At 69.9% G+C, this 57,671-nt stretch carries 51 protein-coding genes (2 of these 51 only partly in view); 27 read left to right on the top strand and 24 right to left on the bottom strand.

The window, feature by feature from the left end; genetic code table 11:
- Window positions 1–1,053, bottom strand: partial view of a hypothetical protein gene (locus ACFVT2_RS12545; protein WP_390015831.1) — the 5' portion only. The gene continues 111 nt to the left of window position 1, outside the view; 1,053 of the gene's 1,164 nt are visible here — the first part of the coding sequence; the start codon lies at window positions 1,051–1,053; its stop codon lies beyond the left edge, outside the window.
- Between the two features lie 249 nt (window positions 1,054–1,302).
- On the opposite strand from ACFVT2_RS12545, the gene ACFVT2_RS12540 reads away from it, so the two are divergent.
- Window positions 1,303–2,121 (top strand): methyltransferase domain-containing protein, encoded by an 819-nt coding sequence (locus tag ACFVT2_RS12540; RefSeq protein WP_390015828.1) that lies wholly within the window; start codon window positions 1,303–1,305, stop codon window positions 2,119–2,121.
- 135 nt (window positions 2,122–2,256) lie between these two features.
- Here ACFVT2_RS12540 and ACFVT2_RS12535 read toward each other — a convergent pair whose 3' ends face one another.
- The gene (locus ACFVT2_RS12535; RefSeq protein ID WP_390015826.1) at window positions 2,257–2,544 is read right to left on the bottom strand and encodes a hypothetical protein; all 288 of its coding nucleotides are present in this window, start codon (window positions 2,542–2,544) and stop codon (window positions 2,257–2,259) included.
- A gap of 340 nt (window positions 2,545–2,884) precedes the next feature.
- On the opposite strand from ACFVT2_RS12535, the gene ACFVT2_RS12530 reads away from it, so the two are divergent.
- Window positions 2,885–4,012, top strand: coding sequence for an NADH:flavin oxidoreductase (locus ACFVT2_RS12530; protein ID WP_390015824.1), 1,128 nt, complete (start codon window positions 2,885–2,887; stop codon window positions 4,010–4,012).
- A 938-nt stretch (window positions 4,013–4,950) separates the two neighbouring features.
- Here the strand turns inward: ACFVT2_RS12530 and ACFVT2_RS12525 are convergent.
- A complete protein-coding gene (locus ACFVT2_RS12525) occupies window positions 4,951–5,274 on the bottom strand; it encodes a DMT family transporter (RefSeq protein ID WP_390015821.1) in 324 nt (107 codons plus the stop codon).
- A gap of 73 nt (window positions 5,275–5,347) precedes the next feature.
- Window positions 5,348–5,980 (bottom strand): TetR/AcrR family transcriptional regulator, encoded by a 633-nt coding sequence (locus ACFVT2_RS12520; RefSeq protein ID WP_390015818.1) that lies wholly within the window; start codon window positions 5,978–5,980, stop codon window positions 5,348–5,350.
- Window positions 5,981–6,052: 72 nt separating this feature from the next.
- On the opposite strand from ACFVT2_RS12520, the gene ACFVT2_RS12515 reads away from it, so the two are divergent.
- The 10 genes from ACFVT2_RS12515 to metK all read left to right on the top strand — a co-directional run bounded on the left by ACFVT2_RS12515 (window position 6,053) and on the right by metK (window position 15,354).
- A complete protein-coding gene (locus ACFVT2_RS12515; RefSeq protein WP_390015815.1) occupies window positions 6,053–7,039 on the top strand; it encodes a DMT family transporter in 987 nt (328 codons plus the stop codon).
- A 273-nt stretch (window positions 7,040–7,312) separates the two neighbouring features.
- Complete coding sequence (locus ACFVT2_RS12510) at window positions 7,313–8,278, top strand: hypothetical protein (protein WP_390015813.1); 966 nt, start codon at window positions 7,313–7,315, stop codon at window positions 8,276–8,278.
- A 148-nt stretch (window positions 8,279–8,426) separates the two neighbouring features.
- Window positions 8,427–9,443 (top strand): hypothetical protein, encoded by a 1,017-nt coding sequence (locus tag ACFVT2_RS12505; RefSeq protein ID WP_390015810.1) that lies wholly within the window; start codon window positions 8,427–8,429, stop codon window positions 9,441–9,443.
- 64 nt (window positions 9,444–9,507) lie between these two features.
- A complete protein-coding gene (gene mtnA / locus ACFVT2_RS12500; protein WP_390015808.1) occupies window positions 9,508–11,067 on the top strand; it encodes an S-methyl-5-thioribose-1-phosphate isomerase in 1,560 nt (519 codons plus the stop codon).
- Window positions 11,064–11,735: a methylthioribulose 1-phosphate dehydratase gene (gene mtnB / locus ACFVT2_RS12495; RefSeq protein WP_390015805.1), complete on the top strand. Its 672-nt coding sequence runs from the start codon at window positions 11,064–11,066 to the stop codon at window positions 11,733–11,735. The genes mtnA and mtnB overlap by 4 nt, the downstream gene beginning before the upstream one ends.
- The gene (locus tag ACFVT2_RS12490) at window positions 11,732–12,310 is read left to right on the top strand and encodes an acireductone dioxygenase (protein WP_390015802.1); all 579 of its coding nucleotides are present in this window, start codon (window positions 11,732–11,734) and stop codon (window positions 12,308–12,310) included. The genes mtnB and ACFVT2_RS12490 overlap by 4 nt, the downstream gene beginning before the upstream one ends.
- Window positions 12,307–13,014 carry an acireductone synthase gene (gene mtnC / locus ACFVT2_RS12485; protein ID WP_390015800.1) on the top strand — a complete coding sequence of 236 codons (708 nt, stop codon included), beginning with the start codon at window positions 12,307–12,309 and terminating at the stop codon, window positions 13,012–13,014. Before ACFVT2_RS12490 ends, mtnC begins: the two co-directional genes overlap by 4 nt.
- Window positions 13,011–13,181 carry a hypothetical protein gene (locus ACFVT2_RS12480; RefSeq protein WP_390015797.1) on the top strand — a complete coding sequence of 57 codons (171 nt, stop codon included), beginning with the start codon at window positions 13,011–13,013 and terminating at the stop codon, window positions 13,179–13,181. Before mtnC ends, ACFVT2_RS12480 begins: the two co-directional genes overlap by 4 nt.
- 84 nt (window positions 13,182–13,265) lie before the next feature.
- Complete coding sequence (locus tag ACFVT2_RS12475; protein ID WP_390015794.1) at window positions 13,266–14,057, top strand: S-methyl-5'-thioadenosine phosphorylase; 792 nt, start codon at window positions 13,266–13,268, stop codon at window positions 14,055–14,057.
- A gap of 49 nt (window positions 14,058–14,106) precedes the next feature.
- Window positions 14,107–15,354, top strand: a complete 1,248-nt coding sequence (gene metK / locus ACFVT2_RS12470) for a methionine adenosyltransferase (RefSeq protein WP_390015791.1) — start codon at window positions 14,107–14,109, stop codon at window positions 15,352–15,354.
- A gap of 66 nt (window positions 15,355–15,420) precedes the next feature.
- Here metK and ACFVT2_RS12465 read toward each other — a convergent pair whose 3' ends face one another.
- Complete coding sequence (locus ACFVT2_RS12465) at window positions 15,421–16,812, bottom strand: AMP-binding protein (protein ID WP_390015789.1); 1,392 nt, start codon at window positions 16,810–16,812, stop codon at window positions 15,421–15,423.
- Window positions 16,813–17,189: 377 nt separating this feature from the next.
- Here ACFVT2_RS12465 and ACFVT2_RS12460 point away from each other — a divergent pair, with 377 nt between their 5' ends.
- Both ACFVT2_RS12460 and ACFVT2_RS12455 read left to right on the top strand, forming a co-directional pair.
- Complete coding sequence (locus ACFVT2_RS12460) at window positions 17,190–17,930, top strand: class I SAM-dependent methyltransferase (RefSeq protein WP_390015786.1); 741 nt, start codon at window positions 17,190–17,192, stop codon at window positions 17,928–17,930.
- A 186-nt stretch (window positions 17,931–18,116) separates the two neighbouring features.
- The gene (locus ACFVT2_RS12455) at window positions 18,117–20,384 is read left to right on the top strand and encodes an ArnT family glycosyltransferase (RefSeq protein ID WP_390015783.1); all 2,268 of its coding nucleotides are present in this window, start codon (window positions 18,117–18,119) and stop codon (window positions 20,382–20,384) included.
- A gap of 80 nt (window positions 20,385–20,464) precedes the next feature.
- Here the strand turns inward: ACFVT2_RS12455 and ACFVT2_RS12450 are convergent, their stop codons facing one another.
- Entirely contained in the window at window positions 20,465–21,925 is a 1,461-nt protein-coding gene (locus tag ACFVT2_RS12450; protein WP_390015780.1) for an alpha/beta hydrolase, read from the bottom strand.
- Between the two features lie 293 nt (window positions 21,926–22,218).
- Here ACFVT2_RS12450 and ACFVT2_RS12445 point away from each other — a divergent pair, with 293 nt between their 5' ends.
- Window positions 22,219–22,995 carry a class I SAM-dependent methyltransferase gene (locus ACFVT2_RS12445; RefSeq protein ID WP_390015777.1) on the top strand — a complete coding sequence of 259 codons (777 nt, stop codon included), beginning with the start codon at window positions 22,219–22,221 and terminating at the stop codon, window positions 22,993–22,995.
- Between the two features lie 207 nt (window positions 22,996–23,202).
- Here ACFVT2_RS12445 and ACFVT2_RS12440 read toward each other — a convergent pair whose 3' ends face one another.
- Entirely contained in the window at window positions 23,203–23,946 is a 744-nt protein-coding gene (locus tag ACFVT2_RS12440; RefSeq protein WP_390015774.1) for an SAM-dependent methyltransferase, read from the bottom strand.
- Between the two features lie 394 nt (window positions 23,947–24,340).
- Between ACFVT2_RS12440 and ACFVT2_RS12435 the strand changes: the two genes are divergently transcribed.
- From ACFVT2_RS12435 to ACFVT2_RS12410, 6 genes are all read left to right on the top strand, one after another.
- A complete protein-coding gene (locus ACFVT2_RS12435) occupies window positions 24,341–26,371 on the top strand; it encodes a polymorphic toxin-type HINT domain-containing protein (protein ID WP_390015772.1) in 2,031 nt (676 codons plus the stop codon).
- 1 nt (window position 26,372) lies between these two features.
- Complete coding sequence (locus tag ACFVT2_RS12430) at window positions 26,373–26,834, top strand: hypothetical protein (RefSeq protein WP_390015770.1); 462 nt, start codon at window positions 26,373–26,375, stop codon at window positions 26,832–26,834.
- A 235-nt stretch (window positions 26,835–27,069) separates the two neighbouring features.
- Window positions 27,070–27,651, top strand: a complete 582-nt coding sequence (locus tag ACFVT2_RS12425; RefSeq protein WP_390015767.1) for an ArsR/SmtB family transcription factor — start codon at window positions 27,070–27,072, stop codon at window positions 27,649–27,651.
- Window positions 27,652–27,690: 39 nt separating this feature from the next.
- Window positions 27,691–29,109 carry an alpha/beta hydrolase family protein gene (locus ACFVT2_RS12420; RefSeq protein WP_390015765.1) on the top strand — a complete coding sequence of 473 codons (1,419 nt, stop codon included), beginning with the start codon at window positions 27,691–27,693 and terminating at the stop codon, window positions 29,107–29,109.
- Window positions 29,110–29,276: 167 nt separating this feature from the next.
- Entirely contained in the window at window positions 29,277–29,813 is a 537-nt protein-coding gene (locus ACFVT2_RS12415; protein WP_390015762.1) for a type 1 glutamine amidotransferase, read from the top strand.
- A complete protein-coding gene (locus ACFVT2_RS12410; protein ID WP_390015759.1) occupies window positions 29,783–30,244 on the top strand; it encodes an MFS transporter in 462 nt (153 codons plus the stop codon). Before ACFVT2_RS12415 ends, ACFVT2_RS12410 begins: the two co-directional genes overlap by 31 nt.
- Before the next feature lie 114 nt (window positions 30,245–30,358).
- Here the strand turns inward: ACFVT2_RS12410 and ACFVT2_RS12405 are convergent, their stop codons facing one another.
- From ACFVT2_RS12405 to ACFVT2_RS12390, 4 genes are all read right to left on the bottom strand, one after another.
- Window positions 30,359–30,844 (bottom strand): flavodoxin family protein, encoded by a 486-nt coding sequence (locus tag ACFVT2_RS12405; protein WP_390015756.1) that lies wholly within the window; start codon window positions 30,842–30,844, stop codon window positions 30,359–30,361.
- Window positions 30,845–30,937: 93 nt separating this feature from the next.
- The gene (locus ACFVT2_RS12400) at window positions 30,938–32,182 is read right to left on the bottom strand and encodes an NAD(P)/FAD-dependent oxidoreductase (RefSeq protein ID WP_390015753.1); all 1,245 of its coding nucleotides are present in this window, start codon (window positions 32,180–32,182) and stop codon (window positions 30,938–30,940) included.
- A gap of 199 nt (window positions 32,183–32,381) precedes the next feature.
- Complete coding sequence (locus ACFVT2_RS12395) at window positions 32,382–33,929, bottom strand: FAD-dependent monooxygenase (protein ID WP_390015750.1); 1,548 nt, start codon at window positions 33,927–33,929, stop codon at window positions 32,382–32,384.
- 74 nt (window positions 33,930–34,003) lie between these two features.
- Window positions 34,004–34,636, bottom strand: a complete 633-nt coding sequence (locus tag ACFVT2_RS12390) for a TetR family transcriptional regulator (protein WP_390015747.1) — start codon at window positions 34,634–34,636, stop codon at window positions 34,004–34,006.
- 346 nt (window positions 34,637–34,982) lie between these two features.
- Between ACFVT2_RS12390 and ACFVT2_RS12385 the strand changes: the two genes are divergently transcribed.
- The gene (locus tag ACFVT2_RS12385) at window positions 34,983–35,393 is read left to right on the top strand and encodes a RidA family protein (RefSeq protein WP_390015745.1); all 411 of its coding nucleotides are present in this window, start codon (window positions 34,983–34,985) and stop codon (window positions 35,391–35,393) included.
- A 140-nt stretch (window positions 35,394–35,533) separates the two neighbouring features.
- On the opposite strand, the gene ACFVT2_RS12380 is transcribed toward ACFVT2_RS12385, so the two are convergent.
- Window positions 35,534–36,175 (bottom strand): DUF1707 domain-containing protein, encoded by a 642-nt coding sequence (locus ACFVT2_RS12380; RefSeq protein ID WP_390015742.1) that lies wholly within the window; start codon window positions 36,173–36,175, stop codon window positions 35,534–35,536.
- A 545-nt stretch (window positions 36,176–36,720) separates the two neighbouring features.
- Between ACFVT2_RS12380 and ACFVT2_RS12375 the strand changes: the two genes are divergently transcribed.
- A complete protein-coding gene (locus ACFVT2_RS12375; RefSeq protein ID WP_390015741.1) occupies window positions 36,721–40,266 on the top strand; it encodes a hypothetical protein in 3,546 nt (1,181 codons plus the stop codon).
- Window positions 40,267–40,345: 79 nt separating this feature from the next.
- Here the strand turns inward: ACFVT2_RS12375 and ACFVT2_RS12370 are convergent, their stop codons facing one another.
- The 8 genes from ACFVT2_RS12370 to ACFVT2_RS12335 all read right to left on the bottom strand — a co-directional run bounded on the left by ACFVT2_RS12370 (window position 40,346) and on the right by ACFVT2_RS12335 (window position 49,497).
- Complete coding sequence (locus tag ACFVT2_RS12370; protein WP_390015739.1) at window positions 40,346–41,029, bottom strand: maleylpyruvate isomerase N-terminal domain-containing protein; 684 nt, start codon at window positions 41,027–41,029, stop codon at window positions 40,346–40,348.
- A gap of 155 nt (window positions 41,030–41,184) precedes the next feature.
- Window positions 41,185–42,156, bottom strand: a complete 972-nt coding sequence (locus tag ACFVT2_RS12365; protein ID WP_390016011.1) for a FecCD family ABC transporter permease — start codon at window positions 42,154–42,156, stop codon at window positions 41,185–41,187.
- 101 nt (window positions 42,157–42,257) lie between these two features.
- Window positions 42,258–43,292, bottom strand: coding sequence for a FecCD family ABC transporter permease (locus ACFVT2_RS12360; protein WP_390015736.1), 1,035 nt, complete (start codon window positions 43,290–43,292; stop codon window positions 42,258–42,260).
- Between the two features lie 22 nt (window positions 43,293–43,314).
- Window positions 43,315–44,355, bottom strand: a complete 1,041-nt coding sequence (locus ACFVT2_RS12355; protein ID WP_390015734.1) for an iron-siderophore ABC transporter substrate-binding protein — start codon at window positions 44,353–44,355, stop codon at window positions 43,315–43,317.
- Window positions 44,356–44,700: 345 nt separating this feature from the next.
- Entirely contained in the window at window positions 44,701–45,351 is a 651-nt protein-coding gene (locus ACFVT2_RS12350) for a GntR family transcriptional regulator (protein WP_390015732.1), read from the bottom strand.
- Entirely contained in the window at window positions 45,348–46,832 is a 1,485-nt protein-coding gene (locus tag ACFVT2_RS12345; RefSeq protein ID WP_390015730.1) for an MFS transporter, read from the bottom strand. The genes ACFVT2_RS12350 and ACFVT2_RS12345 overlap by 4 nt, the downstream gene beginning before the upstream one ends.
- A gap of 12 nt (window positions 46,833–46,844) precedes the next feature.
- Window positions 46,845–48,134 carry an amidohydrolase family protein gene (locus ACFVT2_RS12340; protein ID WP_390015728.1) on the bottom strand — a complete coding sequence of 430 codons (1,290 nt, stop codon included), beginning with the start codon at window positions 48,132–48,134 and terminating at the stop codon, window positions 46,845–46,847.
- Window positions 48,135–48,441: 307 nt separating this feature from the next.
- Window positions 48,442–49,497, bottom strand: a complete 1,056-nt coding sequence (locus ACFVT2_RS12335; RefSeq protein WP_390015726.1) for a YncE family protein — start codon at window positions 49,495–49,497, stop codon at window positions 48,442–48,444.
- A 143-nt stretch (window positions 49,498–49,640) separates the two neighbouring features.
- Between ACFVT2_RS12335 and ACFVT2_RS12330 the strand changes: the two genes are divergently transcribed.
- Window positions 49,641–50,570, top strand: coding sequence for a LysR family transcriptional regulator (locus tag ACFVT2_RS12330; protein ID WP_390015724.1), 930 nt, complete (start codon window positions 49,641–49,643; stop codon window positions 50,568–50,570).
- Window positions 50,571–50,888: 318 nt separating this feature from the next.
- Here the strand turns inward: ACFVT2_RS12330 and ACFVT2_RS12325 are convergent, their stop codons facing one another.
- On the bottom strand, window positions 50,889–52,376 hold the full coding sequence (locus ACFVT2_RS12325) for a PLP-dependent aminotransferase family protein (protein ID WP_390015722.1): 1,488 nt from the start codon (window positions 52,374–52,376) through the stop codon (window positions 50,889–50,891).
- Window positions 52,377–52,681: 305 nt separating this feature from the next.
- On the opposite strand from ACFVT2_RS12325, the gene ACFVT2_RS12320 reads away from it, so the two are divergent.
- Genes ACFVT2_RS12320 through ACFVT2_RS12310 form a run of 3 tightly spaced genes read left to right on the top strand, consistent with a single transcriptional unit; the run spans window position 52,682 to window position 54,996 of the window.
- On the top strand, window positions 52,682–53,485 hold the full coding sequence (locus ACFVT2_RS12320; RefSeq protein ID WP_390016008.1) for a glutamate racemase: 804 nt from the start codon (window positions 52,682–52,684) through the stop codon (window positions 53,483–53,485).
- The gene (locus tag ACFVT2_RS12315; RefSeq protein WP_390015719.1) at window positions 53,482–54,309 is read left to right on the top strand and encodes a YitT family protein; all 828 of its coding nucleotides are present in this window, start codon (window positions 53,482–53,484) and stop codon (window positions 54,307–54,309) included. The genes ACFVT2_RS12320 and ACFVT2_RS12315 overlap by 4 nt, the downstream gene beginning before the upstream one ends.
- A gap of 9 nt (window positions 54,310–54,318) precedes the next feature.
- Complete coding sequence (locus tag ACFVT2_RS12310) at window positions 54,319–54,996, top strand: DUF5701 family protein (protein WP_390015716.1); 678 nt, start codon at window positions 54,319–54,321, stop codon at window positions 54,994–54,996.
- A 98-nt stretch (window positions 54,997–55,094) separates the two neighbouring features.
- Here ACFVT2_RS12310 and ACFVT2_RS12305 read toward each other — a convergent pair whose 3' ends face one another.
- The 3 genes from ACFVT2_RS12305 to ACFVT2_RS12295 all read right to left on the bottom strand — a co-directional run.
- On the bottom strand, window positions 55,095–56,375 hold the full coding sequence (locus ACFVT2_RS12305; RefSeq protein WP_390015714.1) for a hypothetical protein: 1,281 nt from the start codon (window positions 56,373–56,375) through the stop codon (window positions 55,095–55,097).
- 106 nt (window positions 56,376–56,481) lie between these two features.
- On the bottom strand, window positions 56,482–57,399 hold the full coding sequence (locus ACFVT2_RS12300; protein WP_390015711.1) for a hypothetical protein: 918 nt from the start codon (window positions 57,397–57,399) through the stop codon (window positions 56,482–56,484).
- A gap of 11 nt (window positions 57,400–57,410) precedes the next feature.
- Window positions 57,411–57,671, bottom strand: partial view of a hypothetical protein gene (locus tag ACFVT2_RS12295; RefSeq protein ID WP_390015708.1) — the end only. It continues 276 nt past the right edge of the window; only the last 261 of its 537 coding nucleotides appear in the window; its start codon lies beyond the right edge, outside the window; the stop codon is at window positions 57,411–57,413.

The raw sequence follows: 57,671 nt of genomic DNA, 5'->3' as shown, positions 1-57,671 counted from the left end.
CAGGGCGGCCGGGATCCCCTCGCCGATGCCTGCGGCCAGGCGCAGCAGGTTCCATTCCAGGCTCGCTCCGTTCAGCGCCATCCGCAGCAACTGGCTCGCCAGCAGCCCGAGTACGGTCGCGCAGACCGCGCCCACGGCCATCGCCGGGACAGTGGCCCGGGTGCACAGTCCGGGCAGCCGCCGCAACGCCCACCACACCACGGCGAGCAGCAACCCGTCGGCGGCGCGGTACAGGAGCCAGTCACCGAGCGGCCCGCCCCCCGGTCCGTCCCAACCACCGAGCAGCAGCCACTGCCGCAGGAGGTCGCCCGGTTCGGAGAGCAGCCCGACGTTCGGGGAGACCATCTGGAGGGCGGCGGCGACCGACTGGTACGAAAGGACCACCAGGGACAGTGCGATCACCGCGGTCCCGGCGGTGGCGGCCAGGCGGGCGGCGCGCGCCGGGACGACCTCCTGCGGCAGCGGGCCGGCGCCCTTGGCGGTGACCCGCGCCAGGCACACGGTCACCAGCGCCGCAACCAGCGCCGTCAACACCAGAACCTGCCGCCCGGAGGCGATCACGCCCGCCAGCTGCGGCAGCAAGCGGAAACCGCCGTGCCCCCGCGACGCGATCAGCCACGGCGCGGAGACGGTGACCGCCAGGGTCCCGGCCACCAGGCCCCAGGCCCACACCGCGAGCAGCGCCGCAGGCATCCGACCGTGCACCGGCGGCAGCTTGCGGAGCAGGAACAGCGCCCCCAGCCCGAAGAAGACGAAGACCGCGCCGAACCGGATCTGCACCGCGGTGGCGTACAGCGCGAGGTAGGGGACGCTGTCGGCCGAGACCGCGTCCCCGATCCCGCCGGACAGCTCGTTGCCGAGCTGAACCGAGGCCGGCGGGTCGTGCGACCAGGGCGTGAACCAGCGTTGGAGCTCGGCGGCATCCACGCTGCCGATCACGTTGGTGGTGCCCGGCAGGTACAGCGCGTGCGCACTCGCCCCCGCCCACCACAGCAGCGCCGTGAGCAACAGCCCTCCGGCCAGTGCCGGTATCGCCGCGCGTCGGTATGTCATTTACTGTCCCCCATGTTTGCCACATATCCCATGTCCATTACTCAGATGGACATTACGGGCTGCCGATCACATACGGATCACGGTCGCGCGCCGGCTTGCCCGAACGACCGGGACGATGGCGTCACCGGTTACTGACCGGGCGCCACAACCCCCGGTGCCTGGCCCCTGGCCGCGACCATGAGCGACGTAGGGCCGTGCGCCAGTCGCCGTTCCCCGGACCGTGGATCACCCCCCTGTTATTTTCGGGCGGTGACGGACTATGAAGTGGCCGGGGAGCCTGGCAAGGGGTATCTGCTCGACAATCAACAGGCCGAGGCCGGGGAGCGGTTCACGGCGTTGGCCGAGTTGTTCGACCCGGTGACGTTCCGGCGGCTGCGGGCGCTGGGCGTCGCGGACGGCTGGAATTGCTGGGAGATCGGGGCCGGCGGCCCGAGCGTGCCCCAGTGGCTGGCCGAGCGGGTCGGGGAGAAGGGCCGGGTGCTGGCCACCGATCTCGATACGTCCTGGATGCCGCAGGCCGGGGCACCGTACGAGGTGGTACGGCACGATGTGGGCGCCGACGAGGCGCCGGAGGGGCCGTTCGACCTGGTGCACGCGCGGCTCGTCCTCGTGCATGTGCCGCAGCGCGAGGCCGCGCTGCGGTCCATGGTGCGGGCCCTGCGGCCCGGTGGATGGCTGCTGGTGGAGGATGCCGATCCGGCGCTACAGCCGCTGGCCTGTCCCGATGAGTACGGCCCTGAGCAGGAGCTCGCGAACCGCATCCGGCGCGGCTTTCGAGCGCTGCTCGCGGAGCGGGGCGCGCAACTCGCCTTCGGGCGGACGCTTCCCCGGCTACTGCGGACGGCCGGGCTGGCCGATGTCGAGGCCGATGCGTACTTCCCGATCACTTCTCCGGCCGGGAGCGTGTTGGAGGCCGCGACCGTACGGCAGATCCGCGATCGGTTGATCCAGGGCGGGTTGGCGACGGCCGAGGAGATCGAGGAGCATCTGGCGAACATCGGGGCCGGGCACCTAGACACCGCGACGGCGCCGTTGATCTCCGCGTGGGGGCGGAAGCCGCCGCAGTAGCCGCACCCGGTCGCCACAGCGGCGGGAAGGGCCGGCCGGCGGGTGCCGCCGGCCGGCCCTTCCGGTCCGGTACGACCCGAGCCGGTCACGCCCGAAGGGGCGCCGGCTCAGGGCTCCGGGAATGCGGCCCGCACGTCAGCCGAGGCCGCCCAGCCTGGAGCCGCGGCCGCCCAACCCGTTGGAGTCGCGCTCACCGAAGCCCATGGAACCGCGGTCGCCGAACCCCCCGAGGAGCCGGTCCCCGATGCCGGCGGGACCACCGATGTTTCCTGTGCCCCCGAACAGGCCGTCAGTGGGGCCGTCCGCGGGCTGCTGTGCGGGAACCGGTGCGGCGGCCTGGGCCGGGGCAGCCGTGGCGGCGAGCCCCACAACGGGAAGCGCGGCCAGCAGCGCAGCCGCAGCGATGCGAGACGGGTTCAACACGAGACAGTCCCTTCGTCGTCAACCATGACAGTGAAAGCCTGTCCACCTGCACCGGCGGGGGTCCGGTACGGGACGCCGAATCACCTGATCGGAGCCCGGGTGCCAACCGGCTTCGCCCTGGGCGCGACGGACGGGCCGGGGCAGGACACCGCTCGGGCGGCCGACCGCGGTGCCACCGGCCGACTGCCGGAGCACTGACCACCCCGGGCTCGGGGCGCGTGGCCAGGATCACAGCACAGCGCGCCGAACAGGCGGAATGCCCACACGACCGGTGCAGTTGCCAACTACACGCATGCTCTGCGTGCGGACAAACCATCCGGTACCTACGAGGAGCACCCCCGTGACCGCCACCGCGTCCTCCGCCTCCCGCGCAGCCGAGATCCTCTCCCGGCCCGTCGCGCTGAACGGCCTGACCGTCCCGAACCGCATCGCGATGGCGCCGATGACGCGCATGTTCTCCCCGGGCGGCGTCCCCGGTGAGGACGTGCAGTCGTACTACGCCCGCCGCGCCGCCGCTGGCGTGGGCCTGATCGTCACCGAGGGGACCTACGTCGGCCACGAGTCGGCCGGGCAGAGTGACCGTGTGCCCCGGTTCCACGGGGAGGAGCAGTTGGCGGGGTGGGCGAAGGTCGCGAAGGCCGTTCACGCGGCGGGCGGCACCATCGTGCCGCAGCTGTGGCACATCGGCATGGTGCGCAAGCAGGGCGAGCCGCCCTACGCCGACGCCCCCGCCGTCGGCCCCTCCGGCATCCGCGTCGACGGCACCGAGGGCACCGGCAAGGCGATGACCCGGCGCGACCTGGACGATGTCATCGGCGCCTTCGCCGAAGCCGCCGCGGCCGCCGAGCGCATCGGCTTCGACGGCGTCGAACTGCACGGCGCCCACGGCTACCTCCTCGACCAGTTCCTGTGGGCCGGCACGAACCGCCGCACCGACGCATACGGCGGCGACCCGGTGGCCCGTACGGCATTCGCGGCCGAGGTCGTGGCCGCGGTCCGCGAGACCGTCTCGCCCGACTTCCCGGTGATCTTCCGCTACTCGCAGTGGAAGCAGGATGTCTACGACGCGCGGCTGGCCGAGAGCCCGGCAGAGCTGGAGGCGATCCTGGCCCCGCTCGCCGCGGCCGGCGTCGACGCCTTCCACGCCTCCACCCGCCGCTACTGGCTCCCGGAGTTCGAGGGCTCGGACCTGAACCTGGCGGGCTGGACCAAGAAGCTCACCGGCAGGCCCACCATCACCGTCGGCTCGGTCGGCCTAGACGGCGACTTCCTCCGCGGCTTCCAGGGCGAGGGAGCCCCGGTCAAGGGCATCGACAACCTCCTCGACCGCCTGGAGCGCGACGAGTTCGACCTGGTCGCCGTCGGCCGCGCCCTGCTCCAGGACCCGCAGTGGGCGGCGAAGGTCCTGGCTGACCGGTTCGAGGATCTGAAGCCGTACGACGCGGCGGCGCTCAAGACGCTGAGCTGAGCGGCTGCGTCTGGACCAGCTGGTTGTGGTCCGGTGGGGGGCCGACGAGGCATCGGGATCGGGGCAGGCACCTGCCCGTGCCCCGTTGAGCCCCCCGGACCGACAACCAGTGCCGCGCGGAGAATCGCAGGGGGATCCGCGCCCCTTCGCGCCACCAACTCCCGGCGCACCAAAGGGAAATGACCAGCCATCGTCACCGTACGACCACACGGCATCGCGAGGGTGCCGTGGGCCGTCCGCAGCATGCACCGGCACGGGGCACTTCGGGCCCCGGGGACAGGCCACGGTGGGCGGGGTTTCCGGGCCCGCGGGGGCACCTCCGCACGAGAGGACGAGGCAGCAGCGCAACAACCGCCAGACGAGGGATATGGGGCATATAGGAATAGAACTACGGGCAAATTGGGCGCGACCTGAGAATCTTCTCCGAGAGGCGCATCAAATGCACCGCGTCGCAGCCATCATTTTCGGAACTCTCGCAGCACTGGGCGTTTTCACCACTCCGGCAATCGCTGCGCCCCACGACGGACCCTCGGCAACGGGACTGTACGACTACGCGTTCTTCAACCCCAGGCTCGACGAAGCCAACATGGTCATGTCCGGCTAGCGATGCCTTGACCCGTGCGAGCGAAGAAGTCGAGCACCCAACCTCCCCACTCGCCCTGAGCCAATGACATGAGCGTCATGGCGCCCGCGCGTCGCCGTCCGTGGCGGCCCGTCCCCTCGCGAGCGGCCACTCGCCGAGCGCTGCCGCGTCACCTCAGGCTCCGCAGGATCCGCACGGCAAGCGCCACAACCTCGCGGAGCGCCGCTCCGGTCGTGACTGTGCCTGGCGCGCATTGCCGGCGCGCTCCAGGATCCACACCGGGCGGCCCCAGCGGTCAGCAAGTCCGGCCGGACAAACCAGGCAGCCGTCTCAGCGGCAGTAGAACCGCGAGCAGCTAGCGGACGGCGCCGAGTTCCAGCGCCGCTACGCCACCCACCACCAGCACCAGTCCGACGACCTGGACGGGCGACAGGCGGTCCCCGAGGAGAATCACGCCGACCAGCGCGATGACCGCCACTCCACAGGCCGACCAGATCGCGTACGCCACTCCCAACTGCATGCCGCGCCTGAGTACTTGGGACAGCAGGGTGAAGGCCATGACGTAGCCGCCCACCGCCACCAGCGAGGGGAGCAGCTTCGAGAAGCCCTCGCTCAGGCGCAGGGAGAGCGTCGCGGTGACTTCGGAGACGATGGCACCAAGGAGGAGCAGCCAAACCATGGGGCCTCCACGTTCAGGACGTGTCATTCCTTCACCAGGAGCGGGCTCCGTCGGCTGCTCCTCAGGGCCGAGCTCAGCTTGTGACGGATCGCCGCGCCAGGGACTTCTCGATGAGTACCGCGGCCATCTCCTGGGCGTGCTCCGCGGCCCGTTCGACCGACTGCATGGAGTTCGCGATGCAGGCGCCCTCGTGCAGGATGAGCAGTTGACTGGCGAGTGTCCCGGGGGCGTCGGCGCCGGCTTCGGTGGCGAGGTCCTCCAGATACGCCAGCAGCCAGGACTTCTGCTCGCGGGCGACTTCCTGTCCGGGGTGGTCGGCGGGCAGTTCGACATAGGCGTTGACGAATGCGCAACCGCGCGGGTTGCGCTCCCGCATCCATGCGCGCAGGGCGCCGAACGTGGCCAGAAGCTTTTCTTCGGGGGCGCCGTCGTGCTCGTTGACGTACTTCACGAGCGTGGAGCGCCACAGCCCGTCGCGGGCACGTAGGTAGGCCAGGATCAGATCCTCCTTCGAACCGAAACGGTCGTAGAGCGTCTTCTTCGTGACCCCGGCCTCCTCCGCGATCGCCTCTACGCCGACGGCGCGAATCCCCTGCTCGTAGAAGAGTCGAGAGGCCGTCTCAAGGATCTTCACGCCAGCGGGAGTCAGATGCTGCGCACCGCGCCGCTTCCCGCTCCGGCCGGTCGTCCCACTGTCGCCAGTCATGTCTTGACGGTACACCCATCGGTATGGTTACGTCAGTTGCTATACCGGTAAGTATACCTGCAAGGAGTCGAGATGCTGAGCGGACTGCGTACGGCCTTGCGGGGCGATCTGGTGATGGCGGCGTTATTCGTGGTGCTGTGGAGTTCCGGGTTCATCGGCGCGGGCATCGGTACGGCGGTTTCCAGCGCCGTGACGATCCTGATGTGGCGCTTCATCGCCGTGGGCGCAGCGCTGCTGGCCCTCCAGTTCGTCATCAGGCGGCACCGCCTGACGCCGCGCGAAATCCTGGTCCAGTCACTGCTCGGACTCTTCTCGCAGAGCATCTACCTCTTCAGCATGTTCGGGGCGGTGCAACTCGGCGTGACCAGCGGCATCGTCTCGCTGATCGACGCGTTGCAGCCGGTGTGCGCCAGCGCCCTGGCGGGCCTGCTGCTCAGCGAGCGCGCCTCAGCGAGGCAGTGGGGCGGTCTGGGGATCGGCCTCGTCGGCGTCACCATCGTCATCAGCGGCGATCTGGGGCTGCGACCGGGCGTTCCCTCGTGGGCGTATCTCATCCCCTTCATCGGGATGCTGGCACTGACGGTGGCAACGCTGATCGAGCGGAAAGCGCAACTGCACACGCCACTCATGGACTCGCTCGCCGTGCAGTGCGGTGCGAGTGCGGTCTTCTTCACCCTGGTCGGACTGGCCACGGGACAGGTGGCCATGCCGACGGACGGCCAGGCATGGCTGGCCATTGCCTGGTTGATCCTGCTGTCCACCCTGGGTGGGTACGGGCTGTACTGGGTCATCCTGCAGCGTCACGGCGTGACGTATGTGAGTTCGCTGATCTACCTGACCGCGCCTGCGACGCTGATCTGGGGCTTCTTCATGTTCGGCGATGCCATCAGTCTCGCCAGTGGCTTCGGTATCGCCATCTGCGTGGGAGGCGTCGTCCTGGTGCAGTCCCAGCGCTCACGACAGGGCGGGAGGGACACCGCGCCGGAAGAGCCGTCATTGGGCGGCGAGGCGCCTGCGGTGAAGGCCGGCTCGTCGGGGGCGGACCGCACCGCGCAGTAGCAGCGGCAATAGCGACAAGCGGCACGGAGTAGGGAACAAGCGGCGGCAGGTCGTTGATTCCGTCGGCGCAGACCAACTTCTCGGGCGCCCCGTGGCCATGAGATCGACCGCGGGGCGCCCACGCATGCACGAAAACATGCGCAGGGGCGCGGAAAAATTCTCTGCGGTCGCTTACCAAGGAACCTGTTGACATTCTCTCCGGCTCATTTTTAGTGTGTAACCACACCGGTGAGTATACCTCCGGTCGTCATCCCTGCCGAAGGAGATGCACGCATGGCGCTCAACCTCTCAGGCACCACGAAAAAGGGATCACTCGAACTCCCGAAGACCGCGACGGGATTTGACCAGGTGGCGCATGCCCTTCGGGCGCGCAAACCGCAGTACGACGGAAAGATACCCGCTGAACCCAGCTGGCAGAGCGAGTTCGTACTGCAGGACATCTACCACCCGACGGCCAAGCTCCAGGAGTTCGGATACGACACGAGTGAACTCAACAGGGGATACGGGGTCATTGACGACACCGCCGTCGCCGGACCCACGCAGATCCTCACACCGGAAGGCATAGCCCATCTGAAAGAGGTGTGCGACAAACTCGAAGCCTACGCCGGCAACAGCGAGTTCATCGTCACCCGTCGGGTGCGCAGCGCCGACCTCATGTCGCCGTTCATCAACAACATGATCCGCGACCGGAACTTCCTCCGGGCCTGCTCACGGATGGTCGGCGTCCCCCTCATCCCGCATCCCCTGCGCACTCCTACGGCGCAGATCAACTACTTCGAGGGCCGGGAGACCGGGGACCGCGAGATAGCCAAATGGCACCGCGACGGGATGGACTACGTCTTCACCATCCAGCTGAACTCGGCGGATGAGTACGAGGGCGGCCGCTTCACCTACTTCAAGGGCCGGACCGATCAGTTCGAAGGCGTCACCGAGGACGACGAGCGGATCAAAGAAGCGCCGTGTGACGAACTTGGCGCGACGCTGTTCATTCACGGAAGTCACCTCTATCACGCGGTGACGCCAGTGACCGCGGGACGACGTGTCACCTTCGTCCTGTCCCTGTTCTGCCCCTACTTCTCCCGTCAGGATTCCAACACGTTCTGGCACCTCGCCGGCGATGACGGAATTCTCGCCACCATCCCGAACTGGCTGCGGCTGAAGTGGCCGACGAAGAATCCCTCAATGGACTTCAGCCTGCGGGCCGGCAGCCCGGCCATCACCTGGTCCGACATTCAGTAAGGACCGACCCAAAAAGCGGGAATTCCATTCGCACTTCTCGGGAATTCTCGTGCGTGCAGCGAAGCACTCTCCCCTCACCCTCTCGCGGCAGGAATTCACCCTGCCCGAAAAGCCGTGCGCCGTCACGGTGACAACCCGGAGGAACTCCATGTCCCAGCAGGTCATCGACGCCCCCGTCCAGCAGGGTATGAGTCTGGTCGAGCAGATCCGCACCGGTCTGGCCACGTATCTGCGTGTCCCCGAGAGCAGCATCACCGTCCCGCAGAACGTGGACAAGTACCACGACAAGGATGCCCCGGCGCAGTCGGACCCGACCCTCGAAGAGGTCTTCCGGCTCATGTGGGCGTTGAACGAACGGGGCCTGTCCGACCGGCAGATCGGCAACACCGCCCTGCGTCAGCGGCCGCTGACCACCGCGCTGGACCAGGTTCTCGGCGACATCGCCGACGAACTGGCGGGCGCCCCGCTCCAGTACACCGAGCTGGGCCCCGAGCCGGTCAAGACCAAGTACATCCTGCGCAGCCTCCAAGACCGCGGTCTGGACATCCGCCAGTACAACGGCGTGGACATCAACCCCGCGTCCCGCGACACCATGCAGCGCGAGCTCTCCCCGGTCGTTCCGGCCGAACGCTTCACCTACCAGCAGACCCTCTTCGAGCAGTTGGGTGACCGGGACTACCGGGTGCCCGGTGTCCGCAACCTGGTGACCATGCTCGGTTTCGAGGAGGGCAACGAGCACCCGGCGGCCATCAACGCGATGCTGGACAACATCCTGGAGCCCGGCGACCTCTTCCTGTCGGAGATGCAGATCCTTTCCGACGGCGGCTGGCACCCGATCTTCAACTTCTACCAGAACGACCTCATGCGCCGGTTCTCCAAGATCGCTCTGGAGCGCAGCCAGCCCCACGTCGACTCCGAATACGGCGTCTACCTGGTCCCGTTGTCGCTCGGTACGGACGGTGCGCCCACCATGGCCGCCGTGACCGCGGAACGCATACGCGAGTCCCAGTCCGGAGCCGACAGCATCTTCGTCACCAACTACTGCCTGAAGTTCGCTCTCGACGAGTACCGGCATCTGCGGGAGGAGTCGGGCCGGCTGAAGGTGCTCGCCCAGCGCACGACGGCCGACGGCTCCGTCGTCTTCCAGCTGACGCAGAAGCTCTGACCGCCTGTCCTTCCGGGCCGGCTCCGGGCGCCCCCCGGAGCCGGCCCCTACCGGGAGCACCCACGTGTCGCGATCACTTGACTGGTACGAAGGACACATCCGCCTGATCGACCAGCGGAAGCTGCCCGCCCACCACGATCAGCTCGACATCGCCACCGTCGACGAACTCATCGACGCCATCACCACACTCGCCGTACGCGGCGCACCGGCCCTCGGCATCGCCGGAGCGCTCGGCGTCGCACTGTCCGCCGCCCGGCACACCGTCTCCGGGCGTACCGACGCCGAAGCCGTCCGGGCCGACGCGGACCGCATCGCCCGGTCCCGGCCGACCGCGGTGAACCTCTCCAAAGGCGTGGCGCGTGCCCTGTCGGCGCTCCCCCGCGGGGCCGACGCGGTCCTCGCCGAGGCACGGGCCCTACTGGAGGAGGACGAACAGATCAACCGCGCCGCCGCGCGGCACACCGCCGAACACCTGCTGGCGAGCACCGCCCGCCGGCCGCTGAGGGTCCTGACCCACTGCAACACCGGCAGCCTGGCGACCGGCGCATGGGGCACGGCCCTGGGCGCCATTCGTGACCTCCACGCCCGTGGGCTGATCGAGACCGTCCTGGCCACCGAGACCCGCCCCCTCCTCCAAGGCGCCCGCCTGACCGTATGGGAACTGCAACGCGACGGGATACCCGTACGGCTGTGCCCCGACGGGGCCGCAGCATCGGCGCTGCAGGCAGGAGACATCGACTGCGTCGTCGTCGGCGCCGACCGTGTCACACGCAACGGGGACGTGGCCAACAAGATCGGCACGTACCCCCTGGCGCTGGCCGCCGCCCGCCACCACGTGCCCTTCATCGTGGTGGCCCCGCAGTCCACCGTGGACGAGACCACCCCCACCGGCGCCAGCATCCCCATCGAACACCGCGGACCGGACGAGGTCACCTCGCTCGCCGGAGTACGGACCGCCCCGCCCGGCACGGCCGTCTACAACCCCGCCTTCGATGTGACACCGCATGACGTGATCAGCGCGGTCGTCACCGAACACGGGGTACGCGAACCGACTGTCGGCACCCCCGGACTGGCGGAGCGACTGGCCTCCCACACCGCTGTGGTGAAGGACTTCCCCTCCCCCGGCGTCGACTTCCAGGACCTCGCGGGGGTTTACCGCCAGCCGGGCCTGCTCCAGGCCGCGGCACGCGAGATCGTCCACCGTGCCAGGGGGCGTTTCAACGCGGTGGTCGGTATCGAGGCCCGCGGTTTTGTCCTGGCCTCCGTCATCGCCGCCGAGGCCGCCGTACCGCTCGTCCTGGCGCGGAAGCCGGGCAGGACACCGGGCAAGACCCAGTCCGCGCGGTATCTCAGCGAATACTCCAGCGACGCACTGGAAATGCCGGTCGGCGCGCTGGGCGCCGAACACACCGTGCTCCTCGTCGATGACGTGCTCGCGACCGGAGGCACGCTGTCCGCCGCCCGGTCCCTGGTGGAGGCGTGCGGAGCCACCGTCGCCCGCTGCGCGGTCCTCATCGAAATCGCCGCCTTGAACGGGGCCGCGCGCATCGCCCCGATACCCGTCGACGCGCTGCGGTCCATCCCCGCACACCAACCCACCGCCCCAGGAGGCGAGCACCCATGAAGCCCGTAACCATCGGTGAGGACGTCGAACTGCGACGAGCTCACCTCGCCGCGGCCTGCCGCTCCCTCTACCAGCGCGGCTGGATGCCAGGAACGTCGGGAAACATCTCGGTACGGAGCGGCGATGCCGTCGTGATCACGGCCAGCGGCCGAAGCAAGGGCACGATCTCCCGCCACGACACCGTCCTCGTCGAGCCCGACAAGGGGCTCCCGCTGCTCGGCGAGAGCGAATGGCCCTCGGCCGAGACCTCCGTCCACTTGGCCGTCTACCGCCAGTTGCCCCCATGCGGGGCGGTCGTCCACGCCCACGCACCGTATTCCACGGCCCTCGCCACCCTGGCCGGCACAGACGGCTCCATCGGCCAAGTGACCTTCACTGATTGGGAGTTGGCCAAGGGACTGGGTGTGGTCGATCCGCGTCTCGTCACGGTTCCGGTCTTTGCCAACTGGCCCGAAGTCCCCCGTATCGCCGAGGACGTGACGGCCTATCTCGACGGGTCGGGGGCTGACGCTCCGCCCGCGCTGTTCATCGACCGGCACGGCGTGACCACCTGGGGGCGCGACCTCGAAGAGGCCCGCAACCGGCTGGAGTGCATCGAGGAACTGAGTCGGCTGACCCTGCTGGTCGGCACTTACGGGGCCGGAGTCGCGAAGGAGGCGGCGCAGTGACGCTGCTGCAGATCATGCCCGAGGACGCCCCCGAGACGGTGCAGCTGCGCACCAGCGATCTGGACGTCATCCACAAGGAACTCATCAAGATCGGCGTGCGCTTCGAGCGGTGGCACGCCACCCACCGGCTGCCCGCGGGCGCCGACGACGCCCGGGTCATGAAGGCGTACCGGAGCCACATCGACCGCATCAGCGCCGAGGGCGGCTACCGGCTCGTCGACATCGCGCGGATGAGTCCCGCGCCGGCCGATCCCGAGTGGCCCGAACGCGCCCGTGCGGCCCGCGAGAAGTTCCTGGCGGAGCACTTCCACGACGAGGACGAGGTGCGCTTCTTCGTCGAGGGAGCCGGCTGCTTCTACCTCCATGCCGGGGGCAAGGTGCACGCCATGGTGTGCACGGCCGGTGACCTGCTGGCCGTACCCAGCCGGACGGTCCACTGGTTCGACATGGGGCGGTCCCCCTCCTTCACCGCGATCCGCTTCTTCCAAGAGGAGGACGGGTGGATCGGCAGGTTTCTGCCGGACAGCATCGCCTCCCGCTTCCCCACCCTCGACGACCTCCTGGCCCCGGCATGACCGGCGCCGTCGTCCTGGACATCGAAGGCACCACCAGTTCCGCGGCGCACGTCCACGAGGTGCTGTTCCCCTACGCCCGGGCGCGGTTGGCCGGATGGATCGCCGCGCACCGGGCCGATCCCGAAGTGCAGCGGGCTCTCACCGAGGTCAGCCGGTACCTGGGTTCGGACACGGTTGCCGACGAGACGGCGGCCGTCCGCACCTTGCAGAAGTGGTCCGACGAGGACCGCAAGGCCGGCCCGCTCAAGAAGCTCCAGGGGATGATCTGGAGCGAGGGCTACCAGCGGAAGGAGCTGACCGGGCACGTCTACCCCGACACCGTGGAAGCGTTGGACACCTGGCGCGAGCGCGGCACAGGCATCCACATCTACTCCTCCGGGTCCGTCCAGGCGCAGCAGCAGTGGTTCCGACACAGCCCGTACGGCGATCTCCGGGGCCGCCTGACGCACTACTTCGACACCTCGAACGCCGGGCCGAAGACTGCGGCCGCCTCCTACCGGACCATCGCCGCCGCACTCGCGCTGCCTCCCAGCGACCTCCTGTTCGCCTCCGACACCCCCGCCGAACTCGATGCGGCGCGTGCCGCCGGGTGGCGCACCGGGTGGATCGTGCGCACGACCGAGAAGCGGCACGGTGCGGCTCCCGCGACGGACCACCCGACCTACCCCGATCTGGCGTCCGTCGCCCACGAGGAGGCGCCATGACCGCCGCGCCCGGCGCGAACCTGCCCCACCGGAACAAGGTGGTCGCCATCCCGACCCAGGCGTTCGCCGAACACGCCGGTCCCGACGCCTCCTCGGTGCGCTTCGCCTTCTGCACGGCGCCCCGGTCCCTCGCGCAGGCCGCAACCCGCCTGTCGCCGACCGCCTAACGGCCTCGGCCCGCCGCGCACCCCCCGCCCAACCGGCTCCTCCCCCTCCTCCCGTTCCTCCCGTTCCTCCCGTAAGGAATCTCCATGCCCCTGCCCTCCGCGGACATCGCCGTCATCGGCGGATCCGGCCTGTACACCTTGCTCGACCACGGCGACGACGTACTGCCGGACACCCCCTTCGGCCCGGTGAGCGACCCGATCACCGTGGGGAAGCTGGGGAGCCGCTCGGTGGCGTTCCTCGCCCGCCACGGCCGCAGCCATCAGCACGCCCCCCACACCGTCAACTACCGCGCCAACCTGTGGGCACTCCAACAGCTGGGCGTGACCCGCGTGGTGGGCACCGGAGCCGTGGGCAGCCTCACCGCCGCGGTGCCGCCCGGCAGCCTGGTGGTCCCGGACCAGCTGGTCGACCGCACCGGCGGCCGTACCCAGACGTACTTCGACGGTCCCGACGTGGCGCACGCCTCCTTCGCCGACCCGTACTGCCCCGAAGGGCGCGCCGCCGCTCTCAAGGCGGCCGGCCTCAGCGGGTGGACCGCGATCGACGGCGGCACTCAGGTCGTCATCCAAGGTCCGCGTTTCTCCACCCGCGCCGAGTCCCGGTGGTACGCGGCTCAGGGCTGGACCCTCGTCGGCATGACCGCGCATCCCGAGGTGGTCCTGGCCCGTGAACTCGGCCTGTGCTACGTGCCGTTGTGCCTGGTCACCGACCTGGACGCCGGGATCGAGGCCGGGCTCGGGGTGACCCAGGAAGAGGTGATGGAAACCTTCGGCAAGAACGTCGAGCGGCTGTGCGAGGTCCTGGTCACCACCCTGCGCACCCTCCCGGAGCACCCTTCCTGCACCTGCCGCGCCCTGCGGCCGGAGGCCCTGTGAACGGCCCCTCCGTCCGACTTCCCCGTACCCCTCCTTGGAGCGATGCGATATGACGACAGCAGCCACCGGCCAGGACTCCCGGCGCCTGTTCACCTCCGAGTCGGTCACCGAAGGTCACCCCGACAAGATCGCCGATCAGATCAGTGACACCATCCTGGACGCCATGCTCGCCCAGGACCCCTCCGCACGGGTCGCGGTGGAAACCCTGATCACCACCGGCCAGGTCCATGTGGCCGGAGAGGTGACGACGACGGCCTCTGTACCGATCGCCGCACTGGTGCGGGAAAAGATCCTGGAGATCGGATACGACGCGTCCCAGAAGGGCTTCGACGGCACGTCCTGCGGCATATCGGTCTCCATCGGCGCACAGTCGCCCGACATCGCCCAGGGTGTCGACACCGCCTACGAACAGCGGGTCGAGGGTGCCGCCGCAGGTGAGGAGGGTGACGAGCTGGACCGGCAGGGCGCCGGTGACCAGGGCCTGATGTTCGGTTATGCCAGTGACGAAACACCCGAGTTGATGCCGCTGCCCATCGCGCTCGCCCACCGCCTCTCCCGCCGCCTCACCCGAGTCCGCAAGGACGGCACCGTCCCGTACCTCCGCCCCGACGGGAAGACCCAGGTCACCGTCGAGTACCAGGGCAGCCGCCCGGTCCGCCTCGACACCGTCGTGGTGTCCTCCCAGCACGCCGGCGACATCGACCTCGACGCGCTGTTGACGCCCGATGTCCGCGACCACGTCGTGGCGGCGGAGCTCAAGCAACTCGCCGAGGACGGCATCACGTTGGACACCGACGGCTACCGCCTCCTGGTCAACCCGACCGGCCGCTTCGAGATCGGCGGCCCGATGGGCGATGCCGGCCTGACCGGCCGCAAGATCATCATCGACACCTACGGCGGTATGGCCCGCCACGGTGGCGGTGCCTTCTCCGGCAAGGACCCGTCCAAGGTCGACCGCTCCGCCGCGTACGCCATGCGCTGGGTCGCCAAGAACGTGGTCGCCGCCGGCCTCGCCGCGCGCTGCGAGGTCCAGGTCGCGTACGCCATCGGCAAGGCCGAGCCGGTCAGCCTCTTCGTCGAGACCTTCGGCACCGGCACCGTGCCGCAGCATGCGATCGAAACGGCGGTCGCCGACGTCTTCGACCTGCGCCCGGCCGCGATCATCCGCGACCTCGACCTGCTGCGCCCGATCTACGCCCGGACAGCCGCCTACGGCCACTTCGGCCGCGAACTCCCGGACTTCACCTGGGAACGCACCGACCGGGCCGCCGCCCTCCGGAACGCGGCCAGGATCTGACGCGCCCCTGACGCGCCCGCGTACGGTGACCGGACCCTCCGGGCCACACGCCCGCCCGATCAGCCGTCAACCGTCAGCCGTCAGCCGGACGGAGCCATCGGGCATCCGACGCCCCTGTAAGCCGGTGCGGAGAGCCCCGACGCCGGGGAGCCGGTGCGCGTCGCCGTAGAGGGAGGTTGTCGGTGTGCTTCCGTCCGACCAGCCGGACAAGCCGAGCCAAAGCTCCCCGGCCTCCGCCGGCGCCCCGGTCGTGGGTGACAGGACGCTCACCCGGTGACCGGGCAGTGCGGTCGTGCGGATGTCCGCGTCCCCGGCTTCTCCCGACGACCGCACCATCAGGCCGGTCGAGGTCTGGTGGTGGCGCATTCCCCAGCGGACGTTTCCCGGCGTCGTGGGCCACGCTCGTTTCGCGGGCCACCCTCGTGTCGCGGGCACCTCTCCGTTTACTACGGGTGCGCACGGTCCAGGATCCGTCCGGGCCAGCGATTCCACCGTGAGCGAGCTGAGCAGTTCGACCTCGGACAACGGCGTCTGCCGAACGCTGGTGGCGGTGTCCGGGTCGGTAAGTTGCGCCATGGAAACGTACGCGCTGTGCGCCCCCTCTTTATGCGCCCGGGCTGCCACATCCACCGAGGTTCGATTTTCCTTCTGCCCCATTACCACCGTGGTCGCACCCGCTGTCAGCGGCCCGAGAAAACCGAAACACAGGTGTTCCATAGAGCCCGGGGGCGCCGCGGTGACGTACCGCTGACCGGGCCTGAGGCGGGTGAAATACAAATCCGTCAACCGGCCGACCGCACAGGCGTAATGGGAATGGAGCCAGCCACGTAACCGACTCCCTTCCTCACTCCCACCGGAGCACTCCAGCAGGAACGGCGCGCGGGATTGATGGATTGCCCGCGGGCGGTACCGGACCGCATGCGAATAGGATTCCTCGTACAACGACCAACCGGGTACCTGCCCGCCCACAGTGATGCCTGTCCACGTCGACGCCGGTCGCACATCCTGCGCGGAGTCCGGATCGGTGATCACCACGGTGGCGCCGCTGAAGGCCAGCACGTTCATCAGTTCCGCACCGGCGGCCATGGGCGGGGCCGGGACGACGATGGCTCCCAACTTCAGTGCGGCCAGCTGGATTTCCCACAGTGCGGCGACCTCACACAGCGAGATCAGGATGCGCGTCCCGCGCCCCACCCCTTGTCGCACCAACCACCCGGCAACCCGGTCCGAGCAGGCGCGGAGCTCTTCGAAGGAGATCTGCTGCGACACCCCGTCGTTACCACTCCAGACGACCGCCGGAGCCTGATCTCCACGAGCAGCACTGTCGAACCAGTCACTCGCCCAGTTGAATTCCGTCAGCTCCGGCCATGAGAAATCGAAAGAAGCCGTCCCGCCATCAGCAATATCGTCAACTATTTTCTCACGTAATGCCTCAAAAACAGATCCAGCTGTCCGCAAGATGCCCCCATTTCTCGTCACTCCAACCCACGCACCTTATAGCTATCGCCGCTGCCCTACTGTGTCACTCATCTCTGTTTGACCAACTCCCTGCACGGGCAACACTCTTCCCTTGGATAACATCCGCGATAATCCAGCCAAATACCGTCACAATTTCGGCCATGATGTGCTCCATGAGCAGGCTGCTATTTACGCTATCGACTCAAACATTTCATCCATGCACGAGGTCTTCACGATTCAATGGTTCGATCATGGAATTCCAGTAGGACGGCGGGCCCACCAGCAAGTCTGTCCGCGCACTTCGCCGTGACCGGGACGTCCGACGCGCCCAAGAGACCTCACGCCGGCCACAAAGACCGTGCCCTACGCTCCCGACGGTGACCACACAACCGACGAACGAAGCCGCCATCCAGCAGTGGAACACCTTTCCCCGCGAGGCAATGGAAGCGATGGAGCCCGACGGCGACTTCGCAAAACGCCATCTGATCAACCCGGTGCTGCTGCGCATGCTCGGCGACGTGCGCGGCCGACGCCTCCTGGACGCCGGATGCGGCCACGGCTACTTCAGCCGCATGCTCGCCGCCCGCGGAGCCCACGTCACCGCCGTCGAACCCACCGACGGAATGCTGGCCTACGCCCGCCAGAAGGAAGACGCCCTGGGGCAGGGCATCCGGTACGTCCAGGCCGACCTCGCCAGGCTGCCCGACCTGGGCGGCGATTTCGACGCCGTGGTGTGCAGCATGGTGCTCCCTGCCGTCCCCGATTGGAAACCGGCCATGCGAGCCTGCGTGCAGGCCCTCCGGCCCGGTGGACTGCTCGTCTTCTCCGTCAACCACCCGGCCTTCGAGCAGTTGCTGACAACCTGGCGCACCCACGGCGCGTACCGCTTGAGCCGGTACCTGGAGGAGTACGAGATCCCCCAGACCTACGCCCCCGCCTTCCACCGCCCGATCTCGGCCTACCTCAACGAGCTCTCCGCCCTGGGATGCCGACTGCGCGAATGCGCCGAGCCCGGACTCGACCCCGGCATCGCCCAGGAGGCTCAGCACACCACACCCGGTATCGAAAGCTATGTCCACCTGCCCAACTTCTTGATCGTCGCGGCCGAACGCGGGTGAAAGCGGACGTCAAACGACAAGTTGAGCGCTATTCCCGTGGGTCGCCCCGGCACGGGTAATGAATCACACTGCGCGGATTAAAGGCGGGATCAGGTCGGTAAAAGGTTCCCCCGCAACCGATGAGAAATTCCTTGGAACAGGCGGCTGCGGCTCGACCTTCCTCGAACATGCCCAAGACTGCTGCGCATGGCTACGACAGTCCTCGACAGAACCTCCCCCACCAGCACCGCCATCCGGCGCGCGCCATGGCGATCGCCGGTGGGGCAGCCTGCCTACGCGCGACCCGCGCTGCTGGTCATCGCCGTGCTTGCCGCCGTGCTCTACGCGTGGGGGATCAATCACAGCCAATACCACACCTTCTACGCGAACGCCGCGCGCAGTATGACAGAAAGCTGGAAGGCGTTCTTCTACGGTTCCTTTGACCCCGGTAATTCCATCACCCTCGATAAATTGCCGGGATTCCTTTGGCCGCAGGCGATTTCTGCCCGGATTTTCGGCTTCCATCCCTGGGCACTGACGCTTCCTCAGGTAATGGAAGGGGTGGCGAGCCTGCTGCTCCTGTACCGGGTGGTGCGCCGCTGGGCAGGCGACAACGCGGCGCTGATCGCGAGCGGCGCGTTCCTGCTGACGCCGGTGTCGGTGGGGCTGTTCCGTACCGCCGTCGAGGACCCGTTGTTCACCCTGTGCGTGCTGCTCGCGGCCGAGGCCACCCAACGTGCCGCGGAAGCGGGCCGATTGCGCCCACTGATGATGGCCGGTGTCTGGGTCGGCATCGGCTTCCAGTCGAAGATGCTGGAGGCGTGGGTAGTCCTTCCCGCGCTCGCCGTGGTGTACCTGATCTCGGCACCGGTGCCGCTGCGGAAGCGGCTGGTGCGCCTCGGGCTCTCCGCGGTGGTGATGACCGCCGTCTCCGCCTCGTGGATGGTGGCCGTCGCCCTCACCCCGGCCAAGGACCGGCCGTACGTCGACGGCACCACGAACAACTCCGCGTTCAGCATGGTGGTCGGTTACAACTTCCTCAACCGTTTCTCATCCCTGGGCATCAGCGCCGCCTCCACCGGCAGCATCAGTGCGACGCGGGGCGGTGGCGGACACAGCACGGGTCACGGCGCGAGTGGTGTCGGGGGTCATGACGGGGGCCATGACGGCGGTGCGTCGTACGGTGCCGGGTCGAGTGGCGGTGCGGGCGCCCGTAACGCCAGCGCCCCACAGCTGCGGAACGCCGACGGCGACGGCGGCGGCACGCCCGGCAGGCAGGGCGGGCAGCGGACGGGCTCCGCCCCTCTGCCCGGCCAGGCCCATCGCGGCGGAAGCGGCGGCTTCGGCAGCAGTGGTCAGGACGGCTGGTCGAAGATGTTCGGCTCGTCGCTCGCCTCGCAGACCGGCTGGCTCTACCCGTTCGCCGCCGTCGCCCTCGTCTGCGGTCTTCTCTGGCGCCGTGGCAAGCCGCGTACGGACCGGATCCGCGCGGGCTTCGTCCTCTGGGGCACCTGGCTGACCACGTACTTCCTGGTCTTCAGCGCGGGCAGCGTCGGCGGCCACACGTACTACATGGGCGTGATCGCGGTACCGCTCGCCGCGCTGACCGGCGGCGGCATCACCCTGCTGTGGCGCGCGTACCGGGCCGGTGGACGCCGTGCCTGGGTGCTGCCCGGTGCGGTCGCCGCGACGGCGGCGTGGGGTGCGTATATCGCCGGCGAGTTCCCGTCCTTCCTGCCGTGGCTGGCGCCGGCGGTCGGCGTGCTGGGGCTGACCGCCGTCGCCCTGCTGGTCCTCGCCCGCCCGGGCGGCACCCGGCACGGCGGCCGGCTGGCCCTGGCCGGTCTCGCCGCGTCGCTCGCCGCCCTGCTCCTCGCGCCGAGCGCTTGGGCGGTGCAGGTCTTCAACCCGACGTACGGCAGCTCCGCCATGGGCGCGGTCGGTCCGTCCGGCACGCGCGGCGGCCATGGCGGCCACAGCGGCCACGGCTCGGCGAAGGCGCCGGGCGGTGGGCACATGAAGGGCGGCTTCGGCGACTCCGGCGGCCAACTCACCTCCTCTCAAAGGAAGTTGCTCACCTACACCACCGCCCACCGAGGCTCCGCCGCGTACGTCTTCGCCACCAACGGTTGGAACAACGCGTCCCCGTACATCCTCGCCACCGGCGCCCACGTCCTCCCCCTGGGCGGCTTCAGCGGCCAGGTGCCCTTCCCCACCAAGGCCCGATTCCGTCAGCTGGTGAACTCGGGCAAGGTCCGTTACGTCCTGCTGGGCGGCGGCCGCGGTATGGGCGCCATGTTCGGTGGCGGCGGCAGTGACGGCACGACGTCCGCCACCCGGATCACCGACTGGGTACGGTCCAGCTGCACCCGCGTCCCGGCGTCGGCCTACGGCGGCACGCGGTCCCCGGCGACCGCACCTGCCGGGGAGGGCAACACCGCCCAAACCCTCTACCGGTGCGCTCCGACTCGTTGACCGACCACCGCACGCAGACACCGCCCCCGACCGCGCTTTCGCGGATCGGGGGCGGTGCCGTATGGGGCTTCCGGTTGGTGCTAGGTACCGGCCGGGGCGGACGGTGTGTGGACGTGGCCGGCCAGCCAGGGAAGCGCGTCGGAGAAGGCGGCGGCAGCCAACTGCCAGGTGTGGCCGTCGGGTTGGTAGTGCAGGGTGCAGGAGATTCCCTTCTTGCCGGCGGCGGCGCAGAGCTTCTGTGCGTCGGCCGCCTGGCCGCCCATTCCGTCGCCGGGGATGTCGCGTCCGCCGAAACCCGTGGGGCCCGGGCGGGTCATGGCGCCGCCGTGCCGGTGCTGGCCCCGGTGTCCGCCCTGCCGACCGCCTGGTCCCCCCTGGCCGTTGGTGTGCGGGCCGCCCCATGTACCGGGTCCGCCGGGCCCGCTGCCGGGGCTGCTGTTGACGAACCAGCCCGCGGTGTCGGTGTAGCGGGCGTGCTCCGTCATCACGGTCATCGGGTCGAACTTCGCCCACGCTGCCGCACTGCCCCCGTAGAGCTCCTTGATGGTCAGTTGCTTGGTGCCGACGATCGGTCCTTCGTCCCCTGCGATGTCCTCGAAGCTGCTGAACAGCTCCGGATGCATGACGGCGAGATCGACCGCACAGGTACCGCCCATGGAAAATCCGACGACCCCCCAGTCAGCCGCGGCGGACGAGGCACCGAAGTGTGAAACGACGTAGGGCCGAAGGTCTTTGGTGAGGTGGTCGGCGGCGTTGCCTCGCGGGCCGTTGACGCACTCGGTGTCGTTGTTGAAGCTGCCCCCCGAGTCCGCGAACACCAGGATCGGCGCCTGGCCGTGGTGGGACTTGGCGTAGGAGTCGACGGTGGCGAGCGCACCACCGGTGCGGATCCAGTCGGCGGGCGTGTTGAACTCGCCCCCGATCATCATCAGCACCGGCAGTTGCGGATGGTGAGCCCCGGTGAACCAGGCGGGCGGGAGGTACACGTACTCCTGGCGGTGGACGAAGTGACTGGCCGTATCGGGGACGTTCACCCCCACCAGGCGACCGGTGGTCATCGTGCTCCCCTTGCCCTGCAACGCGCTCAGCTGCGCGGCGTCGACCTGGTCGGGCAGCGGACCGGCGGTGATCTGCGCCCAGGCTTCCTGGACGGTCGGGAAATAGCCCACCCACTGGTTCAGCACCAGTCCCGTGCACAACAGGCCGAGTGGGATCACCGGCACCGACAGCACCCGCCGCCACCAGCGCGCACCGCGCCAGCCCAACACGGCGACGGCCAGCGCCGCCGCGGTGATCCCGATCCACACCCACAGCGGCGTCGGCGCCGGGTCGGTGGCGAGCGCGTTGGCGTCCACGTACCACATCGCCAGCAGCGCGACGAGCAGCCCGACACCGGCGGCGACGGGCAGCCACAGCAATCTCCAGCGCCGGGTCCGCCAACCGACGACCACGACGAGCAGTACTCCGACGACGATCTGGATCGTCAGCGGCAACCAGCCGTCCAGCAGCGAGATGCCGGCATGCCGGACAGGTGCGGGCACGTTTCCGTGCGAGGGGGCAGAGAGGTACACAAGCAGCCAGGGTGCCTGTGGTTGAGGAGCGCCCACCATATTCGCCGCATGAGGAACTGGTGAGAATTGCCTGAGAGCGTGCTGCCGAAGACTCCCGGCGGGCAGGTCAGGGGCGCTTCGAGGGCCGGATCGAGCACGCGGACGAGCCACCACTTCCCCACCACACACGGCCTGGTGCGGTGGCCCGCAACATGGCCGGGCCGACCGGCCGGGAGGATCCTTTCGCCTAAGCTCCGCGTCGACCGGGCGATGGAGGAGGCAGCGTGGACACGGACTTCTCGGCAGGGCAGGAGCAGTGGCGGGCCCGTTTGGGGACACTGCGGCAGGTCGTACGCCAGGAGGTGGTGTCGCGCCAGCTCGTGGCCCATCTGCCGGACCTGCCGCCCCGACGGGTGCTCGACGTCGGTTGCGGTCAGGGCACACAGGCTCTGCGCTTGGCCCGGCGAGGGCACGTGGTCACCGGACTGGACACCTCGGCACGGCTTCTTGACGACTTTCGCGCCTCGCTGGCCGCGGAACCGGCGGGGGTCGGCGCACGGGTGCGGCTGGTCCGAGGCGACGCCGAGCGGTTGGCCGACACGTTCGCGCCGTCGAGCTTTGACGTGGTGCTGTGCCAGGGCGTGTTGATGTATTTCCCGGATCCCGGGCCCCTGTTGGACGCCGTCGGGCAGGTCCTGGCGCCGGGCGGAATCGTCTCCCTGCTGGTACGCAACGGCGATGCCCTGGCCATGCGCCCGGGGCTGCTGGCCGACTGGGAAAACGCCGAGAAGGCGTTCGAGGGGCACTCCTACCTCAATCGGATCGGCGTGCGGGCCCGTGCCGATCGCCTGGAAGACCTCACCACGGCGTTGGCCCGGCGGGGGATGAGCGTGCGCCAGTGGTACGGGGTGCGGGTGTTCACCGACGCTGCCCCGTCGGATGCGGCGCTGCCGGACGCAGCGACGCTCGACGCCGTTCTTCGCTGCGAGGAACGCGCCGGCCGCACCGACCCCTACCGGCGGGTGGCGGCCCTGCTCCACTTGATCGCTGAACGCCGGTAGCGCAGGTCGCCTCCCCCACACCAACGACGTCCAACGACATCCAACGACATCCGACAACGTCCACTGTCGCGTGAACACGGCCGCGTCGCCGCAGAGCCCGCCGCGCACGCAGCCTGGGAAGCACGGTCCCATGAGACCGTGTGCCCGGGCTGCGCGGCGGGTGAGGGCCGGTCGGCTGGTCGGCCGGAGGTGGGCGTCGGGGCCGGTTCAGGCGCAGTCGGGGGTCTGACGCAGGATCAGGGAAACGAAGCCCCAGGTGTCGCGGTAGACGCGCAGCCATTCGGGGCGGCGAGTGGCTGCCGTCCTGAGCGCATGCGAACTGTCGGGGCCGGCAGGATGGTCCAGGGCCCACGAAGCCAGTGACCCCCAACAAGCCCATTCGTTGCCGTCCAGCTCACTGCGCGTGCTGACATGGCCGTGAACAGGAGTCCACCCGTCGCCGACGACGCGGTCCACGGTGGTCGCCAGGTCCGCGAAGTCGCCGAGCATCTCGATGGCTTCCTGGGAGGGGGCCCGCTCCCAGAACCCTTCACCGATGAGGACACGGCCGCCGGGAGCCAGGTGCTTGCGCGCCGCCGCGAGAGTGGGGAGCAGGCCGCCGAAGGCGTGCGTGGCCCCCACGCTGATCACCAGGTCGAACGGCTCCGAGGAAGCGAAGTCCTCGGCCGCCTGGTGGTGGAGGATGAGGCGCTCTTGGACGTCGAGGTCGCCCGCTGCCTGGCGAGCCTGTGCCAGGGCGTCCTCGGAGATGTCCACCCCCTCGGCGTGCAGGTGCGGGCGCGTGGCCAGGGCGCGCAGGAGCCATTCTGCGCCGCCGCAACCAAGGTCGAGCACCCGTGCGTCGCCGCGTGGGAGCCCGCGGTCCAGCAACTGCCCCACTGAGGCATCGTCGAGGGGTGACTTGATCGGGTGATCGGCATGGGCGATTCGGGAGATCAGTTCACGATTCACCAGCGCAGCCTGTCAACCACAGGCGCCGCCCGCACGTGGGTTTCCTCCGCGGGCTACGGCGTCGCAAGGCAACCGGAATTCCAGCGAGTTGCGGCAGCTTTCCCTCCGCTTCGAGCGGTGCGAGCGAGAGTCCGAACGCGTGCGCGGGCTGCTGTCCGATACTCGCCTGTGCCGGGCTCGCGTGATTGACAGGCGAACTCCGGCAAGGAAACTGACGTCCTATCGCTCACGACCACAGGTCGGACATTCACGGGGGAGTCCAGGCATGAGTGAGGGGCTAGGCGGAGGACATCCGCACGACCCGATGGCGTCGGCAGGATATCTCGGGTGGGGTCAGGCAGCGGTGGGTCCACCGCCCCCGCCACCGAAGAAGAGCTGGTGGAGGCGGCCTTGGGTGCTGGCCGTCGGGGTGTGCGGGCTGGTGCTCGCGATCGTCGCGGGCACGCTGCTGTGGCGCTCGACAGGGCCTGCCGACCCAGAGGACACGGAGGGGAACCGCACCCCGTTCTACCTCGCGGTGTACAACCTGGCCCGCGAGCCCGCGGCGCACTACACCGGCTCCGCGCCCGACGGCACGACGTGGGATCTGACCGTCACCGACGGAAACGAGGCGCGCGGCACGATCACCGTCGCCGGACGCCGCATCGCCGTCCTGACGGTCGACGGTAAGACATACGTCAAGCCCCCGAAGGACATGTTGACCGACCTGCCGAGCGGGGTCTCGGCCGCCACGTTGGAGGGCAAGTGGGTCACCGGTGAGGAGCACCTGACCCGCACGTTGTCGAACGTACCGCGCTCGCCCGCAGCCCTCGCGGCACGGTTGTGGACCGGGCTGGACCAGGCCACAGACTTCCCGAAAGCCGACGCTGCCGGAGGTGGCGCGAAGAAGGCGCTGTCCGTCACGACACCGCAAGGCGTGCTGTCCGTCTCGGCCGCCCCGCCCTACCAGGTGGTGCGGTTGGCGTCCGGCAACGCCAGAACCGGGGGCTCGTCGTCCGGTGGCCCGACCCGTACGGCTCTGGCTTCCGCCGCCGTGCGTCCGGCCGGCGTCGCCCACACCGTTTCCGCCCCACAGGCCAACCTGGGCAACGTCGACTTCACGCCAATGTCTCCCGAGGACGTCGGCAAGGCGTACGACGACCTCATCGACCAGACCAAGACCCTCGGCAACGCCGTTGACCTCGGTATCAGGTTCAACTTCAACCAGACCGGCAATCTGAACTGCTCGGAATCCTGCACCGTCACCGAGAACGTCGTCACCGCGACGACGGCCGCCCCCGGCGCCAAGCTGTCCGGGACGGTCAACGCCTCCATGGCGGCCCAGGTGAGCGTCAACGGCCAGTCCGGCGGGGGCTGCACGCAGAGCGCCTCTCTGCCCATCAACGGCAGCGGGACGATGAGTTGCGTGGCCGCGGGGACCGCCCCCGTCGTCCAGAGGATCAAGGCGGAGAGGCAGCGGGAGGCGGATGCCCAGGCCCGGGCGACACGACGGCCCGTCCGCATCCCGTACACGCTCAGCTTCCAGGCACAGGTCCAGATCACGGCCCTGGCCGTCGCCCAGGCCGAGATCGCCCAGAAGGTCAAGGCCCAACAGGCCCAGCGGAACAAGGCAGTCGAGGCCGCCAAGGAGAACGCGGGTCCCAACCCGGACTGCGCACAGGACAGCTTTGTGGCGGGCACTCCGGTCCTGATGGCCGGCGCCGGCACGGAGCCCATCCAGAACCTCCGGGTCGGAGACCGGATCGGCAATTCCACCCCGGGCAGTAGTGCCGTTCAGCAGCACACCGTCACCGCGGTCGTGGTCACCGACAACGACCGCGACTTCGTCAAGCTCACCGTTGCCGGCCCGCGGGGCCTCGGTACGGTCCACTCGACTGCGCACCACCTGTTCTACGACGTCACCACCTCGAACTGGACCAAGGCAGCCGCCCTCAAGCCCGGCGACCGCGTCCAGACCACGGGCAAGGCGGTGGCGACCGTTCGGGCGGTACACGCGTACCGCGCCGCCGTCCGCACGTACAACCTCAGCGTCGACGGCGTCCACACCTACTATGTTCTGGCCGGCGACATTCCGGTCTTGGTGCACAACTGCGCGATGAAGCGCGACGCCAAGAGCCTGAAGGGAGTGAACATTCCCAGGCAGTACGAGGGCCTGGACACAGCTCACGTACGGAAAAACCACGTTCCCGGTGGGACAGGCGTGACGCCCCGGAAGGACATGTGGCCGGCGAAGGTGACGGACACGCGGCTTGAGCAGATCGCCCAACAGGCGCTGCGGAACAACCCGAGGGTGATCGGATACGACCCCCAGACCGGAATGATCCAGGCGGTGGCCACGGTGCAGGGCAAGTTGGTGCAGTTCCAGATCCCCCGAGGCGGCGGTGTCATGCGGTCCATCTACCCGCTGCAACCCTGGAGTGACTGAGGTGGGCGGTCTGACGATCTCCGTAGCGGAATGGGAGGTGTCGCGGGAAGCGCCGCAGCTGGTCTCAGGGGAGATCTGGTTCACGCTCGCGGGAGTGGATTTCCCCGGGGCCCACTGGACCGACTCGCCGGTATCGGTTCTCGGGTCGATGCGCGAGGCCCTCGACAGTGCCGCATCGGGCGAGGTCGGAGAGGTCTACTTCTTCGACGGGCCCTACTACGTGAAGCTGACTCCCCACCCCGCGAACGGTCGGGACGAGGTCGAGGTCCTGGCGATCTGTGACCGCGCCCAACAGCTCTCCGGTACGGGGGAAGGCACCGTCGAAGCACGCGGCAAGGTGCCGATGAACGCACTGCGGGAACACTACGTGGACGTGGTTGCCGAACGGGAACGTTGGGCTCGGCACCATGGCCATTCCGAAGTGGCCGACGTTCTGTCACAGATGACGCCACGCCACCGCTGATCGGCAATCAACAGGCCGTACCCAGGGCAATGGGCTGCACGAGGTGTTCTCGTGCAGCCCATTCAGCCGTTGTCCGTTCGTTGCTCCGCTCCTGGGAATCGTGAGGAGCCGGCCTCGGGTTGGTCGACGCGTTCGGGCTGGTGGCCTTGGAAGCGGGACTCCCCCGCCCTGCCCTGCTGGCGGCAAGTTGCAAAATCCCCTTGCAAAGACTCTTTGCAACTTCTAGCCTCCTCCCATGACTGAACAACCGCCCGCGCAGGAGATCACCGACGTCGAGGCGCTACGCGCCCTGGCGCATCCGATGCGGCAGAAGATCGAGCAGTGTCTGCGCAAGGGGCCGGGCAACTCGGCCGGACTCGCCCGCCAGCTCGGCGAGAGCACCGGTCTCGTCAGCTATCACCTGAGGCAGCTGGCCAAACACGGCTTCGTGGAAGAGGTTCCGGAGCTGGCCAAGGGGCGGGAGCGGTGGTGGCGGGCGGTGCCGGGTGACCGACGGTTTCCGCCCTACAGCCGCCAGACACCCGAGATGCGGGAAGCCTTGACGGAGATGCACCGGCTCAATCTCGCGGAACTCGTCGAGCAGGCCGGCCGGTTCGAGGACGCACGTGACACGCTCGGGCCATGGGCCGACGCGGCACTGTTCTCGCGGGCCACACTGCGGCTCAGCCCCGCCCAACTCCGGGCGTTCTTCGAGGAGTACATCGCGCTCGTCTACCGCTACTCCCCACCTGAGGGCGAGACCGCACCCGACGCACCCGATACACCTGACGCACGCGCCGTACTCGTCCGCCTGCTGGGCATCCCCGAGATCAACTGACCACTTCAGCGCACCTCTCCAGGGAAGGAGCCGCACGCCGTGCAGCTCTCCGGCAAACCGCTCATACGCCTCTGCCTGGTTCTCGTCTGCCTGGCGATTGCCGTGCTGCTCGCCGCGCCCGGGGCCCACGCCGAGCCGACGAGCACGGGCTTGGTCCGCCAGGACGTCTCCTTCCGTGGCGGTGGCGGCCTCATCCTGCACGGCACCGTTCTCACCACCCCAGGCACGCCGGGAAACCGCCCAGGCATCGTGCTCATCGGCGGCTCGGGACCCGGCCCCCGGGAGGAGTACCGGCAGGAGGCCGAGGCATTCGCCCGCGCCGGGGTCGCCACTCTCGCCTACGACAAGCGGACGGTCGAGTACTCCCGGACCCACCTCGACTTCGGGTTGTTGGCCGACGATGCGCTCGCCGGGGTACGCCTGTTACGCGGACACAAGGGCGTCGATCCGCACCAGGTCGGGCTGTGGGGATTCAGCGAGGGCGGTTGGGTGGCTCCCTTGGCCGCGGCACGCTCCTCCGACGTCGCCTTCTTGATCACCATGGCCGCATCCGGCCATCCCCCACTGCGCACCCAGACATGGAATCTCACCACCCATCTGAAGCACCGGGGCGTCGGCGGGTCCTTTGCCAGCGTGATCGCCGGACCGGCGGCGCAACTCGTCGACTCCACCGGCCTGTTCCCGGCGGCGGACTACGACCCCTCGCAGGCACTGCGTCGCCTGCACCGCCCCCCGGTACTGGCGCTGTGGGGCGAACGCGACACCCAGGTACCGCCCCAGGAGAGCGCGCGGATTTTCCGGCAAGCCCTCGACCGGACAGGCAACAAGCACACCGTCATCCGCTTCCTGCCCGACGCTGCGCACAACGGGCACCTGACGACGGACGGCTTCGACCGCATCGGCGGCCCCCTCTTCCACGGCAAGCCACTGGGAGAGCTGGCGCCCGGCTACGTCCAGACCGTGTCCTCCTGGGTCCGGGCCGTTGCGGCCGGCCACCCACCCACGTCCAGCACGGCCACCGCCCCACCTCAAGTCACATCCAGCGTCCCCGTCCCGGGCCGTGCCTGGGGCGCATGGCTCGCCCCCGCCCTGCTCCTCGCCGGCTTCGCCGCCTACCCCCTGAGCGCCATCCTGCGCCGGGGCCCTGCCGTGCCCGCCGTTCGCCGGCTGTCCGTACTGGGTTTGATCACCGTGGCGAGCGCAGTGCTGTACCCACTCGCGGTCTTCGTGGCAGGGGACGGAGCCGCGGCGCCCGTCGTGTGGGGGCGCCCGGTGGCCTGGCTGGTCGTACAGATGCTCGCGATCACCGTTCTCGTGTCAGCAGGCAGCACGGTGGTCACCGTTCGGCGACAGCACCGCGGCTGGGGCCAGGCGGTGTGGCTCCGACTGGCACCGGCCGCGCTCGCGACGGTCGGGTTCGTTCCGTGGGCACTGTGGTGGGGAGTGCTGCGTCCTTAGATCACGTCCGACCCTGATCCACCGGACGCACCGGGAGCCCGTCCGACGGATCAGGTGTGGTCCTGCACTGACCCTTGCCTGTCCGGTACCGCTCTGATCAGGAACGTTAGGGTGGAACGGCTCTGTTTCCCCTCCTCACTCCTCACTTCCTCCCAGGAGACCTGGTCGTGTCCGCGCGCACCGTCCTGTTCCTTCAGCATGTCGAGGTGGAAAGGCCTGGCCTGATCCTCGACGCTCTGAAGGGCAGCGGCCTGGATGTGGAGATCCGCAACCTCATCGCCACGCCGGGGGCCACGGCGGACGATCTGCCGACGGTTTCAGACTTGGCCTGGCTGGCAGTGATGGGCGGCCCCATGAATGCCGACGCCCTGGCGGACCATCCGGTGCTCAAGGTGGAGCGTAACCTCCTGGCCGACGCGTTGCTGTACGGGGTTCCGACCTTGGGTGTGTGCCTGGGTGCGCAGCTTCTCGCCCGCGCTCAGGGCTTGCCCGTACGGACCGGTGCCGAGCTCGGGCGGACGAGCGAGATCGGCTGGGCTCCCTTGCGCGACGTGGACCGTGACGATCCGGTCGTCGGCCCGCTGGCCGACGCGCCTGCCGTGCTCCACTGGCACGGCGATCGCATCGTCCCTGCCTCCGGTACCCGCGTTCTGGCACATACCGAGACGACCGAGTGCCAGGCGTTCCGGGCCGGGCCGGACTGAGCGACCGCTACAGCTGCGCCCGCCTTCTCGCCACCCCGTACGGGGCGCGTGCACTGCCCCTGATCCTCATGACCCTTATGCCTCACGGGACATCGCTCGTCGCCCTCAGCATCGCCTTCGGCCTCGTCGACTTCGCCACCGTGGCCCCCACCCACCTGATCGCCACCCGGCACTTTCCTACCGGCTCCCTCGGGATGATCTTCGGCCTGCTGTCGATGGCACACCAAGTCGGCTCCGCACTCGGCTCCTACATCCCCGGCGCTCTCCACAATCTGACGGGAAGTCACATCTCGTCGCTGCTGGGCTGCGCTATCGCACTGCTCGCCGCGGTGATCGACTGCCTCGTCCTCCTTCCGGGCCAGGAGACCACCGCGCGGCACGAGACAACCGACGTGCCTCAACCACGGTCACTGCCTGCCGACGCCGCGTGAAGAAGGTCAAGTGCCGTCCGCTCTCCAACCGCAACAACCAGGTCAACGTCCAGGCGCACGCCGGCCGAGGAGCACGCGGCGGTCCAGTCAGTCCGGTCAGTCCGGTCAGTCCGGTCAGGACACTGCACCGAGCCGAGCGCGTAGCCCTTCCGCAAATGTGCGCGCCGCATCCAGATCGGTGGCGTTGGGCCGTGCCCTGTTGATACCGCCGACGAGCTTGAACGGCAGCCAGGTGTCGAGGCCGCGGCACGAGAAGGTGTCCGCTGTCTGGAAGCCCTTCTGGTCAAGGAGCCGCACCAGGGGGCGGGTGAACGGCCGGAACCGCACTTCGGGCAGACCGCTGGAGGCGAAGACGAATGCCTTTCGTTGCGCCCCTTGTTGCTCCCCGTTCGGGAGCGACTGGACGAATTGGCGCAGCCGTGGATGGAAGTTCCCGGTGAAGATCCCCGAGCCGAATCCCACGAGGTCGCAGGTGGAGAGCTCGGCGATGTCGACCTGTTCGGGGGCGACGACGGGGGCCTCCAGCACCTGGCCCATGACGTCGGCGATCCTCTTGGTGTTGCCATGAGCCACCGAGGTGCACACGATGATGGCCTTCATGATGATGCTCCTTTCACTTCCATGACATGACGAGGGGTGTGGTGCTGGTCAGGTCGGGCCACGGGACCGCCTTCCCACCGGAACGCACCTCGCTCATCGGGCCGCGGCCTGGGACGGCGCGGGCGCTGTCGAGGGCGAGGTCGAGGGCGTTGTCGAGGTCGGGGTCGGGGTCGGGGTCGGGGTCGGGGTCGGGGTCGGGGTCGGGCCAGGAAGCCACCGGTAGGCACGTGGGTACCGCATGGCGGTGACGGTGTAGCGGCACACTCGCTCTTTGACCAACGCCGCCACCCGCCCGGACAACGCGAATCCCCGCTGGGTGTCGTCCCGGTGTGTGGCCTGGATGAACCCGTCACGTCGGCCGAGGCTGATTGCCTGTCCGGCCATGCCGATCGACACTGGCGCCGGTCGTTCACCCCGTATCAACGCAAGTACCGTGTCGGCGCCGTGGGCACCCATGGGCATCGCTGCTTGGCAGCTCATCCGCAGGTGGGCCCCGACATGCCCAGGCGGTGCGACGGCGTCGCCCGCCCCGACGATCCGTCGGTGGTGCAGGCACACCAAGGCATCGTCGGTGCGGAGCCGGCCGTCGGAGGTCACCGGCAGGCCGCTGCGCAGCGCCAGGTCCGGCACGTCGAACGAGCCCGCCCACACCGTGCAGTCGCTGGGCAGCAGTCCGGCGTCGGTCTCGACGCCGTCCGGGCGGACTCCGGTGACCCGCAGTCCGGTGCGCAGTACGACGCCGGCGTGGGCGAGCTTGCCTGCCATGCTCGCGCGGCTCGACTCGGGCAGCCGCGCGGCGACCGACCGCGAGACCAACTCGACCTCCAACGCCGGGTACCGGTAAGCGATTTCGGCGGCACTCTCGATCCCGGTCAGGCCACCACCGACCACCACGACGCGTGCCCCCGCGGGCAGTTGCCGCAGTCGCGTGCGCAACGCCTCGGCACCATCGAGGTCAGCGATACTCCACGCGTTCTCGGATCCGGCCAAGCCTCGGCCCGACGTGCTCCCCACCGCGTACAGCAGATAGTCGAAATCGGCTGCGCCACCGGCGTCGAGCTGTACCGATCGCTCGGCGATCGCGTCCACCGTGGCAATCCGCAGTCGCACGTCGCGGTGCAGCAGACCGCTCAGCGGCCGCACCGCGTTCGACACCCCCGCTGCGTGCTCGTGCAACCGGACACGTTCCACGAACTCCGGCCGAGGATTGACCACCGTCACGCTCACCTCCGACCGCCCCGCGGCCGCCAGTCGATTCGCGGCCATCACGCCCGCGTAGCCCGCGCCGACAACCACCACCCGCGCCAACGCCACCACCTCCGATCGGATCGTTCTCACGCCTTGAGGACAACGCAGGTGCAGCAATCGTGACAGCGGAGGAATGTGATGCCAGTCACAGAAGGGTGCCGGTGCGGTGGGGCGGTGCCGTGAGGTCGGACGGTGGCCGTGGTGGACGCGCCGCGGGTCGCCTTGATCGGCCGATGCCCGTTGTGTGACGAGCATGTCGCGGGAAGTTCACCGCATGGGCGACGGCCGCTCAGGCTCCGAACCAGCGCTCGACGGCGGCTCGCAGGGCGGCCAGCTCGCCCGGGTCCGGGTGGGGTGAGCCGCAGGCCCAGGCCACGTAGCCGTCGGGGCGGATCAGCAGGCCGGTGAGGTCGGCCGCGTCGCCCCGCGCGATGACGACGTCGATGGCGTTCTGTCCCTCCGCCAGCGCCGCTGCCAGCGACTGGCCTGCGGTCAGATCGATCAGCAACGGCCTGGCGGTTCTGGCGAGTTCGGCGATCCTGACCTTCTCCGTCCCCGTGATCAGCTCCAGCTCCGGAGCGAAGTAGCCGACCGCGGGGTGCGGATCGGTGAGGCCCATCTCGTAGCGGACGTCGGTGCCCGCGGTGACGTCGGCGAGGTGCTGGACGACCTCCTTGCGGGTGAGCAGTTCGGTGAAGAGTTCGCGCAGGGCGGTGATGTCGCTCCCCGGTGCGGTGAGCGCCGACTGCGCCTCGGCGTTGAGCACCATGCGGCGGGCGGCCTGACGCCGCTCGGCGCCGTAGCTGTCGAGCAGTCCGGGCGGGGCCGTGTCGTGCAGCGCGGCGGCGAGCTTCCAGCCGAGGTTGGCGGCGTCCTGGAGACCGAGGTTCAGCCCGGGGCCGCCGCCGGCGGCGTAGACGTGGGCGGCGTCGCCGACCAGAAAGACCCGGCGGTCGCGGAACCTGTCGGCGACCCGGGTGTTGCCTCCGTCCAGCCGCCGCAGTACGTGCGGGCCCGTGCCGTCCGGCGGGCCGAGCGGCAGGTCGACGCCGAGGACCCGGCGAATGCTCGACTCCATCTCGGCCAGGCTCATCGGCTCGTCCGTCGCGGGCTGGTCCCACTCGGTGGTGCTGACCAGCGGCGGCTGGCCGGGGAACGGCGCGTAGGAGAAGCCGCCCTGGTCGGTGCGGTGGGGCAGGAAGGGCAGGACCGGACCGTGGCCGGGAATGGTGAGGGCGCCGTTGACCGGGTCGACCCAGTCGGCCGGGACGGTGGCGTGGGCGGTGCGGTTGGTGCGGCGGTCGTAGCTGACGCCGGGGAACCCGATCCCGGAGAGCTTGCGGATCACGCTGCGCGCGCCGTCCGCGCCGACCACGTAGCGGGCGCGGAGTTGCTGGTCGCCGTCGGGGCCGGTGACGTCGAGGGTGACGGCGTCCGCGTCCTGGGCGACGGCGCCGACCCGGTGCCCGCGCCGCAGGTCGACGCCGAGTGCGCGGGCGCGCTCCTCCAGGACCTCGACGATGCGGTGCTGCGGGGCGGCCAGGGCGAAGACCGGACTGGCGTCCAGCAGGCCGAGGTTGAGGCCCATCGCGGCGAACATGAAGTAGGCGGAGTTGGGCTGCGGGGGCTCCGGGTTGCCGCTGAGCGGTTCGTGCAGGCCGCGGTGGTCGGCCAGGCGCACCACCTGGCCGAGCAGGCCGTTGGCCTTGGGTTCGGTACTGGGCTGTGGGAGCTGCTCCAGTACGGTCGGGCGGATGCCGGCCAGGCTCAGTTCGCAGGCCAGCATCAGCCCGTTCGGACCGCCGCCCACGATGATCACGTCGGATATCACAGTCACGTCTCCTTGGTGCGAACGGGAAAATGCGAACAGGAAAGGGGTGGCACCGGCGGCGAGTTGATCGCCGGTCTTCGCTACGGGACGGGTAGGCCGGCGGCGAGCTGCTCGAAGACCCGGGCCAGGACCGTGCCGAGCGGTTCGGGTTCGTCGGCGCTCAAGCTGTGCTCGACGGCCACTCCGCTGCCGGCCGCGACCACGGCCGCGACCAGCTTCGGGTAGACGTCACCTTCGGCGTCGGTGCCGGTGCGCCGTGCGACGGCCTTGGCCAACGCCTGTTGGGCGGCGGCGTTGGCCTTGACGATCTCGCCGGCCAGTGCCGGTTCGGCCAGCATCAGCCGCACCCCTTCGCGCCAACGCGCGTTGTGCGGCGCCGAGTTGTCGGTGGGTGCGAACTGGCCCAGGACGGCGTGGAGCAGCGAGTCCCAGAGTGGTTCGCCGGCCGGGCGGGCGAGCAGGTCGTCGGCGACCCGGTGCATCCGCTCCAGGTGACTGGCGGCGATCGCCTCGGCTTTGCCGGCGAAGTAGTTGCGGAAGGTGCGGACGGAGACGTTGGCCTCGGCGGCGATCTGCTCGATCGTCACCTCGTCCCAACCATGGAGGACGCAGAGCCGGATCGCCGCCTGGCTCAGCGCGACCCGGGTCTCCCTCTTCTTGCGCTCGCGGAGTCCGAGCTGTCCGGTCGCGGGAGCCTCGTCTTCAGGTGCCATAGGAGCAGCATAGGGTAAATCTTGCCGCTGCGGCAAGATTTCCATATCGGCAAGATTTCCGAAACTGCAAGTTTTTTCGGCTCGCCACACCGCGCAGGAAGGTCCCCACGAGGCGGCGCCGACCGCGCGGGGCGGCGTCTCGTCGTCCACGTGGCTCGGCGGATTCAGGGAGGGGATCGGCACGCGACAGGCCCGAACTGGCCGACCCCTCAGGCCGATTCGGCGGCCGGCAACAGCACCCCGCGCCGGGAGCCGCCCGGCGCCGCGGACAGGGAAATGCGTCGCATGCGGAGTCGGTCTTTGAGAAGGTCGTGCGTGCCCCGGATCCGCCACGAAAGGAATGCTCGTGCCGCGTGCCGTCACACTGATTCGCTCTGCGTCGCTGTCCGATATCGCCGAGTACGCCTACGCGGCCACGGCCCCGGCCGAGTCCCGACTGATCTTCCTCGCCGGGGCGTGCCCGTTGAACGAGGACGGCTCCACCGCGGCGGTCGGGGACGTTGCGGGTCAGGCGGCCAAGGCCGTGGAGAACATGCGGACCGCACTGGCGGAATCCGGTGCGTCACTGCACGACGTCATCAGCACTCGCGTTCTCGTCGCCTCGCACCGGCGGGAGGACTTGGTGAGGGCGTGGGAGGTGGTCCGCGATGCGTTCGGCGACCACGATGCGCCCAGCACATTGATGGGCGTCACCGTGCTCGGCTACGACGACCAGCTCGTAGAGATCGAAGCCGTCGCCGCCGTGCTCGATTCCTGAGCCGAGGGAACGGCCCCGCAGGGACCGTCGGTTGTCTCTCACCGGCAGCGGGGCCCCAACGCGCCCACTCGCCGGCAGTCCGATCTGGTGCTCCCTCAGCTCAGCCGGCACAACGCCCCGCCTGATCGAATAGGCCCCGCTCAGGCGGACCCGCGGTGCAGCCGCTGTCGGAACGTCCGCCGCGGGACCTTCGCCACGACCCGGCCATAGGCGATGCTGCCGACCAACTCCACTTGAAGGATGGTCGGCACCCCGACATCGGCCGCCGGGGCGACCTTGACCTTGCCGTAACTCACCGAGAGGGAGTCGGTGTTCACGACGACGCCCGGCCCCGCCACCAGGCGCAGGGTTCCGCCGCACATGGCCATGGCGATGTGCAGGGTGTCTTGGGTGATCACCGCTTCGGTCAAGTCGAGCGTCACATCCGCCCAGGACGACTGGAGTTCCACCCGGCGCGGAACCACCCAACGGCCGTCGCGGCGAAACGAACCGCCCTGCTGGTCGACCCGGAGCACCTCCTTGGCCTCCACCGGGACGCCATGGGATGCCCCTGCCACGAGCGGCAGATCGGCCGTGAGCTCGGCCAGCTCACCGAGCGTACGCGCGGTCAGGGCGGCTTCCAGGCGCTCGTCCAGCTCGGCGGCGGTCAGCCGACCGTCTCCCCCGGCGAGGCGCAACACGTCCACCGCCCGGTCCCGGTCGGCATGTGAGGCCCTGAGGGCGAGGGCGGGCGAGGCTCCATGGCCATCGGACCGACCAATGCGCGAGGTCTCTCCTGACATGTCCCCATCCCCGATCCCGTGGGCGGTGCCGCTCTCCGGGCCCGCCAGCCTCCACTTCGCGAACTCACGTTATATCGCGTTACAGCTGTCAGCCAAGCGTGGTGCGGCACTTTTCAGCCAGGCGTCCGGGCTGGTGAAGAATTCGGCGCAGTCTGAGGTGCGCCGCCTGTCCGACGACGATGACGTGACGAGCTGGACGACCGAGGCCCGGCGACCCGAGGAACACCTTCCGCGTGGGCGCGGGCCTCGTCGCCGCCGCTCTCGTCCTCGCCGCTGCCGTGCTGCGGTCCCCCATCACAGGCACACGTCCGGCAACCGCGAAGAACGCTCCGGCGCCAGTCGCCCCGAACTCCGCCCACTGACCGGGCGCCAACGCCGCACAGCGGGAGGAACGTGCAGCCCGGTCACGGCCTGCACGCCCTCTCCAAATGCTCCACAAGAAGTTCGAGAATCGATCGAGCCTCCTTACGTTACCTTCCTCTCGTCGCCTGACCTTCCGCCGTTACGGCCTCTTTTGTTCAGGCGCGACGTCGATGGGGGGAACCATGGGCATCGCACTTCCGACCGACGACACCAGCAGCCCGGCCCGCTGCTGTGTGTTTCTCTCCGACAACAGGACCGGCGGCCCCGTCTCCGGGGCGCTGGCCTTCCTCGAAGCCGAACTGACCGTCTCCGAAAAGGGATCCGGCGGTGACGTGGGGGCTGCCGCCCCCACCGGGAATTCGGTCCGCCTCCCGCTGGGGCTGCTCGGCAGTGACCACGCCGGGTACCTCTCCTGGGACCTGGCACCGCTGTGGCGGCAGGCCCTGCAACTGGCCGAGCGGCCCGACGGCTCCACCGCCGAGGTACGGCTCACTCACGTGTGGCTGTACCTCGGCGGTCCGCTCCAGAGCGCGGTGGACGTCCTGGCCGAGGCCGACGAACGGGCCCAGGCACTGGTCCTGCGGCTCGGCGTGGACCGCGGCGGTGTCTTCACCGGCTCCGCCACCGGCTTCCCCGCGATGCAGTCGCCCTCGCTCCTCGACTGGTACCTTTCGCCGGCGTCCTTCGCCTACGTACCGGCCGAACTCATCGGGCAGGACGGCTGCGAGACCCTGCTGCCCTCCAATGTGGCCACCCAGCATTACCAGGTGCACCAGCTCGTGACCGTCCCGCATCTCCTGGCGAGACTGGACTACGGCGCTCAGTACGCGGCGCCGGCCGGGGGCGGCGACGGCACCGCCGAAGGCCCCGCCGGCTTCCCGGTGCCGATCGCCCTGGTCATCAGCTACGACGTCACCTGGATCCCGGTCGGGCACGGGCTCGGCCAAGTCACCTACAGTCTCCCGCTGGCACCGGGCGAGCAGGTGCAGCTCGCGGTCGTCGACTGGTCGCGCACCTCGACCGACAGCCGGCTGGAGGACATCGCCCTGACCGATGACTTGGAACACGCCCTCACCCGCGACCGGACGGTCGACGAGGTGGTCAAGGGTGCCGTCAACGAGTGGCAGCGCGGCGGCTCGGTGATGACCGGCGTGGCGGGCGCGGCGTCGATGGGCATGTTCGGCGGTTCCGCCGCGATCGGCGGCGGCTACGCCACGACGACCGGCGACCGCAGTGTCTCGGCGGATACCGTGCAGAACCTGCACGACCAGATCCGCCAGCACTCCACCTCCGTACGCGACATGCGCAGCACGGTGGTCGTGCAGTCCCGCCAGGCGGAGAACTCCACCGCGCAGACCCGGACCGTGCGCAACCACAACCACGCACATGCGATGACCCTGCTCTACTACGAGGTGCTGCGGCACTTCCGGGTGCTCGTCGAGCGCGGCACGGTACGTCCGGCCGTCCTGCTGCCCGCAACGTCCCCCAACCTCGACAACGAGCTGGTCATCGTCCGCTACCGCCGCCTGTTGCAGGCCGGGCTGCTCGATCCGCAACTGGCCGGCGGATTCGACGCGGTGGAGAAGTACGCCGCCTGGCAGGAACTCCAGCCCGAGGTGCCGGTGCCGCCCGACCCGGGGAGCGTCGAGTTCATCCTCTTCCAGTTCCGCTTCACCATCGGTGACCTGTCCAGCTTCCAGGACCGGGTGCCCACCACGGTCACCCTGACCCAGCGAGCGCCGGACGGCGGCCAGCGGGTCACGAATCTGATCCGTCCGCAGCACAGTGACTGGGACCCCGATCCGACCCATCTACAGAATCCCGGGGACTTCCAGCACACCCACTCCCTGGTCGATCTCGCCGGTGTGCCCCGACCCGACGAACGCGTCAACTGGCGGGATCTGCGCACGATTTCGGTGACCCTCGTGCCACCCCACACCGAAGGCAGGAACGACGACGTCGCCGTGGAACACCTGGTCGTCACGGCCGTGGACACCGCCGGCAACACCCACCTCCTGGTCGACGAGCCCAGCGGCAAACTGTTCCAGAAACCGTCCACGACCTGGGCACTGGCGGTCCGACAGGCACCGGAACCCGCACCCGCGCCGAGCCCGTTCCAACGCCTGAGCGATGAGGAGAACCTGCTGCGGATCCGGCTGCGCAGACACCTGGTGCAAAACCGCGAGCACTACTACCGACTGATCCGGCTCGGCGAGGACCCCAACGCCCGGTGGACGGAACTGGCAGGCGCCGGTCTCACCGTCGGCGGCACCACGCGCCCGCTGTTCCAGGCCGTCGAGAACCGCGCCCTTGAAGTGCTCGGGGACTCCACGGCCTTCCCGCTCGACCCCGCCCTGTTCGACAACGCGGGCGAGGGGCAGGTCCGCCTTCCCAAGGTGGACCCCGCCCGCAGCGAGCAGTTGATCAGCCTGCCCACCCGCGGGATCTTCGCCGAGGCCAAACTCGGCCACTGCAACTCCGCGGAGGTCATCGACAACACCCGGTTCTGGGACTGGCAGAAGTCGCCCGACCCGGACAGCGCACCGCAGATCGCTCCGGTGTCCACCGCGAGCCGGGAGGTGGTCGTCGCCACGACGCCGTCGGGGCTGCCCGCCTCGGCGGTGACCATCGTCCAGCCACCGCAGGCCCCCGACCCCGTGGGCATGGCTGCCGCCCTGCAACTCCTCGGCAAGGGCGACATCTTCCGCGACGAGTCGATGCAGAAGGAGATCGCCGCACTACTGACCTCGCTCGCGAGCAACGCGGCCGGGCTCGCGGGCAAGAACCCCGGCACGCCCACCACGCCCGGCACCGGCTCGACGCCTGGCACCGGACCGGGCGGCGGCGCGGGCACGGGCACTCCCGGCACGGGAACCGGCCCGGGCGCTCCGTCCGGCGGCGGCACCGGGACCCCGGGCGGCGGCCCGGCGGGCGGGGGCACCGGCACCGGCACCGGCACCGGCACCGGCACCGGCGGAACATCTCCCGACCCGGGCGGCACCCCCGGTACCACCGGGCCCGGTACGCACACCGGCTCCGGCGACGGCGGCGCGGGCGCGCCGAAGCCGCCTGCGCCGACGCCCCACCCCACTCCTCGGCCACCCGTGCCGATCGGCTCGGACAACCGGTCGTTCGTGTTCAGCTTCGCCCCGGTCAGTTTCGGCCCCAGCGAGGCGGACTGGGAGCGGGGCACGTTCGCCATCGCGATCTTCCAGGACAACAAGCCGGTGCTCAGCCAGGACAACGTGGTGCCCGCGGCGCCCAGCGTCATCCTCAACGGCCGGGTCGCCCCCGACAAGCCGCTGGACATCGTGGTCGAAGGCTCGTCAACCCACTGGGTGACCTACCCCTCGATCTACTCCTCCGCCATGGCGGGTAACCCGGCCACCACCGGGACGCCTCCCGGCATCCTGATCACCACGCATCTGGTCGGCAAACTGACGCTCCCCGGTCTGGATCCCAAACAGCGCAGTCATGTCTTCTCGATCCAACGGGACGTCAAATTCACCTCGGTGACGCTGAGCGAACAGCAGATCCGGCAGCAGGGCCTGGAGCAGGTGGTGTCGGGACAGATCAATGCCAGCTTCGACAAGGTCATTTCGTTCGGCGCGGGGCTCAGCTCGTCCGAAACGTCCTCGACCAGCACCGGGACGACCACCAACAAGACGGACACCGTGCCCGTCACGTTCTTCAGCGGGCTGATGTCCGTCAACCCGGTCAGGAACTGACCGAGCGCGGCGGTGCCGAAGGAACACTCCCTCGGCACCGCCGCCGGTCCGGCCGGTCCGGGAGCGTCGTGGTGGCGGATCAGCCGAGGACGAGCGGGAGTTTCGCGGCCAGGTGGCCTGGTCCGGCCAGGTCGGCCAGTTCGGCCAGGTCGGTCTTCTCCGCTTCGGTCGGGGCGCGTCGTCCCGTGCCGACCAGCAGCGTGTCCTTGTCGGAGAACGAGGCGGGGAACGCCGCCCCGGCGATCGTCTCCAGCATCTCGCGTGACCGGGCGAGGCTCTCGGCGGGCGGTTCCGCCGCGTCCGGGAGGTGCGCGATCAGGTCGAGGTGGTGCAGGGTCCATTCCAGGACGTACGCGGAGAGGTAGTCGCCCGCGGTGAGCACCTCGTCCTGGGTGCTGACCCGGAGGTGCGGGTCGGCGAGTTCGGCCGCGCGTCCGGCGGCGGAGCCAACGTCGTCGAGGTGGAACTTCAGCAGCGACGGATCCTCGTACGCGGCGGCCAGCCGGACGGTCAGCGCGTCGAGCGGGTCCGCGCCGGTCGGCGGCGTTGCGGCGACGTCCCAGTACGTCACCGCGTTGCGCGTGGGTTCCGTTGCGGCGGGCGTCACAAGGGTGATCAGGACGTCCTGGGCGTCGATGATCAGGTGACTCACCAGGTCCCGTACGAGCCAGCCGGTACAGCCGGAGGGTCGTGCGAAGTCCTCGTCCGGGAGTTCGGCGACCGCCGTGCGCAACGCCGTCCATGAGCGTGAGAAGAGGTCCACGGCGGCAAGCTAACAACGCGCGGCCCGCCCGGCGACCGAATTCTCCCTCCGCACGCGGCGGCCTCGCGGCCGTCGGCCAACAGTGCGCGGTCGGCGCTGGTGCGGAGGGGTCTGTTCGTCGATCGCAGGGGGGGGAGGCGCCGGCCGACGTCGCGTCACAGGGCGCCGCGGCGCCACTCCCGTAGGAGCAGGTATCCCAGGTACGCGCCGCCCAGGGCCATCGTCCAGATGCCGACGGGCAGTTTGTCGAAGAGCGGGGCGTTCTGCGCCGCCAGGTCGGCGAGGACGAGCAGCAGGGCGCCCGTGAGCGCGGAGAGCGCCAAGTGCGGGCCGGTGCCGCGGGTGATCCGCTTGACGATCTGCGGTGCGGTCAGCGCGATGAACGAGATCGGGCCGGCGGACGTGACGGCCCCGGCGGACAGCACGATCGTCAGCAGTACGGCGCCGGTGAAGGCGCGTTCCGGCCGCGCGCCCAGGGCGGCCGCCGTGGTCTGGCCCATCTCGCTGAGGCCCAGCGGCCGGGACAGCAGCGCGGCGCACGGTGCGCAGAGCAGCAGCACCACGCCGATGGTCGCCGCGTCGCCCCAGGATCGTGCGGTCAGGCTGCCGTTGAGGTACGAGCTCAACACGGTGGCCTGGTCGCGTGCGATGGCGTAGACGATGTACTGGATGAAGGCGGTGGCCATGGCGGAGACGCCGATGCCCGCGATGACCAGTCGACTGGGGTTGCGGAAGCCGCTCCCGGTCGACACGTAGACCAGCGCCATGGCCGCCAGCGCTCCACCGAGTGCGCCCAGGGCGACCGGGACGCCCGGGAAGAGCAGGGCGACCAGTGCGGCGCCCGCCCCGGCGCCCGGGCCGAGGCCGATGACGTCCGGGCTGCCCAGCGGATTGCGGGTCACCGACTGGAAGAGGGCACCGGACAGCCCGAAGGCGGCGCCCGCGGCAACCGCCACCGTCAGTCGCGGTCCGCGCAACCGGTCCAGTACGAAGGAGTCCACGCCGACGGCGTGACCGCTCAGCGCCGCGGGCAGGTCCGGCAGGGCGATGCCCAGGCGGCCCACGGTGAGGGTGACGGTGCAGGCCACCAGGATCGCCACGACCAGGGCTGCGCCGACCCAGACCATCCGGGCCGGGACCCGCAGGGCGACCGCCGACCCGAGCCTGATGAGGAGTTTCCGGCTGCCCGGCCGCCGGACTGCCGAGGGGGAAAGGGTGGAGGAAGGGGTCATGAGGTGGCTCGCATCCTGCGAACGGCGATGAGAAGGGCGGGGGCGCCGGCGAAGGCGGTGACGACACCGACCATCAGCTCCTGCGGGCGCACCACAAGCCTCCCGATGACGTCGGCGGCCAGCAGCAGAGTGGGGCCGAGCAGGGCGCTGAGCACGATCTGTCGCCGTAGGTCGGCTCCCAGGAAGGTGCGGGCCAGGTGCGGGACGGCGAGTCCGACGAAGGCGATCGGCCCCGCGGCCGCGGTGGCGGCGGCGCTCAGCACCGTGGCCGTCAGCAACGCGATGGCCTTCACCCGCTCCGGGCGGGCGCCGAGCGCCGTCGCGGAATCCTCGCCCAGGGCTACCGCGTTCAGGCCGCGGCCCAGGAGCAGGGCGACGGCGAATCCGGCGACGGCCAGCGGCAGCACGCCCCGTACGGCGTCCCAGTCATGTCCGCCGAGGGCGCCGACGACCCAGTAGCGGTAGCTGTCGAACACCTGCGGGCGGCTGAGGGTGACGGCTTGGATGAAGGCGCTCAGCACGGCGGTGAGCACCGCGCCGCCCAACACCAGCCGGACCGGGCTGAGTCCGCTGCCGAGGGCGCCGATGACGTAGACGAACAGGCCGGTCAGCAGGGCACCGGGCAGTGCCCACAGCAGTGTCTGCGTCTGTCCGGAAGCGCCGACGAACGCGGTGGCGGCCACCACGCTCGCGGCGGCTCCGGTGTTGACGCCCAACAGGCCCGGCTCGGCGAGCGGGTTCCGGGTCACCGCCTGCATCAGGACGCCTGCCACGGCGAGGCCGAGGCCCACCACGATGCCCAGCGCGGTGCGCGGGTAGCGGCTCTCGACGACGGTGCGGGTGTAGGCGTCACCGTGGCCGGTGACGGCGTCCCAGATCTGGCCCGGGGCCAGGGTCTTACTGCCGAACATGATGCTGGCGAGGCAGACGAGGACGAGGGCGGCCAGCGCCAGCAGCAACACCACCGCGGTGCGCCGGGCAGTCCGGCACACGCGGGTCCGCTGCTCCTCGGTGTCGATGGTCGGGGTCATGAGTCCAGCCCGTCTCGCGGCGTTACTTACCGGCCTTCTTGACCGCACTGTCGATCAGCGGCAGATAGCGCTTGATGCTGTAGGGCACGGTCAGCGGGTTGAGCATGGAGGAGGCGGTGACGAAGGAGTTGTCCGAACTCGCCACGACGGCGCCCTTCTTGATGGCGGGCATGGCGGCGTACAGCGACTGCTTCTCGATGTCGCTCCGGGTCTTGGCGTCGGAGTAGAAGGTGAACAGCAGGTCGCTCTTGTTGAGCTTGTCGGCGTTCTCCAGGCCGATGAGCGACGAGTCGGTGCCCTCGGTCTCCTTGAAGGTGTTGACCACCGGGTCGACCCGGAGTCCCAGCGACTTCACCATTTCCACCCGCTGCTCGGTGGGCTTGAACACGCCCAACGTGCCCGGTCCGGAGGTGTAGATGTAGGAGAAGGTCACGTTCTTGTAGTTCGGCCGGGTGGCGGCGGCCTCGGCGAGCTGCTTCTTGATGCCCTTGATCAGCTCGGTCCCCTTCGCCGGCTGCCCGAGGGCCTTGGCGACGATGTTGATCTGCTGGTCCCAGTCGGTGCTCCACGCCTTGTCCGGGTACGCCACCGTCGGAGCGATGTCCTTGAGGATGTCGTACTGCTTGGCCGTGATGCCCGACCACGGCGCGAGGATCACGTCGGGGGCGAGTTCGGTGATCGCTTCGATGTCGAGCTGGTCGCCGCCCTTGAACTGCTTGGGCAGCGGGTCGCCGGACTTCTTCACCGCGTCCTTGATCCAGGGAAGGTAGCCGGACTTGTCACTGCCCCAGGGGTACTCCTCCACGCCGACCGGCGTGTGGCCGAGGGCGATGGCCGTCTCGGCCGATCCCTGGCCGAGGGTGACGATCCGCTTGGGCTCCTTGTCGATCTTTGCCGTGCCCAGCGCACTCTTGATGGACACCGGGAAAGCACCGTGGGAACCGCTCGCAGCGGCGGCATCGCCCTTCTCTCCACTGCCGCAGGCGCTGACGAGCAACAGCAACGAGGCCGCTGCCGAGGCGGCGAAGAGACGGCGCGATATGCGGCGCGAAGCGATGGCCATGCCAAGTCCTTTTTTCTTCGAGGCAGCACGACGTAGAGCCCGCATGCCTGTGGTTGACAATCCGTCCGGACGGAGAGAGAAGTAACCCCACCCCCAACACGGCTTAGGTAAGCCTAACCTCTCATCGATCTGGCCTCGACCAGCACCCCCCACCGCCCCCGCCCCGACGGCGGATGGCTTTGGGCTGTCTTCCAGCAGTGGTGGGAGCGCACGGCATGCAGCACGCCGCCGGGGTCCCGTACGAAGCTCCCGCCGCGTCCGAGCGTCAGCATGGCGAGGACGTCGTAGACGGAATGCGCCAGCTCTGTACGGCTCGGTGGGCGTTGGGGCGGGGGGCTGCCCCGGTCAGTCCTGGCGCTGTTTGCGGCGGGCGGTGGCCGCGCTGCGACCGCTCTCCAAGTGCTTCACGACCAGCTCTTCGACCCGTGCCACGTCCCGATCGCCCAGGGCGTGGTAGAGCTCTTCGTGTTCCTTCGCCATGGCCGTCAGGTCGTCGTGCTGTGCCAGGAGCCAGCGCATCCGGCTGCGCAGGGTGCGTTCGAGCTCGTTCAGCAGCTCGTTGTCGGCCAGCGAGATCACCGTCTCGTGGAAGTCGGCCGCCGCCCGCCGGGCCCGTACGGCGTCTCCCTCGCGTGCTGCGGTGAGCTCGGCGTCGAGGTCGGCGCGGAGCCTCGCCAACCCGGCACGGGTGCGCCGTTGGGCGGCGAGCCGGAACGCCAACGTCTCCAGGGCCGACCGCACCTCGTCGAGGTCGGCGAGGTCGGTCGGCGTGAATTCCCGCACCACGGCCCACGTCCGCGGCCGCGGTGTCACCAGCCCCTCGGTCACCAGCGCCTTCAGAGCGTCCCGGATCGGCAGCCGGCTCACCCCGAGCTCCGCGGCGAGTTCTCGTTCGACCAGCCTGCTGCCCGGCGTGCGGGCACCGTCGATGATCTCGTCGCGCAACTGTCGGGTGACCCGCTCCGACTCGGGCTCGAACCCTCCAGACGCTGTCATGGACCCATTCTCTCACCGGCCCGCACCGCGTCCGGCGCACGCCGTTGCGGGCGGGCGAGCGTGGCCGTGGCGACCGCCGCGAGCAGCAGGACGCCCAAGGGGTAGCGGACGGCGACGGTGAACCCGTGCAGCGTGGCCGCCCGGGTACTGCCGTGGAAGGCCGCCGCCACGCTGGCGGCGACAGTGTTGAAGACCGCCGAACCGATGGAACCACCCACCTGCTGAACCGAGTTGACGACCGCGGAGGCGATCCCGGCGTCCTGTGCGGGCACGCCGGAGGTGGCGGCGTTCATGATGGCCAGGAAGCTTCCGCCCAGCCCGACGGAGAAGGTGGCCAGCGCGGGGAGGACGCTCGTCGGGTACGCGGAATCCGGCCCCAGGAGGGTGAGCTGGAACAGTCCGCAGGCCGAGATGCACAGGCCCGCCGTCATCATCACGCGCGGCCCGAAGCGGGGCAGCAGGCGGGTGCCGAGCTGGGTGGCCGTTGCCGTCGTCACGACGCTGATCGGCAGGAAGCCGAGGCCGGCGGCCAGGGCGGACCAGCCCAGCACCGTCTGGAGGTAGTACGTCAGGAACAGCGAGACGGACAGTTGCGACATCATCAGGGCGCCCCCGGCCAGCAGCACCGCGACCCGGCCGCGGTCCCGTACCAGCGTCGGTGGCAGCAGGGGCACCGCGGCGCGGGTCTGCCGCACGCCGAACGCCACGAGCAGTGCGGCGCCGCCGAGCAACGCGCCCAGCACGGACGGAGCCGCCCAGCCGTCCGCCTCCGCCCGACTACAGCCGTAGACCAGCACCGTCAGCCCGCCGCAGCCCAGGACGGCCCCGCTGACGTCGATCCGGCCGTCGACGCGCGGCGAGCGGTCGCGCGGCATCCAGGCCGCACCGAGCAGTGCGACGAGTGCGATGGGCACGTTGACCAACAGGCACCAGCGCCATCCGAACCCTTGGGTGAGCAGCCCGCCGAGGACGACACCCAACGACGCTCCGGCGCCGCCCAGCGCCCCGAAGACGGCTATGGCCCGGCGGCGTTCTCCCGGGTCGGGGAAGCTCGTGGCGACCAGGGCGAGCGCCGAAGCGGCCAGCAGCGCGGCGAACGCACCCTGCACGGCACGCGCGGCGAACAGTGCCTGGGCCGTGGGGGACGCACCCGCGGCCGCCGAGGCCACGGCGAAGCCGACCAACCCGGACACGAACACCCGGGTACGGCCGGCGTGGTCGGCGATGCGCCCGGCGAGCAGCAGCAGTCCGCCGAAGGCGACGGTGTAGGAGGTGACCACCCACGGGCGGTCGCCGTCGGCCATCCGCAGTTCGGCCTGGAGCGACGGCATCGCCACGCTCACGATGGTGCTGTCCAGCAGGATCATCAACTGGGCCAGGCCGAGCACGCACAGCGCCCACCACCGCCGCGGGTGCGGGAGCGGCGAGGGCTGCTGCGCGGGGATACGGGGTGGCGATGTCGGGCGGGCACTCTCGGCCATGGCCGTCCGTTCCTAGAGCGGTAGCCCGGCACGCACCACGCGGTACGGCTTCTTGAGCACGGACACATCGGCGAGCGGGTCGCCGTCCACGACGAGCACGTCTCCCGCGAAGCCGCGTGCGAGACGCCCCACCGTCCGTTCCAGACCGAGGAGCCGGGCCGCCTGCGTGGTGGCCGTGCGGATCGCGTCGAGCGCCGACAGGCCCGCCGCGCGCATCAACTCCACTTCCCGACCGATCGGTTCGACCGTCCCACCGGAGGAATCCGTGCCGGCCGCCAGCGGGACTCCGAGCTCGTGCGCGGCGCGCACCGCCTCCTTGAGGACCGGCAGGTACGCGCGTCCACGTTCGGCGAGCACCGGGTCCGACTCGTCGACGAGACCGGCGATGGCCGTCAACGTCGGGGTGAAGTACGTCCCCCTGCGCCGCATGTCGTGCAGGGTGCGCTCACCGACGAACACCCCGTGCTCCAGGGACCGGATCCCCGCCCGCACCGCGTCGTCGCAGCCGCGCTCGCTGTAGCTGTGGCACAGCACCCCGGTCCCGCCGCGCCGGGCCGCCGCCACGACCTCGGACAGCTGCTCGTACGAGTAGACCTGCGTCAACGGGTCCTGCTCCGGCAGTCCGGCGCGCTCGTTCACCCGGGTCTTGATGACGTCCGCACCGCGGGTGAGGTTCACCTGGACGACCCGGCGCAGCGCCTCGGCGGAGCGGACGCCACCCTTCAGACGCGCGAGCGGGGTGAGGTCCGGGTCGGCGAGCACCGTGTCCCCGAGGTCGGGGGTGACGAACACGCCCGCGGCACGCAACCGGGGGGCCTGCTCAGGGGCCTGGCGGGCCAACTCCCTTACGGCGATGTCCTGATAGAAGTTGGTGGAGCCGCTGCGTGCGCTGGTGGCACCCTTGCGGACGGCGTCGCGGGCCTCGGTGGCGGTGTTGAGGTGGATGTGCGCATCGATCAGGCCCGGCAGCACCCACCGGCCGTGCGCGTCGAGGCGCGGGGCGGCGGCCGGGACGTCGATCCGTGCCCGCGCCCCGGCGGCGCGCACCACACCGTCGCGGATCACGACGACGGCGTCCTCCGTGACGTCACCGGTCGCCGGATCGAGCAGTGTGCCGCCCTCGACGACCAGGTCGCCGGTGCGGGGCGCGCCCCGGTCCGGGTCACCGGCTCCCCGCGCCGGCGCCGCGACGGCATCCGGAGCCGCCGAGAGGGCGGCGGTTCCGGCCAGGGCGGCGGCCCCGGCGAGGACACCGCGGCGAGTGACCCGGCTGGGCGGGGGCGGGACGGACTCGACACACATGGCGGGCTCCTCAGCGCTCCGAGTTCAATCGATCGCCCAATTGGTATACCGAATTACCGACGGGCGACAAGGTCTCCGGTGCGCAGACGAGCCACATATGGGGTGCAGGGGGACGATTCGACCGTCCTCATTGGATTTTTGGTATCCCAATTCACGCCCTGCCCACAGACCCCGAACCCGAACCCCGCCCCCGGACTCCGACCCGCACTCCACCCCAGCCCCCGATCCAGATCTTGATCTTGATCTTGATCGACTCACGCGGGCAACGGTGGGGATCCTCAGGTCCGGGGGCCGTCCCTCGTGGAAGTCAGGCCGGGCGTGGGATGTAGGCCAGGCCGTGGGCGCCGGGTTCGCCGAGCTTGGCGATGTCCAGCCGGGCCAGAGCCCGCAGCGTCTCCAGGTCGACGATGTCGACGGTGGACGAGGCGACGCAGGCCACATAGGCGATCCGGCCGTCGGGCGACGAGGTGACGGTCAGCGGGCAGAGCCCCACCTCGAACGCGCCCAGCCGTTGGCGGGTGTCGGCGGAGAACACCGTGAGGCGACCCGGCACATGCCGCCCGAGCCGGGACACCGGGTCGGGTTCCACGCGCACTTCGCCCACGAGCAGCTTTCCGGTCGACGTCAGGTGCACCGGCAGGACGACGTCCTCCGTGGGCAGGGTGTCGACGACGGAGGCTGTCCGGGCGTCGATCACCTGGATTCCGGTGGCCGGCCGCTCCTCGGTGGTCGCGAAGAAGGAACCGCCGTAGGGCGAGGCGACGAAGGCGTGCGTGCCGTCGGCGGAGACGGCCAGTCCCTCGCTGCCCGGCACCTCGACCTTCGCGGTGAGGGTTTCCCGTTCGAGATCGACGATCGAGACGAACGGCGCCTCCTTGTTGGTGGCGTAACCCGTCCTGCCCGTCGGATCGATGGCGAACCAGTGCGGGCCGGGCGCGTCCGTGTCGATCCGGCCCAGAGGCCGGCGGGTCTCCGTGTCGATCACCACGACACCGCCGGACCGATCCGCCGAGCCCTCCACGCTGACGTAGAGGCGACGGCGCGCCGGGTCCAACGCCAGCCCGTGCGGCCCGTGTTCCGGGGCGAGGTCGATGACCTCGACGATGCGGCGGGTGTCGGGGTCGATGACGGTCAACTCGGTGCGTCGGCCGCTGTTCGCGTGGTAGTAGCCCGAGTGGTACGTCGTCGTGCACCACAGCAGGCGCTGCGTCGGGTCGAAACACAACTCGTGTGGTTCGGCGAGGACTTCGGTCGTTCCGAGGTGCCGGTCGGAGGCGGCGTCGAAGAACGAGACCGTCGGCCCGCTCTGGCTGACCACGGCCAGCACATCGCCTTCTCGACCGGCCCGAGGGGACTGCTGCACAGAGAGCTCCTTGAACAGGGTGAAGGGTAGGTCCACGCGGCTGCGTGGACGTCTCCACTCTCCGCCCGAGAGGATTCCGCGACAATGCAAAGATCGGCACCCAATCATTGCCTCACGCGTAAAAATCCAGCTCAGGAGCGCTGATGGATCTGAATCTGCTGCGAGCCCTGGACGTCCTGCTCCAGGAGAACAGCGTGACCCGCGCCGCGGAGCGACTCGGTACGTCACCCGCGGCCGCCAGTCGCACCCTGGCCAGGCTCCGCCGTGCCGTTGGCGACCCGTTGCTGGTCCGCGCGGGCCAAGGGATGGTCCCGACCCCGCGAGCCCTGGAACTCCGGGACGAGGTCGGCGCGTTGCTGCGCAGCTGCGACGCGGTCTTGCGGCCCGGTGCCGGTTTCGATCCCGTGCATCTCCAACGCACCTTCACCGTGCAGGCCGCCGACCTGCTCCTGGCGGGACTGGCCGGGACCTTGGCCGAACGGATCCACGCGGAGGCCCCGCACGTCGACGTGGTCTTCCTGCCGGAAGTGGTGGAGGGCGGCCCCGCCCTGCGGCAGGGCTGGGTGGACGTGGAACTGGGCGTCCTCGGACACCTGGACCCGGAGATCCGAACCCAACAGCTCACCCGGATCGCGTTGGTCGGTGTCGCCCGCAGCGGTCATCCCCTCTTCGACGGGCGGATCGACGCCCGCCGCTTCGCCGCGGCCGACCACATCGGCATCTCCCGGCTCGGCAAGCGCCTCGGCCCCATCGACAGCGCACTGGCGGAACTCGGACTGCGGCGCCGGACCGCGGTCGTCGTGCCCAGCCATACCAGCGCGATGATGCTGGCCCGGAACACCGACCTCGTGGCGCTCAGCCTCGCCGACTGGCTCCCGGACACCGTCTCCGCTCTGGGACTGCGCACCTTCCCCCTCCCCCTCGACCTGGCCCCCCTCGACCTCGGAATGGCCTGGCACCCCCGCAACTCGACCGACCCGGGACACCGCTGGTTCCGTGACCGCCTGGCGGCCGCGGTCCTGGGTCCGCCGGACACCGAGGAAGCCAACTCCCAACGCTGCGCGACGACTTAGACGACTTAGAGGACGACCTGTTCGGGCTTGCCGAATGACCTCGTGCTGGCCAAGAGCGCGCCCTGGCGCATTGACGTCGGCGTGGGGAACAGGGGAACACCAGGCCCGCGAGGCTGGTTGCACCAGGGTATGAAGGCTGCCGACGTGCTGCCCGCCGAAGAGGCGGTCAAAGCCCACCGCCTCCTGGAAGCCGGCGGCCTGCGCGGCCGGTTGGTCCTGGACTTCTCCTAGCGATCAGCGATCTCGTACGCGACTTCGTCTGATCAATCGCCAAACGGGCCTTCGCCTGGTCCGCCAGTTCACACGCCGGCGGATTCGCTACGCGACCCAGTGTGGTCGTCGGGTGCCGGCCGACTGGGGAAGACCGGCGGCGAGCGCGGCGGCCATCCGGTGCACCGCTTCACGCAGGGTGTCGGCCGGCATGGTGTAGGGGATGCGGAGGCGTTGTTCGAAGAGTCCGGGGTCGGTGGCGAAGTGGGCACCGCTCTCGATCCGGACGCCGTAGTCCAACGCACGCTCGGCCAGCGCGGAGGCGAGCGGCCCGCCCAAGTCGACCCAGAGCGACAACCCGCCGGGCGGCAATTCCCAGCTCCAGTGCGGGAGATGCTCGGCGAGGGCGGAGGCCAAGGCGGCACGCTGCTCGCGCAACTGCTCCAGACGGGACGGCAGCACGTCCGTGGCCCGCTCCAGGAGAGCGACGGCCAGGAGTTGGTCCAGGACCGAACCGCCCATGTCGGTGGCGACCCGCTGGGCGGCGAGCTCGGTCACCAGCCGCGAGGGGGCGCGCAGCCAGCCGATGCGCAGACCGCCCCAGTGGGTCTTGCTCATCGAGCCGATGGTGATGACCTGACCGGCCCCACCTGGTGCGGCGTGCGAGACGAAGGGCGCCGGGGCGGGAACGTCGAGGGCGAGGTCGGTCATGGTTTCGTCGACGACCAGCCAGGTTCCGGAACGTTGTGCGGCGCGCAGGATCCGGACGCGTTCCTCGTCGGGCATCAGGCAGCCGGTCGGGTTGTGGAAGTCGGGTATCAGATAGGCAAGTTGGGGAACCGCGTGGCGCAGGGTGGACTCGACGATCTCCACGTCCCAGCCGGTGTCCGCCACGGGTACCGCCACGGCGCGGAGCCGGGCCCTGCGCAGGGCTTCCAACGCGTTCGGATAGGACGGGTTCTCGACCAGGACTCGATCACCGGAGCGGCACAGCAGCCCCATGGTCAGCGTGAGCGCCTGCTGGGCACCGGAGGTCACCAGGATGTGCTCGGGCAGGGTGGCCAGGCCCCGCTGGGTGAAACGCTCGGCGATGGCGGCACGTAGCTGCGGAAGCCCGTAGGGGTGGTAGCCCGGGGAGTGCGCGTGCGCGGCCAGTTGGGGCGCGACCTCGCCGAGGGCGTCGGTGAGCGCCCGCTCCGGCAGGCCGGGGGCGGCTCTGGCCAGGTCGAGCGCGGTGTCCGGGGCGGCGAGCGCCCGGGTGATGCCGCTGGGCGCACGGTCCTCGGGCAGGGCCGTCCACGTGCCCGAGCCCCGACGGCTGTGCGCGTAACCGTTCTCGCGGAGCAGGTCGTAGGCGGCGGTGACGGTGGGTCTGCTGGTCTCCAGGGCGGCGGCCAGCGCCCGCTCGGCGGGAAGTCTGACGTGCAACGCGATCCGCCCGTCCAGGATCAGCCCGCTGAGGGCCCGGGCCAGCTGACGGTAGGCGGGGCGGGTGCCTGGCGGGACCGCCAGTAGGGCGGCGAGCTGTCGGCTCCCCAGTGTGCGACCGGCACGGTCCACCCTGTCCACGGGCCGGGACGGTTGTGAACGAGCCATGCCACTCTCCCTGAATTGGCCAAGCTGTTGGAGCCAGTCACGGTACAGACTCCTCTCCCATGGCATCAGGGCCCCAGCGGGCAGACCGAAAGGCGAGGGGTATGGCACAGGGCGCCACAGGCACTACCGGCACCACAGGAACCGCAGGCACTACAGGCATCACAGGCACTACAGGCATCACAGGCGCGACAGGCATCACAGGCGCGACAGGCATCACGGGCCGATCCGCACCCGAAGGCGGCCGCAGACACACACGCCGCGGCAACTCCGCCGCACCGGCCGGCGCACCCCCACCCGGCCGCCGTCTGAAGATCGCGCTCATGGACGCCGGAATCGGGCTGCTGGCGACCGCCGCCGCGGTACACCGGCTACGCCCCGACGCCGCACTCGTCCTGTCCTCGGACCCCGACGGGATGCCCTGGGGGCCACGCACCCCGCAGGAGCTGACGGCCCGCAGCCTCGCCGTCGCCGAAGCAGCCGCCGCACACCGCCCGGACGCCCTGATCGTCGCCTGCAACACCGCCTCCGTGCATGCCCTGCCCGCCCTGCGGACCCGCTTCGAGCCGCAGCTGCCGGTCATCGGCACGGTCCCGGCGATCAAACCGGCCGCCGCCGGTGGTAGACCGATCGCGGTCTGGGCCACCCCCGCCACCACCGGCAGCCCCTACCAGCGCGGCCTCATCGACGAGTTCGCGCGTGGGGTGAGCGTCACCGAGGTGCCCTGCCCCGGCCTGTCCTCAGCCGTCGAGAGCGGCGACGAGGCCGCCATCGCCGACACGGTCGCCGCCGCGGCGGCCCGCACCCCGGACGACGTACGGGCCGTAGTCCTCGGCTGTACCCACTACGAACTCGTCGCCGAGCACATCCGCGCGGCCCTCCGACGGCGGCCCGGTCTGCCCCCGCCGGTACTGCACGGCACAGCCGGCGCGGTCGCCGCCCAGGCACTACGCCGGATCGGCGCACACCCCGCACCGGAAGCCCCCGCCGCCGGCACCTTGACCGTGCTCCTGAGCGGTCGCCCGGCGACGCTTCCACCGGCGGCACTGACCTACGCGGAGGGCCGACTGCTACAGGCCCTCACCCCCACGGCCCGGGCAGCTCGTCCGTGAACGACAACGCCACGGCCCCCCGCAACCCCCGGACCCGCACTCCCGAACACCCCGCCAGTCCCCCACCACGCACCCCGCGCCCCGCCCTGCCACCCCTCACCCACGTCCCGCTCCGCCGGCAGCCGTTGAGACGCCTGCCCCAACTGTTCGTCGGCCTCGCCCTGTACGGATTCAGCCTGGCGGTCATGGTCCGGGCCGCGTTGGGCGTGAACCCCTGGAGCGTTCTGTACGAGGGGCTGGAGCACCACACTTCCCTGAGCTTCGGCACGATCAGCGCCCTCCTGGGGGTGCTCGTGCTCCTGCTGTGGATTCCCCTCAAGCAGAAGCCGACGTTCGGCACCGTCGCCAACATCGCCGTCCTGGCGTACGCCTCCGACCTCGGCCTCTCGCTCATCCCCCCGCATCCCGGCCTCCCGGCCCGGGTCGGCCTCCTCGTCGGGGGTGTCCTCCTCAACGGCTTCTCCGTCGCCGTCTACGTCGGCGCGCGCTTCGGCCCGGGCCCCCGCGACGGACTGATGACCGGCGCATCAGCCACCACCGGGCGCTCCATCCGCCTCATCCGTACCCTGATCGAGATATCCGTGCTGACCGCGGGGTGGCTGCTCGGCGGGAGCGTGGGCGTCGGCACCGTGCTGTACGCGCTCACGGTCGGCTCGATCACTCAGCTCTTCCTGCCGTGGTTCGCCTTTCGCGACGACGGCGCGGACACCCGGACGTCCCACCTCCGTCGTCGTCTTCGTCGCGCACCCGGGAACAATCCGTCGGGCCGCCGCGTTGGGCTCGGGACCACTGCTCTTCCAAGTTCCCCGAACCGCGAACCCTGAGGGATTGCCGTGCCCATAGCCGCCCCCACCGCCACCAGCGACCTCACTCTTCCCACCCTCGCCGCTCAGGCCGAGCACCTGATCGACCTCGACGTCCACGAGATCGCCGGGCTGTCCGCCGCCGAGCTCCGCACCTTCGCCGACGAGCACACCGGCGAAGGCGGCGCCCTCCTCGCCGTCCACCCGGACCGCGCTCCCGCCTCCGCCCTCGCCCCGTTGCTCCGCCACGCGGGCAAGCCCGGTTTCGTCGTCACCGACATGACCGACGTCGACCGGTTCGCCCCGCTCGACACCGTCGAACTCCCCGGCTCTCCGCTCTACCTCCTCACCGGCCTCGACCGCGGCGACCACATGGCCAACTGGAGCCCGAACGAGGCCCTGCCCGCCCTCACTGCGGAATCCCGCACCCCGCTGCTGCTCAGCGAGGGCATCCACTGGGTGCTCCAACAGCCCGCCGTCCTGGCGTCCAACCACTGCTTCATGACCATCGGTTCCCGACTGCGCAAGGCGAACGGCGCCCTGGACGCCCGCACCCCGGCGCTCTGGATCAGCAACGGCATCGGGCGGGACGGTCGCGAGCGCCGCAACGCTCCCAAGGTCGGCTGGTGCTGGGCGGGCAATCGGCACACCTGGTTGGGCTTCGCCTCGGTGACGGGCCGCAGGCCCCGGGGGCCGTTGCCACAGTGAAGTGATCCATCGGACCGCCGCACGCAGAGTGAGGGGCCGGCAGCCCGGCCCCTCACCCGTCGTCGTCTGTGGTCAGGACGTCCGCTCGTCCCCTTGCTCTACCGGTCGGTACCGGTTGCCGGTGCGCCCGCGTCCACGGGAGTGGGGGCGGTGGGCCGGTCGGAGCGGCAGCGGCTCTTCTCCGCGGCGGTGAAGGGGCCGGTGCGCTGGTAGATGCGGTCGGGCACCAGAGGTGACGGGCCGTCGGCGACGATGTGCAGGCGGATCTGCTTGTCCGGGGCTTCGCCTTCGTCGACGAACCAGCCGTCGACGCGATGGCGGCCGGCCTGGCTCTCGATCCAGGACACCTCACCGGCCTCGATGGTCTCGTGGATCTTGCGGTCGGTGGCGGTGTCCCAACGCCACGGCTCCGGTGAGGTCTTGGCGAAGCCCTTGGTGAACTGCTGGTGGAGGTTGTCCTTGGGGTTGGGCAGCCGGTCGATGTCGGCGCTCTCGCTCAGGTTGTCGTAGGCGCGACCGGTGAAGCCGACCGGGCGGTCGTGGTTGACCGTGTTGCGGCTGCAGTTGAGGTACGCCTCGCCGACGACACGGGCTTTGTCGTAGTAGGTGTAGGAGTAGGGCTCGTCGACCGTGAAGGTGCACGTGTTGCGGCTGTTGGCGCAGTGGTCGGCGGCTTTTCTGGCGTCGATGCGGTCGTTCCCCTCGAAGGCTTCCGGTGCGGGCAACGCGGTCTTGCCGATGGTCTTGTCGACCGGGGGCGGTACGTCGGTGGCGCGGACCTTGGCGAGGAGCGGGCCGCAGTCCCAAGTCCCCTTCGTCTGCGCGGAGGCGAAGGTGATCAGCGGTTCGTTCTCGTTGGCGGTGAAGGTGTAGGTGCGGTCGCGGTGCCAGTCGGTGCTGCCCGGGTCGGTGGTGAAGGTCTGCCGGGTGCCGCCGGAGCCCTGCAAGGTGTACGGCTGGCCGTTGGCGATCTGGTCCTTGGAACAGGCGCTCTTGAGGCCGCCGGTGCTGTCGTCGAACGTGACGGTCACCTGCGCACCGGCCCGCACACCGCGCAGGCGTTGGCTCACGCTCTGGTCCGTGGTGCGCTTGTTGCGCAGCAACAGGGCGGGGAGCCCGTCGGGATGCTTGGCGTCGGCGGGCAGCAGCCGGAAGGGGTACTGGACGGTCCAGCCGGTGAGTTTGTCGCCGCTGCCACTTGCGGTGAAGCTCGGTGCGGTGAAGTCACCGTTGATCACCGGCACTTGGCGGGTGGCGGGATCCGCGAATGCCTGCGGCGCGAGGGCCGGCCCGGCGAGCAGGGTTCCGGCCAGGGTGACGACGGCGGTGGCTGTGCGTGCCGGGCGGGGCCGGTGGGGGGATCGACCGGTTCGGGTCACGGGCTCTTGCGGGCCTTTCGTACGAGGTCGGCGGGGAGCGGGGTCAGGCCGTCGGCGGTGCGGGGCACCGGGGTGGCGCGGCCGGTGCCTGGGGCGGCGGCGTGCGTCACGGGCGCAGCCGGTTGCAGGCGCCGGCGGGCGTGGTGTCGGTCCGGGCGATGAAGGAGCTGGAGTTGACCGAGGACGGGGCATCCACGACCACGTTGCTGATCCGCTGACCGTTGTTGGTGGTCAGGACGCCGGAGATGCGCTCCATGGCCGCCTCGGCGGCGAAGATCAGGGTGTCTCCGTTCTTGACTTCCATGTGGTAGACGGTGGACTCGGTGTGCGTGGTGGTCCAGGTGCGCTGGTAGTGCGCCTTGAACGCACCCGAGAAAGTGGCCTTCAGGCCCATGTCGCCGCCGACCTTGCCGCTGGCGTTCGCGCCTACCTTGGCACCGGCCTCGGCCATCGGGCCCTTGGACATGTCGGGGGTCTTCGCAGTCACACTGCCCTCGCCGTTGACTCCTGCCGACACCTCCCCGTTGACGTTGATGTGACCCTCCAGGGCGATGGACCCGGTGATCTCGCCACCGAGGTTGTCCTGGCTGCCGGTCTGGAGCTGGACGGTGCGGTCCACCTTGATTTCCTTGTGGGTGCAGTTGATGACCGCGTTGCCCAGGGACTTCACCACACTGGTGAACTGCAGGGGCAGGGCCCGGGTCATTTTGAAGTTGCAGCCCTTGGGGTTCTTGTTGCAGTAGCGCAGCACCGGGGCCACCGACGCCATCGGCTTGTTGTTCTTGTCGTAGGCCCGTGCCTGGGGAATGGCGGGACGGTCCCCAGGCACCAGGCCGGAGGAGTCCTGATCGTGCTCCGCAGCCCCGGCGGCCGGCAGCGCGACCTGGCCGTGCGGCTGGGGCAGCGGCTGCGCGGCCACCGAACCGGCGGCCGGGAGGAGCGCTGCCAGGGCCAGAGCGGTCACCGGCAGGACGCGGGAACGCCGGGCCCGACGCCTACGGGGAGCGAGGGAGGAACGGCTCATGATGTGGTCGCTCACTTGGCCATCGCCTCGCACATGGCGGTGAGGGATTCCTCATCGTCGTGGTGCTCCAGCGCCGCCCCCGGCAGCATGCTCGCGAAGTTGTCACAGGTGCTGCCCACCGCGGCGCCGGCGTCGTTCTGCGCCTCGGGGTGGAAGTCGTTCAACTTCTGCTGGGTGTCCGTCATCCCCTGCTTCTGCTCCGCTCCGTCACCGGCCAGCTTGCCCATGCACTCCTTGGACTCCGGCTTGCACTCCGCGACCTGGTCCTTGGC

This window comes from Streptomyces sp. NPDC058000 (genome assembly GCF_042886435.1).
GTDB lineage: Bacteria > Actinomycetota > Actinomycetes > Streptomycetales > Streptomycetaceae > Streptomyces.
Note: the sequence above shows the minus strand (reverse complement) of the source record. Positions and strands in the feature narration are given on the sequence as shown.

What these genes read in the sequence shown, in the direction of transcription:
- ACFVT2_RS12525 (WP_390015821.1), bottom strand. Translation starts at nt 5,274, where the DNA reads ATGGTTTGGCTGCTCCTCCTTGGTGCCATCGTCTCCGAAGTCACCGCG.
- ACFVT2_RS12520 (WP_390015818.1), bottom strand. Translation starts at nt 5,980, where the DNA reads ATGACTGGCGACAGTGGGACGACCGGCCGGAGCGGGAAGCGGCGCGGT.
- ACFVT2_RS12515 (WP_390015815.1), top strand. Translation starts at nt 6,053, where the DNA reads ATGCTGAGCGGACTGCGTACGGCCTTGCGGGGCGATCTGGTGATGGCG.
- ACFVT2_RS12510 (WP_390015813.1), top strand. Translation starts at nt 7,313, where the DNA reads ATGGCGCTCAACCTCTCAGGCACCACGAAAAAGGGATCACTCGAACTC.
- ACFVT2_RS12505 (WP_390015810.1), top strand. Translation starts at nt 8,427, where the DNA reads ATGTCCCAGCAGGTCATCGACGCCCCCGTCCAGCAGGGTATGAGTCTG.
- mtnB (WP_390015805.1), top strand. Translation starts at nt 11,064, where the DNA reads ATGAAGCCCGTAACCATCGGTGAGGACGTCGAACTGCGACGAGCTCAC.
- mtnC (WP_390015800.1), top strand. Translation starts at nt 12,307, where the DNA reads ATGACCGGCGCCGTCGTCCTGGACATCGAAGGCACCACCAGTTCCGCG.
- ACFVT2_RS12480 (WP_390015797.1), top strand. Translation starts at nt 13,011, where the DNA reads ATGACCGCCGCGCCCGGCGCGAACCTGCCCCACCGGAACAAGGTGGTC.
- ACFVT2_RS12475 (WP_390015794.1), top strand. Translation starts at nt 13,266, where the DNA reads ATGCCCCTGCCCTCCGCGGACATCGCCGTCATCGGCGGATCCGGCCTG.
- metK (WP_390015791.1), top strand. Translation starts at nt 14,107, where the DNA reads ATGACGACAGCAGCCACCGGCCAGGACTCCCGGCGCCTGTTCACCTCC.
- ACFVT2_RS12455 (WP_390015783.1), top strand. Translation starts at nt 18,117, where the DNA reads ATGGCTACGACAGTCCTCGACAGAACCTCCCCCACCAGCACCGCCATC.
- ACFVT2_RS12425 (WP_390015767.1), top strand. Translation starts at nt 27,070, where the DNA reads ATGACTGAACAACCGCCCGCGCAGGAGATCACCGACGTCGAGGCGCTA.
- ACFVT2_RS12405 (WP_390015756.1), bottom strand. Translation starts at nt 30,844, where the DNA reads ATGAAGGCCATCATCGTGTGCACCTCGGTGGCTCATGGCAACACCAAG.
- ACFVT2_RS12390 (WP_390015747.1), bottom strand. Translation starts at nt 34,636, where the DNA reads ATGGCACCTGAAGACGAGGCTCCCGCGACCGGACAGCTCGGACTCCGC.
- ACFVT2_RS12380 (WP_390015742.1), bottom strand. Translation starts at nt 36,175, where the DNA reads ATGTCAGGAGAGACCTCGCGCATTGGTCGGTCCGATGGCCATGGAGCC.
- ACFVT2_RS12375 (WP_390015741.1), top strand. Translation starts at nt 36,721, where the DNA reads ATGGGCATCGCACTTCCGACCGACGACACCAGCAGCCCGGCCCGCTGC.
- ACFVT2_RS12365 (WP_390016011.1), bottom strand. Translation starts at nt 42,156, where the DNA reads ATGGTCTGGGTCGGCGCAGCCCTGGTCGTGGCGATCCTGGTGGCCTGC.
- ACFVT2_RS12360 (WP_390015736.1), bottom strand. Translation starts at nt 43,292, where the DNA reads ATGACCCCGACCATCGACACCGAGGAGCAGCGGACCCGCGTGTGCCGG.
- ACFVT2_RS12355 (WP_390015734.1), bottom strand. Translation starts at nt 44,355, where the DNA reads ATGGCCATCGCTTCGCGCCGCATATCGCGCCGTCTCTTCGCCGCCTCG.
- ACFVT2_RS12350 (WP_390015732.1), bottom strand. Translation starts at nt 45,351, where the DNA reads ATGACAGCGTCTGGAGGGTTCGAGCCCGAGTCGGAGCGGGTCACCCGA.
- ACFVT2_RS12345 (WP_390015730.1), bottom strand. Translation starts at nt 46,832, where the DNA reads ATGGCCGAGAGTGCCCGCCCGACATCGCCACCCCGTATCCCCGCGCAG.
- ACFVT2_RS12340 (WP_390015728.1), bottom strand. Translation starts at nt 48,134, where the DNA reads ATGTGTGTCGAGTCCGTCCCGCCCCCGCCCAGCCGGGTCACTCGCCGC.
- ACFVT2_RS12330 (WP_390015724.1), top strand. Translation starts at nt 49,641, where the DNA reads ATGGATCTGAATCTGCTGCGAGCCCTGGACGTCCTGCTCCAGGAGAAC.
- ACFVT2_RS12325 (WP_390015722.1), bottom strand. Translation starts at nt 52,376, where the DNA reads ATGGCTCGTTCACAACCGTCCCGGCCCGTGGACAGGGTGGACCGTGCC.
- ACFVT2_RS12300 (WP_390015711.1), bottom strand. Translation starts at nt 57,399, where the DNA reads ATGAGCCGTTCCTCCCTCGCTCCCCGTAGGCGTCGGGCCCGGCGTTCC.